This window comes from Streptomyces sp. HB132, assembly GCF_016909575.1.
Lineage (GTDB): Bacteria > Actinomycetota > Actinomycetes > Streptomycetales > Streptomycetaceae > Streptomyces.
Map to the genome: position 1 here is coordinate 1 of NZ_JAFBGA010000013.1, position 57,671 is coordinate 57,671.

The 57,671-nt window shown below is 70.4% G+C and carries 52 protein-coding genes and 5 tRNA genes; 38 read left to right on the top strand and 19 right to left on the bottom strand.

Features of this window, described 5'->3' with window-relative positions:
- Positions 1-159: 159 nt before the first annotated feature.
- Positions 160-363, top strand: coding sequence for an acyl-CoA carboxylase subunit epsilon (locus JOC24_RS24790; RefSeq protein ID WP_205022612.1), 204 nt, complete (start codon positions 160-162; stop codon positions 361-363).
- A 102-nt stretch (positions 364-465) separates the two neighbouring features.
- Here the strand turns inward: JOC24_RS24790 and JOC24_RS24795 are convergent, their stop codons facing one another.
- From JOC24_RS24795 to JOC24_RS24830, 8 genes are all read right to left on the bottom strand, one after another.
- Entirely contained in the window at positions 466-1,047 is a 582-nt protein-coding gene (locus tag JOC24_RS24795) for a GTP-binding protein (protein WP_205022613.1), read from the bottom strand.
- Entirely contained in the window at positions 1,028-1,693 is a 666-nt protein-coding gene (locus JOC24_RS24800) for a DUF742 domain-containing protein (protein ID WP_205022614.1), read from the bottom strand. Before JOC24_RS24800 ends, JOC24_RS24795 begins: the two co-directional genes overlap by 20 nt.
- 89 nt (positions 1,694-1,782) lie before the next feature.
- Positions 1,783-2,196, bottom strand: a complete 414-nt coding sequence (locus tag JOC24_RS24805; RefSeq protein WP_006127847.1) for a roadblock/LC7 domain-containing protein — start codon at positions 2,194-2,196, stop codon at positions 1,783-1,785.
- Positions 2,197-2,206: 10 nt separating this feature from the next.
- Entirely contained in the window at positions 2,207-5,419 is a 3,213-nt protein-coding gene (locus JOC24_RS24810) for a sensor histidine kinase (RefSeq protein ID WP_205022615.1), read from the bottom strand.
- Between the two features lie 349 nt (positions 5,420-5,768).
- Positions 5,769-6,353, bottom strand: coding sequence for a GTP-binding protein (locus JOC24_RS24815; protein ID WP_205022616.1), 585 nt, complete (start codon positions 6,351-6,353; stop codon positions 5,769-5,771).
- Positions 6,334-6,741, bottom strand: a complete 408-nt coding sequence (locus JOC24_RS24820) for a DUF742 domain-containing protein (protein WP_003966010.1) — start codon at positions 6,739-6,741, stop codon at positions 6,334-6,336. The genes JOC24_RS24815 and JOC24_RS24820 overlap by 20 nt, the downstream gene beginning before the upstream one ends.
- 134 nt (positions 6,742-6,875) lie before the next feature.
- On the bottom strand, positions 6,876-7,289 hold the full coding sequence (locus JOC24_RS24825) for a roadblock/LC7 domain-containing protein (RefSeq protein ID WP_006127850.1): 414 nt from the start codon (positions 7,287-7,289) through the stop codon (positions 6,876-6,878).
- A gap of 9 nt (positions 7,290-7,298) precedes the next feature.
- Entirely contained in the window at positions 7,299-11,012 is a 3,714-nt protein-coding gene (locus JOC24_RS24830) for a sensor histidine kinase (RefSeq protein WP_205022617.1), read from the bottom strand.
- 609 nt (positions 11,013-11,621) lie between these two features.
- On the opposite strand from JOC24_RS24830, the gene JOC24_RS24835 reads away from it, so the two are divergent.
- The 9 genes from JOC24_RS24835 to JOC24_RS24875 all read left to right on the top strand — a co-directional run bounded on the left by JOC24_RS24835 (position 11,622) and on the right by JOC24_RS24875 (position 15,539).
- On the top strand, positions 11,622-11,804 hold the full coding sequence (locus JOC24_RS24835; RefSeq protein ID WP_205022618.1) for a hypothetical protein: 183 nt from the start codon (positions 11,622-11,624) through the stop codon (positions 11,802-11,804).
- A 126-nt stretch (positions 11,805-11,930) separates the two neighbouring features.
- Positions 11,931-12,707 (top strand): fumarylacetoacetate hydrolase family protein, encoded by a 777-nt coding sequence (locus JOC24_RS24840; protein ID WP_014153853.1) that lies wholly within the window; start codon positions 11,931-11,933, stop codon positions 12,705-12,707.
- Entirely contained in the window at positions 12,700-14,172 is a 1,473-nt protein-coding gene (gltX, locus tag JOC24_RS24845) for a glutamate--tRNA ligase (RefSeq protein WP_205022619.1), read from the top strand. The genes JOC24_RS24840 and gltX overlap by 8 nt, the downstream gene beginning before the upstream one ends.
- An 87-nt stretch (positions 14,173-14,259) precedes the next feature.
- Positions 14,260-14,979 carry an HAD family hydrolase gene (locus JOC24_RS24850; RefSeq protein ID WP_205022620.1) on the top strand — a complete coding sequence of 240 codons (720 nt, stop codon included), beginning with the start codon at positions 14,260-14,262 and terminating at the stop codon, positions 14,977-14,979.
- Between the two features lie 86 nt (positions 14,980-15,065).
- Positions 15,066-15,137: transfer RNA gene (locus tag JOC24_RS24855), tRNA-Gln, on the top strand.
- Positions 15,138-15,156: 19 nt separating this feature from the next.
- A tRNA-Glu gene (locus JOC24_RS24860) sits at positions 15,157-15,229 on the top strand.
- 60 nt (positions 15,230-15,289) lie between these two features.
- Positions 15,290-15,362: transfer RNA gene (locus tag JOC24_RS24865), tRNA-Glu, on the top strand.
- 12 nt (positions 15,363-15,374) lie between these two features.
- A tRNA-Gln gene (locus JOC24_RS24870) sits at positions 15,375-15,446 on the top strand.
- A gap of 20 nt (positions 15,447-15,466) precedes the next feature.
- A tRNA-Glu gene (locus tag JOC24_RS24875) sits at positions 15,467-15,539 on the top strand.
- A gap of 173 nt (positions 15,540-15,712) precedes the next feature.
- Here the strand turns inward: JOC24_RS24875 and ndgR are convergent.
- Positions 15,713-16,429, bottom strand: coding sequence for an IclR family transcriptional regulator NdgR (ndgR, locus tag JOC24_RS24880; protein WP_024490257.1), 717 nt, complete (start codon positions 16,427-16,429; stop codon positions 15,713-15,715).
- Positions 16,430-16,602: 173 nt separating this feature from the next.
- Between ndgR and leuC the strand changes: the two genes are divergently transcribed.
- From leuC to JOC24_RS24900, 4 genes are all read left to right on the top strand, one after another.
- Complete coding sequence (gene leuC / locus JOC24_RS24885) at positions 16,603-18,027, top strand: 3-isopropylmalate dehydratase large subunit (RefSeq protein WP_205022621.1); 1,425 nt, start codon at positions 16,603-16,605, stop codon at positions 18,025-18,027.
- Between the two features lie 5 nt (positions 18,028-18,032).
- The gene (gene leuD / locus JOC24_RS24890; protein ID WP_205022622.1) at positions 18,033-18,626 is read left to right on the top strand and encodes a 3-isopropylmalate dehydratase small subunit; all 594 of its coding nucleotides are present in this window, start codon (positions 18,033-18,035) and stop codon (positions 18,624-18,626) included.
- A gap of 104 nt (positions 18,627-18,730) precedes the next feature.
- On the top strand, positions 18,731-18,958 hold the full coding sequence (locus tag JOC24_RS24895) for an SCO5555 family protein (protein WP_205022623.1): 228 nt from the start codon (positions 18,731-18,733) through the stop codon (positions 18,956-18,958).
- A gap of 142 nt (positions 18,959-19,100) precedes the next feature.
- Positions 19,101-19,754: an HU family DNA-binding protein gene (locus tag JOC24_RS24900; RefSeq protein ID WP_205022624.1), complete on the top strand. Its 654-nt coding sequence runs from the start codon at positions 19,101-19,103 to the stop codon at positions 19,752-19,754.
- Between the two features lie 80 nt (positions 19,755-19,834).
- Here the strand turns inward: JOC24_RS24900 and JOC24_RS24905 are convergent, their stop codons facing one another.
- Positions 19,835-20,038 (bottom strand): hypothetical protein, encoded by a 204-nt coding sequence (locus JOC24_RS24905; RefSeq protein WP_205022625.1) that lies wholly within the window; start codon positions 20,036-20,038, stop codon positions 19,835-19,837.
- Positions 20,039-20,048: 10 nt separating this feature from the next.
- Entirely contained in the window at positions 20,049-20,732 is a 684-nt protein-coding gene (gene cofC / locus JOC24_RS24910) for a 2-phospho-L-lactate guanylyltransferase (RefSeq protein ID WP_205022626.1), read from the bottom strand.
- Between the two features lie 150 nt (positions 20,733-20,882).
- Between cofC and JOC24_RS24915 the strand changes: the two genes are divergently transcribed.
- The 3 genes from JOC24_RS24915 to JOC24_RS24925 are packed head-to-tail and all read left to right on the top strand — an operon-like array spanning position 20,883 to position 23,849.
- Entirely contained in the window at positions 20,883-21,635 is a 753-nt protein-coding gene (locus JOC24_RS24915; RefSeq protein ID WP_205022627.1) for a lysophospholipid acyltransferase family protein, read from the top strand.
- Positions 21,632-22,642 (top strand): NAD(P)H-dependent glycerol-3-phosphate dehydrogenase, encoded by a 1,011-nt coding sequence (locus JOC24_RS24920; RefSeq protein WP_205022628.1) that lies wholly within the window; start codon positions 21,632-21,634, stop codon positions 22,640-22,642. The genes JOC24_RS24915 and JOC24_RS24920 overlap by 4 nt, the downstream gene beginning before the upstream one ends.
- A 34-nt stretch (positions 22,643-22,676) precedes the next feature.
- Positions 22,677-23,849, top strand: a complete 1,173-nt coding sequence (locus JOC24_RS24925; protein WP_205022629.1) for a D-alanine--D-alanine ligase family protein — start codon at positions 22,677-22,679, stop codon at positions 23,847-23,849.
- Between the two features lie 32 nt (positions 23,850-23,881).
- On the opposite strand, the gene JOC24_RS24930 is transcribed toward JOC24_RS24925, so the two are convergent.
- Together JOC24_RS24930 and JOC24_RS24935 are read right to left on the bottom strand one after the other, a co-directional pair.
- Positions 23,882-24,370 (bottom strand): DUF3515 domain-containing protein, encoded by a 489-nt coding sequence (locus JOC24_RS24930; protein WP_205022630.1) that lies wholly within the window; start codon positions 24,368-24,370, stop codon positions 23,882-23,884.
- A gap of 20 nt (positions 24,371-24,390) precedes the next feature.
- Positions 24,391-24,624 carry an Lrp/AsnC ligand binding domain-containing protein gene (locus tag JOC24_RS24935; RefSeq protein WP_014153840.1) on the bottom strand — a complete coding sequence of 78 codons (234 nt, stop codon included), beginning with the start codon at positions 24,622-24,624 and terminating at the stop codon, positions 24,391-24,393.
- Positions 24,625-24,944: 320 nt separating this feature from the next.
- Here JOC24_RS24935 and JOC24_RS24940 point away from each other — a divergent pair, with 320 nt between their 5' ends.
- Both JOC24_RS24940 and thiD read left to right on the top strand, forming a co-directional pair.
- Complete coding sequence (locus JOC24_RS24940) at positions 24,945-25,916, top strand: thiamine-phosphate kinase (RefSeq protein ID WP_205022631.1); 972 nt, start codon at positions 24,945-24,947, stop codon at positions 25,914-25,916.
- A gap of 10 nt (positions 25,917-25,926) precedes the next feature.
- Positions 25,927-26,736, top strand: a complete 810-nt coding sequence (gene thiD, locus JOC24_RS24945) for a bifunctional hydroxymethylpyrimidine kinase/phosphomethylpyrimidine kinase (RefSeq protein ID WP_205022632.1) — start codon at positions 25,927-25,929, stop codon at positions 26,734-26,736.
- 75 nt (positions 26,737-26,811) lie between these two features.
- Here thiD and rpmB read toward each other — a convergent pair whose 3' ends face one another.
- Positions 26,812-26,997: a 50S ribosomal protein L28 gene (gene rpmB / locus JOC24_RS24950; RefSeq protein ID WP_003965989.1), complete on the bottom strand. Its 186-nt coding sequence runs from the start codon at positions 26,995-26,997 to the stop codon at positions 26,812-26,814.
- A 256-nt stretch (positions 26,998-27,253) separates the two neighbouring features.
- Between rpmB and JOC24_RS24955 the strand changes: the two genes are divergently transcribed.
- The 9 genes from JOC24_RS24955 to mutM all read left to right on the top strand — a co-directional run bounded on the left by JOC24_RS24955 (position 27,254) and on the right by mutM (position 36,300).
- Positions 27,254-28,876: a DAK2 domain-containing protein gene (locus JOC24_RS24955; RefSeq protein WP_205022633.1), complete on the top strand. Its 1,623-nt coding sequence runs from the start codon at positions 27,254-27,256 to the stop codon at positions 28,874-28,876.
- Positions 28,877-28,925: 49 nt separating this feature from the next.
- The gene (recG, locus tag JOC24_RS24960) at positions 28,926-31,145 is read left to right on the top strand and encodes an ATP-dependent DNA helicase RecG (protein ID WP_205022634.1); all 2,220 of its coding nucleotides are present in this window, start codon (positions 28,926-28,928) and stop codon (positions 31,143-31,145) included.
- 89 nt (positions 31,146-31,234) lie between these two features.
- Positions 31,235-31,819 (top strand): 16S rRNA (guanine(966)-N(2))-methyltransferase RsmD, encoded by a 585-nt coding sequence (gene rsmD, locus JOC24_RS24965; protein WP_205022635.1) that lies wholly within the window; start codon positions 31,235-31,237, stop codon positions 31,817-31,819.
- 26 nt (positions 31,820-31,845) lie between these two features.
- Positions 31,846-32,325, top strand: a complete 480-nt coding sequence (gene coaD / locus JOC24_RS24970) for a pantetheine-phosphate adenylyltransferase (protein WP_205022746.1) — start codon at positions 31,846-31,848, stop codon at positions 32,323-32,325.
- A gap of 97 nt (positions 32,326-32,422) precedes the next feature.
- Positions 32,423-33,541 (top strand): cell division initiation protein, encoded by a 1,119-nt coding sequence (locus tag JOC24_RS24975; protein WP_205022636.1) that lies wholly within the window; start codon positions 32,423-32,425, stop codon positions 33,539-33,541.
- A 138-nt stretch (positions 33,542-33,679) separates the two neighbouring features.
- Positions 33,680-34,345, top strand: a complete 666-nt coding sequence (locus JOC24_RS24980; RefSeq protein ID WP_205022637.1) for a YceD family protein — start codon at positions 33,680-33,682, stop codon at positions 34,343-34,345.
- Positions 34,346-34,347: 2 nt separating this feature from the next.
- A complete protein-coding gene (gene rpmF / locus JOC24_RS24985) occupies positions 34,348-34,521 on the top strand; it encodes a 50S ribosomal protein L32 (protein ID WP_003965982.1) in 174 nt (57 codons plus the stop codon).
- Positions 34,522-34,540: 19 nt separating this feature from the next.
- Complete coding sequence (rnc, locus tag JOC24_RS24990; RefSeq protein ID WP_205022638.1) at positions 34,541-35,365, top strand: ribonuclease III; 825 nt, start codon at positions 34,541-34,543, stop codon at positions 35,363-35,365.
- A gap of 77 nt (positions 35,366-35,442) precedes the next feature.
- Positions 35,443-36,300, top strand: a complete 858-nt coding sequence (gene mutM, locus JOC24_RS24995; protein ID WP_205022639.1) for a bifunctional DNA-formamidopyrimidine glycosylase/DNA-(apurinic or apyrimidinic site) lyase — start codon at positions 35,443-35,445, stop codon at positions 36,298-36,300.
- 10 nt (positions 36,301-36,310) lie between these two features.
- Here the strand turns inward: mutM and JOC24_RS25000 are convergent, their stop codons facing one another.
- A complete protein-coding gene (locus tag JOC24_RS25000) occupies positions 36,311-36,715 on the bottom strand; it encodes a winged helix-turn-helix transcriptional regulator (protein ID WP_205022640.1) in 405 nt (134 codons plus the stop codon).
- A 284-nt stretch (positions 36,716-36,999) separates the two neighbouring features.
- Positions 37,000-37,935 carry a CAP domain-containing protein gene (locus tag JOC24_RS25005; RefSeq protein ID WP_205022641.1) on the bottom strand — a complete coding sequence of 312 codons (936 nt, stop codon included), beginning with the start codon at positions 37,933-37,935 and terminating at the stop codon, positions 37,000-37,002.
- Positions 37,936-38,090: 155 nt separating this feature from the next.
- Between JOC24_RS25005 and JOC24_RS25010 the strand changes: the two genes are divergently transcribed.
- From JOC24_RS25010 to JOC24_RS25025, 4 genes are all read left to right on the top strand, one after another.
- A complete protein-coding gene (locus JOC24_RS25010; protein ID WP_205022642.1) occupies positions 38,091-38,372 on the top strand; it encodes an acylphosphatase in 282 nt (93 codons plus the stop codon).
- Positions 38,373-38,814: 442 nt separating this feature from the next.
- Positions 38,815-39,027 carry a hypothetical protein gene (locus JOC24_RS25015; protein ID WP_205022643.1) on the top strand — a complete coding sequence of 71 codons (213 nt, stop codon included), beginning with the start codon at positions 38,815-38,817 and terminating at the stop codon, positions 39,025-39,027.
- Between the two features lie 309 nt (positions 39,028-39,336).
- Positions 39,337-43,137, top strand: a complete 3,801-nt coding sequence (locus JOC24_RS25020) for an AAA family ATPase (RefSeq protein ID WP_205022644.1) — start codon at positions 39,337-39,339, stop codon at positions 43,135-43,137.
- Between the two features lie 226 nt (positions 43,138-43,363).
- Positions 43,364-44,782, top strand: coding sequence for a sugar porter family MFS transporter (locus JOC24_RS25025; RefSeq protein ID WP_205022645.1), 1,419 nt, complete (start codon positions 43,364-43,366; stop codon positions 44,780-44,782).
- A 125-nt stretch (positions 44,783-44,907) separates the two neighbouring features.
- On the opposite strand, the gene JOC24_RS25030 is transcribed toward JOC24_RS25025, so the two are convergent.
- Positions 44,908-46,299, bottom strand: a complete 1,392-nt coding sequence (locus JOC24_RS25030) for a purine-cytosine permease family protein (RefSeq protein WP_205022646.1) — start codon at positions 46,297-46,299, stop codon at positions 44,908-44,910.
- Positions 46,300-46,409: 110 nt separating this feature from the next.
- Here JOC24_RS25030 and ftsY point away from each other — a divergent pair, with 110 nt between their 5' ends.
- Entirely contained in the window at positions 46,410-47,612 is a 1,203-nt protein-coding gene (gene ftsY, locus JOC24_RS25035) for a signal recognition particle-docking protein FtsY (protein ID WP_205022647.1), read from the top strand.
- A gap of 63 nt (positions 47,613-47,675) precedes the next feature.
- Here the strand turns inward: ftsY and JOC24_RS25040 are convergent, their stop codons facing one another.
- Positions 47,676-48,323 (bottom strand): bifunctional DNA primase/polymerase, encoded by a 648-nt coding sequence (locus tag JOC24_RS25040; protein ID WP_205022648.1) that lies wholly within the window; start codon positions 48,321-48,323, stop codon positions 47,676-47,678.
- Positions 48,324-48,742: 419 nt separating this feature from the next.
- On the opposite strand from JOC24_RS25040, the gene JOC24_RS25045 reads away from it, so the two are divergent.
- From JOC24_RS25045 to ffh, 5 genes are all read left to right on the top strand, one after another.
- Positions 48,743-50,218, top strand: coding sequence for a transcriptional repressor NsdA (locus tag JOC24_RS25045; protein WP_205022649.1), 1,476 nt, complete (start codon positions 48,743-48,745; stop codon positions 50,216-50,218).
- A 338-nt stretch (positions 50,219-50,556) separates the two neighbouring features.
- On the top strand, positions 50,557-51,909 hold the full coding sequence (locus tag JOC24_RS25050) for an ammonium transporter (RefSeq protein ID WP_205022650.1): 1,353 nt from the start codon (positions 50,557-50,559) through the stop codon (positions 51,907-51,909).
- A complete protein-coding gene (locus JOC24_RS25055) occupies positions 51,906-52,244 on the top strand; it encodes a P-II family nitrogen regulator (RefSeq protein WP_014048583.1) in 339 nt (112 codons plus the stop codon). Before JOC24_RS25050 ends, JOC24_RS25055 begins: the two co-directional genes overlap by 4 nt.
- 32 nt (positions 52,245-52,276) lie before the next feature.
- Positions 52,277-54,727, top strand: a complete 2,451-nt coding sequence (locus JOC24_RS25060; protein WP_205022651.1) for a [protein-PII] uridylyltransferase — start codon at positions 52,277-52,279, stop codon at positions 54,725-54,727.
- Positions 54,728-54,848: 121 nt separating this feature from the next.
- Positions 54,849-56,396: a signal recognition particle protein gene (gene ffh, locus JOC24_RS25065; RefSeq protein WP_205022652.1), complete on the top strand. Its 1,548-nt coding sequence runs from the start codon at positions 54,849-54,851 to the stop codon at positions 56,394-56,396.
- Positions 56,397-56,457: 61 nt separating this feature from the next.
- On the opposite strand, the gene JOC24_RS25070 is transcribed toward ffh, so the two are convergent.
- Positions 56,458-57,318: a methyltransferase domain-containing protein gene (locus JOC24_RS25070; protein WP_205022653.1), complete on the bottom strand. Its 861-nt coding sequence runs from the start codon at positions 57,316-57,318 to the stop codon at positions 56,458-56,460.
- Positions 57,319-57,671 lie beyond the last annotated feature (353 nt).

Below are 57,671 nucleotides of genomic sequence, written 5' to 3' on the forward strand. Positions count from 1 at the left end.
CCGAGACGCGCGAGGTACTGATCGCCTCGCTCGCGATGCTCCGTAACAAGCACGCGGACCTGCCGTCCCGCAAGCACGGCAACCCCCCGCAGTAGTCGCAGGCCCGGCGGTGACCCCGCCCACGTCCCGCGACCATCTGCCCAGAAGACGGAGACATCCATGAGCGTCACTCCCGCCGAGTCGGTCCTGCGCGTCGAGAAGGGCCAGGCCGGCCCCGAGGAGCTCGCCGCCATCACCGCGGTCCTGCTCGCCCGCGCGGCCGCCCAGCCCGACGTCCCCGCCCACCGCGGCCGCAGCACCGCCGGATGGCGCCGTCTGGAGCGCACCCCCGGCTTCCGCGCCCCGCACAGCTGGCAGGGCTGAGAACGGCCGCTGAGGCCGTTCCGGACCCATCCCGGCCCCGTACGGACGAAGGCCCCGCACTCCTTCCGAGGAGTGCGGGGCCTTCGCCGTGCTACGGCCGGATCAGCGCAGGCGGGCCATCAGGGCGTGCTCGACCAGTGTGATCAGCGCGCTCTTGGCGTCCCCACGGTGCCGGGCGTCCGTCGTGAGGATCGGGGTGTCCGGGCCGATCTGGAGCGCTTCGCGTACTTCGTCGGGAGTGTAGGGCTGGTGTCCGTCGAAGCCGTTGAGGGCGATGACGAAGGGCAGGCCGCTGTTCTCGAAGTAGTCGACCGCGGGGAAGCAGTCGGCGAGGCGGCGGGTGTCGACGAGGACGACGGCGCCGATTGCGCCGCGGACCAGGTCGTCCCACATGAACCAGAAGCGGTCCTGTCCGGGGGTGCCGAACAGGTAGAGGATCAGGTCCTGGTCCAGGGTGATGCGTCCGAAGTCCATGGCCACCGTGGTGGTGGTCTTGTCCCCGGTGTGGGTCAGGTCGTCGATGCCCGCGGACGCGGACGTCATCACGGCTTCGGTGCGCAGCGGATTGATCTCCGAAACAGCACCGACAAACGTGGTCTTACCCACGCCGAAGCCCCCTGCCACCACGATCTTCGCCGAGGTAGTGGAGCGGGCCGCTCCGCCGCTAGAGCTTGCGAAGTCCACTGAGCACCCTTTCGAGCAGTGTCACATCTGGTTGGCCGCCGGCGGTCTCGTCGCCGCCGGGCTGATGGATAGCGACGAGTCCGGCCTCGGCCAGGTCGGCGACGAGGATCCGGGCAACGCCGAGCGGGATCGAGAGGAGGGCCGACACCTCGGCCACCGACTTGATCTCGATGCAGAGCCGGCAGATCCGCTGGTGCTCGGGCAACTGCCCTTGCAGCCGGGCCGGATCGGCCGTGGTGCTGACCAGTGCCTCGATGGCGAGCTGGTAACGCGGCCGTGTCCGGCCGCCGGTCATGGCGTACGGACGGACCAGCGGGTTGTGCGCAGCGGGCTTCGGAGGCTCCGGGGCCTGCCGCTGGACCGGCTGGATGCGCGACGGCGGCGTCTCGTAACCCCGCGGCTGCTGCTGCTGGTACTGCTGCTGCCACCCGGAACCGGGCTGCTGGGACTGCTGCTGCCAGTCGCCGCCCTGCGAGCCCTGCTGGGGCTGCTGGTAGGGCTGCTGGTACGGCTGGTAGGGCTGGTACGACTCTTGCGTGCCCTGTCTGCCGGGCACGGAGGGGTTGCCGAAACGGTTGTTGTCGCCCTGCTCACCCGGAACCCGCTGACCACCCTCGTACGGGTGTCCGCCTGTGGGTGCTGCCACGTTTCCTCCTCCGCCTGCCGGTCGCCATCCCAGTGGTGCCGCGCCACCGCACCTTATGGCGCGGTGGCGAGAAACGCACTGTCTGTCTATTAGTTAAGAAGACTTCCCTGGAGTTCGGCGCGGAGATCCGGGGTGAGAACACTTCCTGCACGGTCCACGAGAAGCGCCATTTCGTACCCAACCAGACCGATGTCGGCATCCGGGTGGGCGAGGACGGCGAGTGAGGATCCGTCAGAGATGGACATGATGAAGAGGAATCCTCGCTCCATCTCCACAACGGTCTGATTCACGGCGCCGCCCTCGAAGATCCGGGAGGCACCAGCGGTCAGCGACGTCAGACCGGAGGCGACAGCCGCCAGCTGATCGGCGCGGTCCCGTGGGAAACCCTCGGACATCGCCAGCAGGAGTCCGTCGGCGGAGACCACCACCGTGTGCGACACCCCAGGGGTGTTGTCCACGAAGTTGGTGATCAACCAGTTCAGATTCTGCGCCGCCTGGCTCATCGGGCTCACACTAACGCTCCTGGTTGTAGGTATTACTGGTGTCCGTGCCCGCCGTACGTCCCCGAAGGACACCACGGCGCAGGTTGCTCAACCTGCCCCGCACGTCCTCGGGAGCGCGGGAGACCTGGGGGCCGCCCTGCTGGGTCTGCTCCGCCGTGCCCTCGACCAGGTTGGCCTTGGGCACGCGCCGGGGGAGTCCTGAGGGGGTGATTCCGCCCGCCTTCGGATCCCGGAGCTTCTCGGCCCGCACCCAGCGCTCGTCGTTCGCCGAACGCCAGTCGTCGGGGCTCTCCCCGTCGGTGGGCTCCGTCGCCTTCGGCTGTTCCGGCTGCGGCCTCTGCCGCTGTTCCGGCGGGGCAGGCTGATCGTTTCCGCGGCCGGTGGGCTGCCAGTGCTGCTGGCCCGCACCCCGGCGCGGGAGCCCCGCCTCGGTCAGGTCCGGACCCGGGTCCGTGGTGGCCCCCGGGCCGTCGAAGCCTACGCGTTCCCCGGTCTCCGCGGGAGTGCTCGGCAGTGATTCCGCTTCGGGCTGTGCCAGCGGCTCGAAGGTCCCCTGGTAGGAACCCTGATCCGCCCATTCACCCTGGTGGGAAATGCCGTCCTGGGGAGCGAACCGGTCGGTGTGCAGCTCCTGCCTGCCGTCCGGTGCGGCGTACGAGGACTCCGCATAGGAGTTCTGCTGCTGCGGGTCCTGGTAGCCGTTCCCCGCGTACGGGTCGTAGCCGCCCTCGTAACCGGACTGGGCGTACTCCTGCTGCCCCTGGGTGTACTGCCCGGGGGCGTACTGCTGCTCCTGGCCGTACTGCTCGGGCGCGTACTGCTCCTGGGGGAAGCCCTGCCGCTGCCCGGCGCCGTCGTCCTGGAACGGCGGACGCTCGCCGCCCGTCTGCGCCTCCAGCGCGGCCCGCCGCTCCTCACGCATCAGCGAACGGTTGACCGGGTCCAGCTGCGGGGAGTCCGCGGCCGGGGTCTCGTAGCGCGAGTCGTCGAAGCCTAGCTCCGCCGCCGTACGCATCGGGAGGGGCTGCGGCATCGGGTCGAAGGACTGCTGCTGCTGTTCGGGCATGATCGAGGAGACGGTGAAGTCGTTCTCCTGGGCCGAGTCGCCGCCGCCACCGTGGGTGATGGCGTCCGGCAGCATGACCAGCGACGTGGTCCCCGCCTGCTCGCCGGAGGGACGCAACTGGACGCGGATCCCGTGCCTGTCGGCCAGCCGGCCGACCACGAAGAGACCCATCCGCTGGGACACCGCGGCGTCCACGGTCGGAGGGTTGGCCAGCTTGTGGTTGATGTCCGCGAAGTCCTCGGCGGTGAGGCCGATGCCCTTGTCGTGGATCTCGACCATGACGCGGCCGTCGGGCAGCCGGGTCGCGGTGACCCGGACCTTCGTCTGCGGCGAGGAGAACGTGGTGGCGTTCTCCAGCAGCTCGGCCAGCAGGTGCACGAGGTCGGTCACGGCCTGGCCGTGGATCTCGCTCTCCGGCACACCGGTGAGCTCGATGCGCTCGTAGGACTCCACCTCGGACGAGGCGGCCCGCAGGACGTCGACCAGCGGCACCGGCTGGTTCCACCGCCGGCCGGGCTCCTCGCCCGCGAGGACGAGCAGATTCTCGCCGTTACGGCGCATACGCGTGGCCAGGTGGTCCAGCTTGAAGAGGCTCTCCAGCTGGTCCGGGTCGGCCTCGTGGTTCTCCAGGTCGGTGATGAGGGTCAGCTGCCCCTCGATGAGCGACTGGTTGCGGCGCGACAGGTTGGTGAAGATCGCGTTGACGTTGCCACGCAGCATGGCCTGCTCGGAGGCGAGCCGGACGGCCTCGCGGTGCACCTGGTCGAAGGCGCGGGCGACCTCGCCGATCTCGTCCTGGCTGTTGATCGGGATCGGCTGCACACGGGTGTCCACCCGGCCCGGTTCGGTCCGCGACAGCTGGTCGACCAGCATCGGCAGCCGCTGCTCGGCGATGCCGAAGGCGGCCGTACGCAGCCGGCGCATCGAGCGGCTCATCTGGCGGGCCATGAGACCGGCGATGATGAAGGCGGCCAACAGTGCGACGAGCACGATCGCGGCGTTGATGACGGCGTCGTTGCGCGCGTCGGTCGAGATCTCCGCCGCCTCGGTCACGGCCTTGTCGACGAGCTCGTTCTCGACCGTCGTGTAGCCGTCGAACTTCGCGGTGGACGCGGCCATCCAGGTCTCGGGGGTGATCCCCTTGGCCTTCAGCTCGGCCGGCTGCTTGCCCTGGCCGATCTGCTGGGCCATACCGTCGAAGACCGAACCGTCGATGCTCGGCGGCGCCACGAAGGGCTTGCCGGCGGCCTTGGCCTGCGCCGCGGCGGCCTTCAGCTGCTTGGCGCCCTCGGCCGCCTTCCCCGCCATGACTTCCTTGAGCCGGGCCGCGTCTGCCTCCGTGCCGCCGGAGACGAACTCACCGAGGGCGATCTGCTCCAGGTAGTTGTAGGAGCTGAACGCCGTGACCTGGCCGTTGAAGTTGCGCTCTTCCTGGCTCGGGCGCACCAGCAGGTGCATGCCTATCGAGCGCTGAAGCGATTCGGCGGCCTTGGCCAGCTCGATCGCGTACACGGTCCGGCCGTAGCTGGTGATGTTGCCGGTCCCGAGGCCGAGCTCGTTGGAGAACTCCATCAGCGAGTGCTGGACCTTGGTGTAGCCCTCTTCCGTCTTCACCGGGTCCATCGCCTCGGCGTAGGCGGCCTTGCGCAGCTCGGGAAGGAGCGGCTCCTCCACCTTGAACAGCTTCAGACGCCGATGGAGACCCGCCTTGTCCGGCATGTTCTGCACGGCGGCGTCGAACTTCGACGCGGCGCTGTCCGTGGTGGCGCGCACCTGCTCCACCTCGGCGGCGGTGCGCTTGTTGGAGAGCAGGGGCTGAGCGGTGAGGTCGCGCTCGTTGAGCAGCGCCTGTCCGTACGCCGCGGCCGCGCGGACGACCAGGGCCGTCTTCTCCGCGTCCTGGGCCTCGTTCCAGGTGTCGACCGACCCCTTCACCTGGAAGCCGCCCATGATCAGACCGACCAGCGCCGGGATCAGGAGGATCGCGTTCAGCCGGGTGGGCACCCGCCAGTTGCGGGGTGACAGGCGGTTGGTGCTGCCACCCGCCGGTTCCGCCTCGGACGACGTGTCCGCAGGCGGAGACACCGCTGCGCGCGGCGGAGGCGTGAAGTTGCCCCGCTCCGGCTGCGCCGCGGAGCCCTCGTTGCTTCGCCTCACTCGACCAACAACCTCTCGGCGTCGGCACCTACGTTGTGCCGGATTATCGTTCAGGGGCCGTACTACTGGGTAGTTCGAGGCATTGCAGCACGCGGACCGGCCGCGTTCCAAACAGTCGGAATGCGTGATTCCGGCTGAGGCCGCTTGAAGATAAAACGGGCATAAAGAGCGAGCCCCGTCAAAAGGCGAGGCTCGTATGAGCGCAGTGGTACCGGTCGTGTGCGCCGGGTATCGATCGACCCCTGATTCTCTGTCGAAATGTTATGAAGGCGGGGGCGGATCGTGTCAAAGGACACAGGCCGCCCCCGCCCGACTACAGCAACTTCCGTAGATCACTTCCGACTTACGGCTACTTCAGCCGGGCCATCAGGGCGTGCTCGACCAGTGTGATCAGGCCGCTCTTGGCGTCCGCACGGTGCCGGGCGTCCGTCGTGATGATCGGGGCGTCGGGGCCGATCTGGAGCGCTTCGCGTACTTCGTCGGGAGTGTAGGGCTGGTGTCCGTCGAAGCCGTTGAGGGCGATGACGAAGGGGAGGCCGCTGTTCTCGAAGTAGTCGACCGCGGGGAAGCAGTCGGCGAGGCGGCGGGTGTCGACGAGGACGACGGCGCCGATTGCGCCGCGGACCAGGTCGTCCCACATGAACCAGAAGCGGTCCTGTCCGGGGGTGCCGAACAGGTAGAGGATCAGGTCCTGGTCCAGGGTGATGCGTCCGAAGTCCATGGCCACCGTGGTGGTGGTCTTGTCCCCGGTGTGGGTCAGGTCGTCGATGCCCGCGGACGCGGACGTCATCACGGCTTCGGTGCGCAGCGGATTGATCTCCGAAACGGCACCGACGAACGTGGTCTTGCCCACGCCGAAGCCGCCTGCCACCACGATCTTCGCCGAGGTGGTGGAGCGAGCCGTCGTATTGCCGCTAGAGCTTGCGAAGTCCACTGAGCACCCTTTCGAGCAGTGTCACATCCGGCGCGCCGCCGGCCTCTCCGTTGCCCGGCTGGTGGATGGCCACCATGCCGGCTTCCGCCAGGTCCGCCACGAGGATCCGCGCCACGCCCAGAGGCATGGAAAGCAGGGCCGAGACCTCGGCCACCGACTTGACCTCGCGGCACAGGTGGCAGATCCGCTGGTGCTCGGGGAGCAGGGTCCCCAGGTGTGCGGGGTCCGCTGTCGTGCTGACCAGCGCCTCTATCGCGAGCTGATAGCGCGGCCGGGTCCGGCCGCCCGTCATGGCGTAGGGACGGACCAGCGGCTGGTCGCCTTCACCGTCGTACGACGCGTGGTGCAGTGCGCCGTACGGATCAGGTGAGGCGGGTGGCGGGGTCATAAATCCTCCGGGCGTGACAGCAGGGTGTCGGCTTGCCGTCTGAAGGTGGCCGGTGAGGGGCTGTGTCGGCCGGACGGGTGAGGGTTTTGAGTAGTACCTGGGGGGATCGTGTCAGTTGGCTGCCGCATGGCCGGTCAGTGCAGCAGACTTCCTTGTAGTTCGGCGCGGAGATCCGGGGTGAGTACGGTGCCGGCGCGGTCGACGAGCAGCGCCATCTCGTACCCGACCAGACCGATGTCCGCGTCCGGGTGGGCGAGGACGGCCAGCGAAGACCCGTCCGAGATGGACATGAGGAAGAGGAAACCCCTCTCCATCTCCACGACCGTCTGGCTCACGGCGCCGCCTTCGAAGATCCGGGAGGCACCCGCGGTCAGCGACGTCAGGCCGGAGGCGACAGCCGCCAGCTGATCGGCGCGATCGCGCGGGAAACCTTCGGACATCGCCAGCAGCAGGCCATCCGCGGAGACCACCACCGTGTGGGACACCCCTGGGGTGTTGTCCACGAAGTTGGTGATCAGCCAGTTCAGATTCTGCGCGGCCTGACTCATGGGGCTCAACTAACGCTCCTGCTGGTGAGTGGGGCCGAGTTGGAAACTTTCGGTAGACGGGCCGGTGTTGGCCTGTCGTCCCTGCTGGATGCCCCGGCGGAGATTGGTCAGACGGCCGCGTACGTCATCCGGCGCACGCGAAACCTGAGGTCCGGACTGATGATTCTGCTGCTGAGCAGTGCCCGGTACCAAATTGGCACGTGGGACACGGCGGGGCAGTCCGGAGGTGGTGATCCCGCCGGCGGCGGGCTTCTTGACCCGCTCCGCCTGCCGTACGAGCTCGTCGTTGGGCGAAGCGCGCCACGAACTGGTGGCGCCGGTGTCCGCCGCACCACGCCGCGGCATGGGCGGCGGCGTGGTCTCGGCGTGCTGGGAGGGGAACGGTGCCTGCGGCTCGGCTGCGGGCGGCTGCGGGCCGCTCTGCTGCGGGCCGTGGAACCAGTTCGTCTCCAGCGTGTCGAACAGCGGTGTACGCCCGTCACCGGGACCGGCCGGCGGCAGCTCGTCGGGCTGCTGCTGCTGCGGCAGGGCGGGGCGGCGCGGCAGCCCGCCCGCGGGGGGCGTAGGCGGAAGCGGTGCGCCGAAGTCGGGGCTGTCGGAGCGACGGGGCAGCCCGCCGGCGGGGGGCGCGGGCGGAAGCGGTGCGCCGAAGTCGGAGCCGTCGGGGCGGCGCGGCGCGGGCGCGTGCGGGCCCTGGGCGCCGAAGCCCTGGTCCTGCGGCATCGGGGCGTTGAAGTCGGGCCGGGCGAACTGTGCGGTGCTCGCCGGGTCCATGGCCTGCGGTGCCTGATACGCCTGCGGTGCCGAGAAGTCCGGGCGGGCGAACTCGGCTGTGGCGCCGGGGCCCTGACGGTCGTTCATCGGCGGACGCTGGTTCGGCGGGCTGAACGGCTGGTTCGGACCGGAGGTGCCCGGCCGGGCGAACAGGCCGCCGTCGTGCTCCTCGTGACCACGCGGTGAGTCCGGCTGCGTGCGCCGGGGAGCGCCCTGCTCCTCGACCCCCCAGCTCGTGGACTGCGGACGCTGGGGCTGCGGGTTGCCGCCGGGCAGCTCGGCCCGAGGCCCGCCGGAGGGCGGAAGCTGGCGGCCGGGACCGCCGGGCTGCTGCGGACCGCCCTGACCGAGCTGGTTCTGCTGGTGCTGCGGGTTCTGCCGCGCGGGCGGGCCGGAGTGGCCGAAGAGGTTGGGGCGGCCCGAGTCCGCACCGGCCGGGGGGCCCTGCGGGGGGCGTGCGCCCGGACGGGCACCACCGGCGAAGGCACCGGCGAGGCCGCCGCCCTGCCGGGTCTCGGGGCGGCCCTGGCCCGGCAGTCCGGGACTCTGCTGGTTGTTGCCCAGCGGTCCGGAGCCCTGCTGAGGCGGACGCTGTCCGTCGCGCGAGGGCAGCGCGGCCCGGGGGGCCGAGCCCGCACCGACCTGGCCGCGCGAGGCAGGTGCCCCGACGCCCTTGGCGGGAGCGGACGCGGGGCCGGCCAGGCCGCCCGCGGAGGGGGAGCCGCCGGCGAGGAGCCCGCCCGGGGCGCCGCCCTGCTGTCCCTTGCCCTGCTGTCCCTGCTTCGTCGGCTGCTTGCCGCCCTGCGCGACCTCCATGGGCAGCATGACGAGCGCGGTCGTACCGCCGGAGTCGGAGGGGCGCAGCTGGATGCGGATGCCGTGACGCAGGGACAGCCGGCCGACCACGAACAGACCCATGCGGCGGGACACCGAGACGTCCACGGTGGGCGGCGAGGCGAGCCGCTCGTTGATCGCGGCCAGGTCCTCGGGGGAGAGACCGATGCCGGTGTCGTGGATCTCGACGAGCACACGGCCGTCGGGCAGTGCGTGACCGGTGACCCGGACCTTCGTCTGCGGCGAGGAGAACGACGTGGCGTTCTCCAGCAGCTCGGCGAGGAGGTGCACGAGGTCGTTGACGACGCGGCCGGCGACCTCGGTGGCGGGCACCGCGGACAGTTCGATGCGCTCGTACTGCTCCACCTCGGACGCGGCGGCACGGAGCACGTCGACCAGCGGTACGGGCCGCGTCCACCGGCGGCCGGGCTCCTCGCCCGCGAGGACGAGGAGGTTCTCGCCGTTACGGCGCATTCGGGTCGCGAGGTGGTCGAGCTTGAAGAGCGAGGACAGCTGGTCCGGGTCGGCCTCGCGGGACTCCAATTCGGAGATGAGCGAGAGCTGGCGCTGAATGAGGCCCTGGCTGCGGCGCGAGAGGTTGGTGAACATCGCGTTGACGTTGCCTCGCAGCAGCGCCTGCTCGGCGGCCAGCCGGACCGCCTCGCGGTGCACGTCGTCGAAGGCCGCGGCCACCTGGCCGATCTCGTCCCGGGAGTGCACACCGACGGACTCGACGGAGGTGTCGACGTCCTGCGGGTCCGTCTCGGAGAGCTGCTTGACGAGCTCGGGGAGCCGGTCCTGGGCGACCCGGGTCGCGGTGTCCTGGAGCCGCCGCAGGGAGCGGATCATGGACCGCGCCACGACGAAGGCGCCGACCAGCGACACACCGAGGACGATGAGGATGATCGCACCGTTGAGGATCGCGTCGCGCTGCGACTCCTCACGGAGCTCGCGGGCCTTGCTCTCCATCTCACCGAGGAGTGTCTCCTCGATGGTCTTCATGGCCTGGATCTTGTTGGAGCTCTGGTCGTACCAGTCCATGTACGTACGGGTCTTGCCGCTGCCCTCCATGCCCAGAGGGCTGTCGAGCACCTTCTTCGCGTACATGTCGGCGGCGGTGATCTCGGGATTCCCGTTGTCCAGCGGCGCCAGGAGCTCGGCGGAGCTCTTGCCGGTGGACTCGTAGGTCGTCTCGAAGGTCTTGAGGGTCGTGCTGGCCTTGTTGAGCGCGTTGCGGCCGAACGCCTGGTCGTTGTCGTTCAGGTGCGTCTTGTCGCTGTCGCCGCCGGGCAGTGCCGCGGCGATGATGGCCCGCTCGACGGAGGCGTACTCCTTCGAGGAGGAGAAGGCGGCCAGCGCGCGCGTGCGCTTGATCATTTCAGGGTTGCTGGTCGCCTGCGCCATGTCCTGCGAGAGGCTCAGCAGCGAGTTGATCAGCTGGCTGTACTGGTCGACCGTGTTGAGACTCGGGCTGTCGCCGGCGTACGCGTCCTTGCGGATGCTGGTGATGTTGCCCAGCTGCGTGCCGATCTGGCTGACGCTCGCGTGGATGCTGTCCAGCGCGGCGTCGCCGGGGGTGTTGCCGATCTCGTCGGTGGCCTCGAAGAAGGCGTCCTTGGCGCGGTCGGTGCGCTCGCGGGGCTGGGTGACCTTGTAGTCAGTGGCCTTCACGCCGTTCGACAGCGGGCCGGCCGACTTGTCGCGCTCCTCCTGGAGCGCGTTGGCGAGCGCGGTCGCCTGCTTGGTCATCTTCGTGAGCAGCTGCATGTGCTCCAGCTGGTCCATGTCGTTCATGGACTCGTTGATGCGCAGTCCGCCCAGGGTGGTCGCCGCGACCACGGGGAGGGCGAGCAGGGAGACCAGACGCGTGCTGATGCGCCAGTTGCGCAGGGCCGCGCGGGAGCCGGCGGAGGGGGGACCTGCCGGCTTGGGAGCCGCGGCGGCGTCCGCGCCGCTGTCACCCGCGGTGCCGCTCGTCGTGCCGGAGCGCTGCGCGCGGTCACCGGCGGCGGGATTCTGGGCGTGCTGGGGCGAGGAACCGCGGTCGTTCCCGCCGCGCGGCTCCTGCTCCGCCGGGGTTTCCCCTCGGCCCTGGCGGGGCTGGGGCGACCCCATGCCATCCCTCTTGAAACGTCCCTGCACTAGCGTCGCAACCTCTGGACCAGGCGTCCCTCCGCGTGTGGCGCGGCTGAACGGTGTCGGCGTCGTGGGGCGCTGGACGCGCCCCAAGGTGGTCGTGAGTGACCGGCGTACTTCCCCCTCCCGCCACCACTCGGCGCTGCGTTGCGCCCCTGCGCGCTGGGCCTGAAACCCGCGGCGGTGCGTGGAATTCCAGCACAGTGAAGGATCTCCAACAAGGCCCCCGTACCGGGCTGTGACCTGGATGACACGGTGTGATGACCGCGTGACAAGGCGTATAGCGTGTTCATGGTCAAAACGGGTAATTAAGGGTGGGCTTCTTGGGGGTGGCGGGTGTCCCAGACGCCATGATCGGGAGCGGAATGGCAGATTCAGTGACGTAATGTCTGGTTTGTATCCGAAGGTCAACTGCCCTTAATGTGCACTTTGTCGGCAACTTCGTGAGCAAACTCACACGATGATCGCCGTCTCATCCCGGCCGCAGTGGGGAATCGGATGTTTAGCCTGGCGCTTTACAGGGATAGCGAATCCGACAACCGGCGCACCCCCCGGGCGGCGCCCCAGCGACAAGGGTCCATACGGCAGATGAAGACGACGATGATTTTCCGCAACATCGCCAACCCCCGGCGTACGACGCTGGCGCACCTCGAGGACGCCGAAGCGCTGCAGAAGCCGGAACAGCGGGAGCACGCCGTCGACCTGCCCACCCAGACGGCCAACCCGCGCCGCACCATCCTGATGGTCGCCCCGGTCACGGCGGCGGAGTAGCGGCCGTCGCGGCCACGACGCGTCCGCGGGCCCCTCACCCGCGCCCTCGCCCCGCCCCGTCCGGTGGAGCGATAGCCTGGAGCGTCAGTCTTCAGCCAGCCAGCAAGTGAGGGGCGACAGCATCCCGTGCGCATCGCCAGGTTCTCCATCGACGGCAATGTCGCCTTCGGCGCGGTCGAGGGCGACAGCCCCGACAGCCTCGTCCTCGACATCATCAAGGGCATCCCGTACACCGACTTCGAGCTCTCCGGGACCAAGGTCCCGCTGAAGAAGGTCCGGCTGCTGCCGCCCGTGCTCCCCAACAAGGTCGTGGCCATCGGCCGCAACTACGCGGAACACGCCGCCGAGATGGGCAACGAGGTCCCCGATGTGCCCGTCGCCTTCTTCAAGCCGACCACGTCGGTTATCGGTGCGGGTGACTCCATCGAGTACCCCTCCTTCTCCGAGGAGCTCCACCACGAGGCCGAGCTGGCCGTGGTGATCGGCCGCATGTGCCGCGAGGTTCCGCGTGAGCGCGTCAAGGACGTCATCTTCGGCTACACCTGTGCCAACGACGTCACCGCACGCGACGTCCAGCGGCGTGAGAGCCAGTGGGCCCGGGCCAAGGGCTTCGACACCTCCTGCCCGCTCGGTCCCTGGGTGGAGACCGACGTCGACCCCGGCGACCTGGCGATCCAGGCCACGGTCAACGGTGAGCAGCGTCAGCTCGGCCGGACGAGCGACATGGTCCGCTCCGTCGAGGACCTGGTCGTCCACATCACGGAAGCCATGACGCTGCTCCCCGGCGACGTGATCCTCACCGGGACCCCCGCAGGGGTCGGCCCCCTGCACGTCGGCGACGAGGTCGCCGTCACCATCGAAGGCATCGGCACTCTCACCAACAAGGTGATCAAGCGTGGCTAACCCCCCTGTCCGTGTACGTTTCTGCCCCTCCCCGACCGGCAACCCCCACGTGGGCCTGGTCCGGACGGCCCTGTTCAACTGGGCCTTCGCCCGGCACCACCAGGGCACCCTGGTCTTCCGCATCGAGGACACCGACGCTGCCCGTGACTCCGAGGAGTCCTACCAGCAGCTGCTCGACTCGATGCGCTGGCTCGGCCTCGACTGGGACGAGGGCCCCGAGGTCGGCGGCCCGCACGAGCCCTACCGCCAGTCGCAGCGGATGGACCTGTACAAGGACGTCGCCGCCAAGCTCCTGGACGCCGGGCACGCGTACCACTGCTACTGCACCACCGAGGAGCTCGACGCCCGCCGCGACGCCGCCCGCGCGGCCGGCAAGCCCTCGGGCTACGACGGTCACTGCCGCGACCTGGGCGACGAGCGGAAGGCGGCGTACGAGGCCGAGGGCCGCACCTCGATCGTCCGCTTCCGGATGCCCGACGAGGCGATCACCTTCACCGACCTGGTCCGCGGCGACATCACGGTCCAGCCGGAGAACGTCCCGGACTACGGCATCGTGCGTGCCAACGGCGCCCCGCTCTACACGCTCGTCAACCCGGTCGACGACGCCCTGATGGAGATCACCCACGTCCTGCGCGGCGAGGACCTGCTCTCCTCCACCCCGCGCCAGATCGCCCTCTACCGGGCGCTCATCGAGCTGGGCATCGCCAAGGACACCCCCGCCTTCGGGCACCTCCCGTACGTCATGGGGGAGGGCAACAAGAAGCTGTCCAAGCGCGACCCGCAGGCCTCGCTCAACCTCTACCGCGAGCGCGGCTTCCTGCCCGAGGGGCTGCTCAACTACCTCTCGCTGCTCGGCTGGTCGATCGCCGAGGACCGCGACATCTTCGGCCGGGACGAGCTGGTCGCGGCCTTCGACATCGCGGACGTCAACGCCAACCCGGCCCGCTTCGACCTGAAGAAGGCCGAGCACATCAACGCCGAGCACCTGCGCATGCTCGACGTGAAGACCTTCACCGAGGCCTGCGGCCCCTGGCTGAAGGCCCCCTTCGCACCCTGGGCGCCCGAGGCCTTCGACGCGCAGCAGTTCGCCGAGATCGCCCCGCACGCCCAGACCCGAGTGACGGTCCTCTCGGACATCACGGCCAACGTCGACTTCCTCTTCCTGGACGAGCCCGTCGAGGACGAGGCGTCCTGGGCCAAGGCCATGAAGGCGGGGTCCGACGCCCTGCTCGTCACGGCACGCGCGGAGCTGACCGCCGCCGAGTGGAACGCCGAGGCGCTCAAGACGGCCGTTCTCACCGCCGGCGAGAAGCACGGGCTGAAGCTCGGCAAGGCGCAGGCCCCGGTCCGCGTCGCGGTCACCGGCCGCACGGTCGGCCTGCCGCTCTTCGAGTCCCTGGAGATCCTGGGCCGCGAGAAGACGATCGCCCGCATCGACGCGGCGCTGGCGAAGCTCGCCGCGTAGCGCCCGGTTGCCCGTGACGGGGTGGCCGCCCGAGCCGGGGCGGCCACCCCGTCGGCATACGGCCGCCGGGCCGGTAATCTGGCCGGCATGCCGATCCGAGCGGTTCTCTGGGACATCGACGACACGATCTTCGACTACTCCGGGGCGGACCGCACCGGTATGCGCAAGCACCTGGAGTACGAGGGCTTTCCCGAGGGGTACATCACCCTGGAGCGCGCCCTCGACGCGTGGAAGGCCGTCACGGACGTGCAGTGGGCGCGTTTCGCCGCCGGGGAGACGGACTTCCAGGGGCAGCGGCGGGAACGCGTACGCACTTTCCTCGCGCGGCCCCTCAGCGATGCCGAGGCCGATGACTGGTTCGGCCGGCACGCGGCCCACTACGAGGCCGCGTGGGCGCTCTTCCCGGACACCGTGCCCGTTCTCGACCGGCTGGCGGGAAGCTTCCGCCACGCCGTCCTGTCCAACTCCAGCATCCACAACCAGGACCGGAAGCTGCGCGCCCTCGGGATCCGGGACCGCTTCGAGGCAGTGGTGTGCGCCGTGGAGCTGGGGGTCTCCAAGCCGGACGCGGGGGCGTTCCACGCCGCCTGCGAGGTGCTGGAGCTGGAACCGCACGACGTGGCGTACGTCGGGAACGAACCCGACATCGACGCGGGCGGCGCGGTGGCCGCCGGGCTGACGGGGATCTGGCTCGACCGCGACGGCCAGGGTGGGCGCCCCGAACTCGTACGGATCACGGGTCTGGACGAGCTCCCCGGCCTGCTGGCGGGCGATACCCGTTTTGGAGCGCCGGACACCTTCAGGTAATGTTCTTCCTGCGCCGCCCGAGCGGGACAAAAAAAGCCGAACAGGCGGCGCAGACAGAAACAGAACCCCAAGGGGTTGCGTTTCAGTGGGCTATGGTGTAATTGGCAACACTACGGTTTCTGGTACCGTCATTCTAGGTTCGAGTCCTGGTAGCCCAGCGCAAGACCGAAGTAACAAGCCCCCGTTGTGTAGCGGCCTAGCACGCTGCCCTCTCACGGCAGTAGCGCCGGTTCGAATCCGGTCGGGGGTACAGATCCTTCCCGCGAGAACACCTGGGTCGCACCCACGTTTTCGATGCAGGATCGCTAGGGCCCCCGTTGTGTAGCGGCCTAGCACGCTGCCCTCTCACGGCAGTAGCGCCGGTTCGAATCCGGTCGGGGGTACTTGTCACACCATGGGCTATGGTGTAATTGGCAACACTACGGTTTCTGGTACCGTCATTCTAGGTTCGAGTCCTGGTAGCCCAGCGCAAGTCAGCAGTAACCACGCCCCCGTTGTGTAGCGGCCTAGCACGCTGCCCTCTCACGGCAGTAGCGCCGGTTCGAATCCGGTCGGGGGTACAACACGGCAGTACGCGGAAGGCCCTTCACCTCGGTGGAGGGCCTTCCGCGTATGCGTGGTGGATGGCCCCGTCGGTGTCCGCCCGCGCAGAGGGCGCCCATCTCGGGGAATTGGCAGGTGACTTGGGCCGCCACGACGCTGGGGCGGCCGGGGAAGGGGGAAGCGGTAGGGGTCAGCCCGTGCGGCGAAGTGCCTCACTCAGCCGCGCCGCCGAGTCGATGATCGCCTGGGCGTGCATCCGGCCGGGGTGGCGGGTGAGCCGCTCGATCGGGCCGGAGACGGACACCGCGGCGACCACCCGGTTCGACGGACCGCGGACCGGGGCCGAGACCGAGGCCACACCCGGTTCGCGCTCACCGATCGACTGGGCCCAGCCCCGACGCCGTACGCCGGAGAGCGCCGTAGCCGTGAAACGGGCACCCTGCAGGCCCCGGTGCAGGCGCTCCGGCTCCTCCCAGGCCATCAGGATCTGCGCGGAGGACCCCGCCTTCATGGTGAGCGTGGAGCCGACCGGCACGGTGTCCCGCAGGCCGGAGAGCCGCTCCGCCGCCGCCACGCAGATCCGCATGTCGCCCTGCCGCCGGTAGAGCTGGGCGCTCTCGCCGGTGATGTCACGGAGGTGCGTGAGTACGGGTCCGGCCGTCGCGAGGAGGCGGTCCTCGCCGGCCGCGGCCGCGAGTTCCGACAGCCGGGGGCCGAGAATGAAACGGCCCTGCATGTCCCTCGCCACCATGCGGTGGTGTTCGAGTGCCACGGCCAGTCGGTGTGCCGTGGGCCGTGCGAGCCCTGTCGCCGCGACCAGCCCGGCGAGGGTGGCCGGACCGGACTCCAGGGCGCTCAATACCAGAGCTGCCTTGTCGAGAACGCCGACGCCACTAGAGTTGTCCATACGACGATACTCGCGTCTCACTCTGTGAAACGCAAGTTCAATTTTCCCCGGAAGTTGCGAACCTGTACATGCGGCCGTACGACGGCCCGCGGCCACCGCCCCGCTCGGGGGTCCGGACGGCGGCACCCCAATCTCTAGTTGGGCCGGCGAAGACGCCGGCCGGAGGGAAAGCGATGGGTAGGACACTCGCGGAGAAGGTCTGGGACGACCACGTCGTCCGGCGCGCCGATGGCGAGCCCGACCTCCTCTTCATCGATCTGCACCTGCTGCACGAGGTCACCAGCCCGCAGGCGTTCGACGGCCTGCGTCAGGCGGGCCGGCCGGTGCGGCGCCTCGACCTCACCATCGCCACCGAGGACCACAACACCCCGACCCTCGACATCGACAAGCCGATCGCCGACCCGGTCTCCCGCGCCCAGCTGGAGACCCTGCGCAAGAACTGCGCGGAGTTCGGCGTCCGGCTGCACCCGCTGGGTGACGTCGAGCAGGGCGTCGTGCACGTGGTCGGCCCGCAGCTCGGCCTGACGCAGCCCGGGACGACGGTCGTCTGCGGCGACTCGCACACCTCCACCCACGGCGCGTTCGGGGCGCTGGCCTTCGGTATCGGCACCAGCCAGGTCGAGCACGTCCTGGCCACCCAGACGCTGCCGCTGGCCCGTCCCAGGACCATGGCGATCACCGTCGAGGGTGAACTCCCCGACAGTGTCACCGCCAAGGACCTCATCCTGGCCATCATCGCCAGGATCGGCACCGGCGGCGGCCAGGGCTACATCCTCGAATACCGCGGCTCCGCCATCGAGAAGCTCTCGATGGAGGCCCGGATGACGATCTGCAACATGTCGATCGAGGCCGGTGCCCGCGCGGGCATGATCGCCCCCGACGAGACCACCTTCGCCTACCTGCGGGGCCGTGACCACGCCCCCGAGGGCGAGGACTGGACCGCCGCGGTGGAGTACTGGAAGACGCTGCGCACCGACGACGACGCCGTCTTCGACGCCGAGGTGGTCATCGACGGCACCGCACTCGCGCCGTTCGTCACCTGGGGCACCAACCCCGGCCAGGGCGCACCCCTGTCGGCCCACGTGCCCGACCCCGCTTCGTACGAAGACGCATCGGAGCGCCACGCAGCCGAAAAGGCCCTGGAATACATGGGGTTGACCGCCGGTCAGCCGCTGCGCGAGATCAACGTGGACACGGTGTTCGTAGGGTCCTGCACCAACGGGCGCATCGAGGACCTGCGCAACGTGGCCTCCATCATGGACGGCCGCAAAGTCGCCGACGGTGTACGGATGCTGGTCGTCCCCGGTTCGGTCCGGGTCGCCCTGCAGGCGGTCGAGGAGGGGCTGGACAAGGTCTTCACCGCCGCCGGCGCCGAATGGCGGCACGCGGGCTGCTCGATGTGTCTCGGCATGAACCCCGACCAGCTGGCCCCCGGCGAGCGCTCCGCCTCCACCTCGAACCGGAACTTCGAGGGCAGGCAGGGCAAGGGCGGCCGCACTCACCTGGTCTCCCCGCAGGTCGCCGCCGCCACCGCCGTGCTGGGCCACCTGGCCTCGCCCGCCGACCTGTCCGACGCCCGTACGCCCGCCGGAGTCTGAGAGTCATGGAAGCATTCACCGCACACACCGGCCGGGCCGTCCCGCTGCGTCGCAGCAACGTCGACACCGACCAGATCATCCCCGCGCACTGGCTGAAGAAGGTCACCCGGGACGGCTTCGAGGACGGCCTCTTCGAGGCGTGGCGCAAGGACGGGGACTTCGTCCTCAACCGCCCCGAGCGCAAGGGTGCCTCGGTGCTGGTCGCCGGCCCCGACTTCGGCACGGGATCCTCGCGTGAGCACGCGGTCTGGGCCCTGCAGAACTACGGCTTCAAGGCAGTGGTCTCCTCCCGATTCGCCGACATCTTCCGTGGCAACTCGCTGAAGAACGGTCTGCTGACGGTCGTCCTCGACCAGCAGGTCGTCGACAGGCTGTGGGAGCTGACCGAGGCCGACCCGACGGCCGAGGTCACCGTCGACCTGGAGAAGCGGCAGGTCCTCGCGGACGGCATCACGGCCGACTTCGAGCTCGACGAGAACGCCCGCTGGCGACTGCTGAACGGGCTCGACGACATCAGTCTCACTCTTCAGAACGAAGCGGACATTGCGACTTACGAGGCGGCCAGGCCGTCCCACAAGCCGCGTACGATTGATGCCTGAGCAGCGCTTTTCCCGAACTGCGCCCCCTGCCGGAAGGCAGGGGGCGCAGTCGCTTGTTGAGACCCCCTCGGGCGACAACTCGCCCCAGATGGCACAATCGGTGCATGGAACGCGACAGCCAACTCGAGCTCTATGGCCAAGTCGCCGACCGACTGAAAGAAGCGCACGCAAAGGTGCGCTCGCTGCAAGTCCCGGAGGGCGTAAGGATGGCGCTGTCCCGGAAGCTGCTGGTCGTCACGGCCGCGGCTAAGCACGATCTCCCAGGCGCGGCAAGGCGTCTGGACCGGTTGATGAAGGACCTCGATGAGGGCCGATTCCCCGAAGGTGACTGACTCTGCGGACAGCGCGGCGGTCGACTTCGTTGCGGCACTAGGGTGATTAGCCCGTTTCGTGTTTGATTTGCGGTATATATCTGCCTAACGTGCGAAAAAGCCTGAACAGTTTCGTTCGGGCAATGTCTCCGAAGGGGAAGACGTGAACAAGGCGCAGCTCGTAGAAGCGATTGCCGACAAGGTCGGAGGCCGTCAGCAGGCCGCGGACGCCGTCGACGTGGTCCTCGACGCGATCGTCCGTGCGGTCGTCGCGGGAGACCGTGTCTCGGTCACCGGCTTCGGCTCGTTCGAGAAGGTCGACCGCCCCGCCCGCTACGCCCGCAACCCGCAGACGGGCGAGCGCGTACGGGTCAAGAAGACCTCCGTGCCCCGCTTCCGCGCGGGACAGGGCTTCAAGGACCTGGTCAGCGGCTCCAAGAAGCTCCCCAAGAACGACGTGGCCGTGAAGAAGGCCCCCAAGGGCAGCCTCTCGGGCGGTTCTTCCACCCGTACGACGGCGAAGGCGGCCGCGAAGAAGGCCACCGCCAAGAAGGCCACGGCACGCAAGGCCACGGCGGCAGCCGCGAAGAAGACGGCACCGGCCAAGAAGACCACCGCCAAGAAGACCACCACCGCGGCGAAGAAGACCACGGCGGCGGCGGCGAAGAAGGCGACCCCGGCGAAGAAGACGGCTACGAAGAAGACCGTCGCCGCCAAGACGGCGCCCGCCAAGAAGACCACGGCGAAGAAGGCGCCCGCGAAGAAGACCACGGCACGCAAGACCACAGCCAAGAAGGTCACCGCACGCAAGAAGTGAGACCGGGCACCGCTCGTTCTCGTACGCGCCGGGCCGGGCTCCCCTCGGGGAGCCCGGCCCGCGGGCTGTTCAGGCCCCTCTCAGAGGGTCTGCAGCGTCACCAGGGTGATCCGCGACGAGGCGCCCTCGCCCTCGGTCTCGATCCGCACCCGCTGTCCCGGCCGCAGCAGCCGCAGCCCGCCCGCGTCGAACGCAGGCGCGTCGAAGTCCACCGGGGTGCCGTCGTCGAGGAGCACGCTGCCGGTGCGGGTCTCGGGGTCGTACGTGAACGAGGTCGCCTGCATGGACCGCAGCCTATAGGTCCGCGGCGGGCGCCACCGGGGCCGTCAGCCCAGCGGTGAACCGCCCCACGCCCAGCGCCAGCGCCGCCCCCAGATCGTCGCCCGTGTCCACGTCCCTGCGGACCGAATCGAGGCCCGGCAGTACGACCTCCACAGCCCCGGACGCCAGATGCCGTGACCGTGACGCCCCGCCGAAGGCCGGCCGCAATTCCACTCCGGGCGCCGCGGAAAGAAATGTCGTGCCGATTCCCTGCGCATCACTGACAAATGCGCGAGGAAATGCGGCGGAGAATTCGAGCACCCGCGCCAGCTCGTCCGGACGCAGCGCGGGCAGGTCCGCGTTGAGTACGGCCACCGCGGCGTCCCCGCGACGCGCCCGCACCGACCGCGCACCGTGCTCCAGCGCCGCGTTGAGCCCGGCGGCCGGGGTGTCGGGCACCGCCCGCGCGCCGAGCGCGGCCAGCGCCGCCGCGGCCACCACGTCGTCCGTGACGACCACCACATCGCCCACCGCCCGGCAGGCCAGCGCCGCGGACACGGTGTCCTGCGCGAACGCCAGGGCCAGCCGCGGACGCAGATCCCCGCCCACCGCACGGCCGAGCCTGCTCTTGGCACGTGCGAGCGGTTTCAGCGGGACGACCAGGGACCAGGAGCCGGTCGGGTCGGTGTTCGTGGCGATCTCCCCCTCCGTACGCATCAGCCCATATTCTCGCCTGCCGGTACGACAACCCGGAGGTCCGCCCCCACGGGTGAGGCGTACGGTGTTCTCCACACAGCAGGGGCCCGGGGTGGGGCAGGTACCGCCGCGAGCCGCGCAGCAGCTCAGTTCCTAGAGGAAGGCGTCCGAGTGTCCCGCCGCAGAATCGGCTTCTGGTACCGCCTGGCGGCGGCCATCGCGAAACCGCCCCTGGTGGTTCTGTTCAAGCGGGACTGGCGGGGAATGGAACACATTCCGGCCGATGGTGGATTCATCACCGCGGTCAATCACAACTCGTATCTGGATCCGCTGTCGTACGGGCATTTCCAGTACAACACCGGACGCGTGCCCCGGCTGCTCGCCAAGGCCGGACTGTTCCGCACGCCCTTCGTCGGAATGATCCTGCGCGGCACGGGTCAGATCCCCGTCTACCGCGAGACGACCAACGCGCTCGACGCCTTCCGTGCCGCCGTCGACGCCATCGAGCGGGGCGAGTGCGTCGCCTTCTATCCGGAAGGCACGCTCACCCGCGACCCCGGAATGTGGCCGATGGCCGGCAAGACCGGTGCCGCCCGGGTCGCGTTGATGACCAAGGCACCGGTCATCCCCGTCGCCCAGTGGGGCGCCAACCTCGCGATGCCGCCCTACGCCCGGGAGAACAAGCTCCGGCTGTTCCCCCGCAAGACACTGCGGGTCCAGGCCGGACCGCCGGTCGACCTCTCCCGCTACTACGGACTCGAGCCGACGCCCGAGATCCTCCGCGAGGCGACCGAGACCATCATGGCCGCGATCACCGGCCAGCTCGAGGAGGTGCGCGGCGAGAAGGCCCCCGCCGAGCTCTACGATCACCGTAAGGCCCGCGCTGAACAGCGGCGCAAGGCAGAGGGAAAGGGATCGACGTGACGCACCCCGCAAAGGCGGCCGTCTTCGGAACCGGCTCATGGGGTACGGCCTTCGCCATGGTCCTGGCCGACGCCGGCTGCGAGGTCACCCTCTGGGGCCGCCGCGCCGAGGTCGCCGAGGCCGTCAACACGACCCGTACCAACCCGGACTACCTGCCGGGAATTGAGCTTCCCGCCTCGGTCCGGGCCACTACCGACGCGGCCGAGGCGCTGCGCGGAGCCGACTTCGCGGTCCTGGCCGTGCCCTCGCAGACGCTGCGCGCCAACCTCGCCGACTGGGCACCGCACCTGGAGTCCCGCACCGTCCTCGTCTCCCTGATGAAGGGCGTCGAACTCGGCACCGCCAAGCGGATGAGCGAGGTCATCCAGGACGTCACCGGGGTCACCGCGGACCGCATCGCCGTCGTCACCGGTCCCAACCTGGCCAAGGAGATCGCCGAGCGCCGCCCCGCCGCGGCCGTCGTGGCGTGCTCGGACGAGTCCGTGGCCCAGCGTCTCCAGGCCGCCTGCCACACCCCGTACTTCCGGCCCTACACCAACACCGACGTGGTCGGCTGCGAACTCGGCGGCGCCGTCAAGAACGTCATCGGCCTCGCCGTGGGCATCGCCGACGGCATGGGCCTCGGCGACAACACCAAGGGCTCGCTCATCACCCGCGGACTCGCCGAGACCACCCGCCTGGGTGTCGCCATGGGCGCCGACCCGTTGACCTTCTCCGGGCTCGCCGGTCTCGGCGACCTGGTGGCGACCTGCTCGTCCCCGCTGTCGCGCAACCACACCTTCGGTACCAACCTCGGGCGCGGGATGTCGCTCCAGGAGACCGTCGCCGTCACGCGGCAGACCGCCGAGGGCGTCAAGTCCTGTGAATCCGTCCTCGATCTGGCGCGCAGGCACGGGGTCGACATGCCGATCACCGAAACGGTCGTCGGCATCGTCCACGAGGGCAAGCCGCCGGTGGTCGCGGTCAAGGAGCTGATGTCGCGCAGTGCCAAGCCCGAGCGACGCTGACTCGAGCCCTACCAGCAGGTACGCTCAACGCGATATGAGCAGCCAGAACCTCCCCCAGAGCACTGAGAGCCCGCTGAGCTCCGAGCAGGGCCGCAAGCCGCGCGTGGCCGTCGTGTTCGGCGGCCGGAGCTCCGAACACGGCATCTCGGTCGTCACGGCCGGTGCCATCATGAGCGCCATCGACCGGACGAAGTACGACGTCCTGCCGATCGGCATCACCAGGGACGGACGCTGGGCCCTCACGTCCGACGATCCGGCCCGCATGGCCATCGCGGACCGGCAGGTGCCCGACGTGGACCAGCTGGCCGAGTCCGGGCAGGGCACGGTCACGCTGTCCGTCGACCCCGGCAACCGCGACGTCGTCGTGGGTGAGCCCGGTTCGGTGCCCACGGTCCTGGGCGAGGTCGACGTCGTCTTCCCCGTGCTGCACGGCCCCTACGGCGAGGACGGCACGCTCCAGGGGCTCCTGGAGCTCTCCGGCGTGCCCTACGTCGGCGCGGGTGTCCTGTCCTCGGCCGTCGGCCAGGACAAGGAGTACATGAAGCGGGTGTTCACCTCCTTCGGGCTGCCGGTCGGGCCGTACGAGGTCATCCGCCCCCGGGAGTGGGAGTCCGACCGCCCCGCCGCCCGCAAGCGCATCATGGAATTCGCGGCCGAGAACGGCTGGCCGCTCTTCGTCAAGCCCGCCCGTGGCGGCTCCTCCATGGGCATCACCAAGGTCGACGACGCGGCCGGGCTCGACGAGGCGATCGACGAGGCCCGCCGGCACGACCCCAAGTTCCTCGTGGAGTCCCTGCTGCGCGGCAGGGAGATCGAGTGCGGTGTGCTGGAGTTCGAGGACGGACCGCGTGCCAGCGTGCCCGCGGAGATCCCGCCCGTCACCGCGCACGACTTCTACGACTTCGAGGCCAAGTACATCGACTCGGCGGCGGGACTGGTTCCCGCACCACTCACGGAGCAGCAGACCGCCGAGGTGCGACGGCTCGCCGTGGAGGCCTTCGAGGCGGCCGCCTGCGAGGGCCTGGTGCGCGCCGACTTCTTCCTCACCGAGGACGGCTCGTTCGTGATCAACGAGATCAACACCATGCCAGGCTTCACCCCGATCTCGATGTTCCCCCGTATGTGGCAGGCGAGCGGCGTGGAGTACCCGGAGCTGGTCGACCGGCTGATCGCGGCCGCTCTGAACCGCTCCACCGGTCTGCGCTGACCCTCTGGGTGCCGCCTCGTGCGAGGCGGCACTCAGAGACTGTCGGGGACCGTCTTCCTCACGGGTACGGCGAACGCGGACAACGGGGTGATGTCATGGGCGTACTCGATCCCGAGCGTCACCTCGACGTACGCCTTGCGGTAGGTGGTCGTGAAGCGCGGTCCGGCGTCATCGCGCTGCTCCAGCAGCCAGTTGACGCCGTCCGCGTCGACGGCCTTGGACTGGGAATCGTCCATCTTCGCGGGCCGGGGGACGCCGCAGCGCAGTACGATCGCCCCGTCCCCCCAACCGGCGGTCAGGTCCGAGTCCGGTGAGGGATCACTCCGTTCCAGCCCGGCGACGGTCTCCGGCAGCTCCTCGTGCAGTTTCCCGCAGTACCCGGCGGCCTCCGACGGCGGTGCGGGAACCGCCACCGAGGGCTGGGCACCGCCGGAGGAACAGCCCGCCACGGCCAGGACGAGCAGGGCGGCGGACGGGGCGAGAGCACGGGATCGGGGGGACCGGCGGCGGGTGTGAGTCACCGGACCAGCGTAGACAGGGGTCAGAGGTGGACGACCGGGCAGGTCAGGGTACGCGTGATGCCGTCCACCTGCTGGACCTTGGCGACCACCATGCGGCCGAGCGCGTCGACCGTGTCGGCCTGCGCGCGCACCACCACGTCGTAGGGGCCTGTGACGTCCTCTGCCTGGATCACTCCCGGGAGCTTGGCGATGGTCTCGGCGACGATCGACGCCTTGCCCACCTCGGTCTGGATAAGGATGTACGCCTGTACCACGGAACCTCCAGGGCGGCCACGAGGATCATGTGGGGGAAAGGGACGCCACGTTATCGCGTTGCCGCGGGCCGCGGGGAGACCTACGGGCCGGTTGACGCCCCCAGCGTGGCGTACGCACCACACAAGTTGACGTATCCCTCGACGGTACCGACAGCAGTTCGGGCTCGCGACCGCAAGCCCACCGGTGCGGAAGGGGGACGGTGATGTCTGCACGTCCCAGGGCCGCCGGCTTCCGTGGGCCGTGCGCCCACGGTCCGGACCTCCGGCCGCTGAAGCAGCCCGGACGGGTGTCCGGTGCGATAGATGAGAGGTGAGACTCGGTGAAGGGAACCGTGGGCGAGTTGGGGGAGTTCGGGCTCATCAGAGAGCTCACCTCCCGGCTCACCACCACTCCGGCGGTACGGCTGGGACCCGGCGACGACGCCGCGGTCGTCGCCGCTCCCGACCGCAGGGTCGTGGCCAGTACGGACATCCTGCTCGAAGGGCGGCACTTCCGCCGCGACTGGTCGACGGCGTACGACGTCGGCCGCAAGGCCGCCGCCCAGAACCTCGCCGACATCGCGGCCATGGGCGCCGTGCCCACCGCGCTGCTCCTCGGCCTCGTGGTCCCGGCCCACCTCCCGGTCACCTGGGCCGCCGAACTGATGGACGGGCTGCGCGACGAATGCCAGGTCGCCGGTGCGGCGGTGGTCGGCGGTGACGTCGTCGGCGGCGACACCATCACCGTCGCGATCACCGCACTCGGCGACCTGCGCAACCACGAACCCGTCACCCGTGGCGGCGCACGGCCCGGCGACATCGTGGCCGTCACCGGCTGGCTCGGCTGGTCCGCTGCCGGATTCGCCGTACTCTCCCGGGGGTTCCGCTCGCCGCGTGCCTTCGTCGAGGCCCACCGGCGCCCCGAACCGCCGTACCACGCGGGCCCCGCGGCGGCCGGGCTCGGCGCCACGGCCATGACCGACGTCAGCGACGGGCTCGTGGCCGACCTCGGACACATCGCCGAGGCCAGCAAGGTCCGCATCGACCTGCGGTCCGGGCTCATCGACATCCCCTCGCAGATGTCCGACATCGGACAGGCCGTCGGGGTCGACCCGCTGCAGTGGGTGCTCACCGGGGGAGAGGACCACGCGATCGTGGCGACTTTCCCGTCCGACGCCAAGCTCCCCGCCCGCTGGAAGGTCATCGGAGAGGTCCTCAACCCTTCGGCGCTGCCCCAGGTCACCGTCGACGGGGCGCCCTGGACGAGCAAGGGCGGCTGGGACCATTTCGGAACCATCGAGGACGCCCAGTAGATTCCGGGGCATGACCGCACCCGCCCCGATACCGCCCCGTGTCCTCACCGTCGCCGGCTCCGACTCCGGCGGCGGTGCGGGCATTCAGGCCGACCTGAAGACGATGCTGGCCCTCGGCGTCCACGGGATGAGCGTGCTCACCGCGGTGACGGCCCAGAACTCGCTGGGCGTGCAGGGCGCCTGGGAGCTTCCGGTGGACGCCGTACGCGCCCAGTACCGCAGCGTCGTCGACGACATCGGCGTCCAGGCGGTGAAGACCGGCATGCTGTCATCGGCCGTGCTCGTCGACGCCGTCGCGGAACTCCTCGCGGGCACCGGCGTACCCGTCGTCGTCGACCCCGTCGGGGTCTCCAAACACGGGGACGCGCTGCTGGCCACCGAAGCCCTCGACTCCGTACGCACGAAGCTGCTGCCCGTCGCCACGGTCGCCACCCCGAACCTCGACGAGGTGACCCAGCTCACGGGGGTCACCGTCACCGACGAGGAGGGGATGCGCCTGGCCGCCGCCGAGATCCTCGGCCACGGACCGCGCTGGGTGGTGATCAAGGGCGGTCATCTCCCGGGCGACGCCGTGGACCTCCTGACCGACGGCCGCGAGGAGCACTGGCTGCGCGCACCGAGGCACGACAACCGGCACACCCACGGCACCGGCTGCACCCTGGCCTCCGCGATCGCGTGCGGACTCGCCCGCGGCCAGAACGTCCCCGCCGCGGTGCGGGGCGCGAAGGAGTACGTCACCGGCGCGATCAGGGCCGGCTTCGCGCTGGGAAGCGGCATCGGCCCCGTCGACCATGGCTGGCTCTCCCGCGCTGCCCGGTGAAGCACAGCAAAAAGCCGGTCCACCGAGGTGGACCGGCTTTTTGGGCAACCGGAAGGCTGCGCTACGACGGGGACGTCAGCGCGCGACCTTGCCGGCCTTGATGCACGAGGTGCAGACGTTGAGCCGCTTCGGCGTCCGCCCGACCACGGCACGCACGCGCTGGATGTTGGGATTCCAGCGACGGGACGTACGGCGGTGCGAGTGCGAAATGCTGTTGCCGAAGCTCGGCCCCTTGCCGCAAACGTCGCAGTTGGCAGCCACGGGTCACTCCAAAACTTCAGATGCACTTACAGTGAATTCCGGCGCGCCGGAATCATTTTACTGAAGTGGCGGTACCGGAGGAATGTCCCGACTCTCGTCGGGCAACCGAAGCAGCATACAACGGCTGCGTCGGAGATACGAAACTACCACGGCACCCCGGGCACTCCGCCCCGCACCTCCGCCCGCCGGACCCGCGCACGACGGCTACCCTGCGGTGCAGCCAGCCCCCCACGGCCGTCCCCAAGGAGGACCACCGGTGCCGCAGTCCCCCGACGATCTCGACGCCGTCGCGGTGCGCACCTGGTGCTCACTGGCCCTGGAGACCCTCGGCCGGGAGCGCGAGGCCATCGACGCCATCAACGTCTACCCGGTCGCGGACGGGGACACCGGAACCAACCTGTACCTCACCGTCGAGTCGGCGGCCGCAGCCGTCGAAGCGGTCTTCGCCGCCCACGAGACGGGCTCCACCACGCCCGATCCCGCCGACGCCGTACGGGCCATGGCGCACGGCGCGCTGATCGGCGCGCGAGGCAACTCCGGCACCATCCTGGCCCAGTTGCTGCGCGGCATGGCTTCGGTGCTGTCCGAGTCGGGTGACGCGCATCACCTGCGGGTCGCACTGGCGGAGGCGGCCGCCGCGGCACGGCTGGCCGTCGCCCACCCCGTCGAGGGCACGGTGCTCACCGTCGCCACCGCCGCCGCCGAGGCGGCCGGGGCCACGGACGGCGGCGCCCGCCTCGAGGACGTGGTCGAGGCGGCGTACGAAGGGGCACGGGCAGCCCTGGCCGCCACCCCCGGCCAGCTCGCCGTCCTCGGGCGGGCGGGCGTCGTGGACGCCGGCGGGCAGGGCCTGGTGACCGTGCTCGGAGCGCTGCTGGAAGCGGTCGGCGGACAGGCGCGGGAGCGCGCCGTCCTGCCCGCCCCCGACCTCCTGCCCCTGACCGGCGACTGCGCGGACGCGGACCCGGAGGGCGGCCCGGCCTTCGAGGTCATCTACCTGCTGGAAGCCTCCGACGAGGCGGTCGCCCGGCTGCGGAGCCGGCTGGACGCCCTGGGGGAGTCCCTCGTCGTGGTCGGCGGCGACGGCCTGTGGAACGTCCACGTCCATGTCGACGACGCGGGTGCGGCCGTCGAGGCCGGGGTCGAGGCCGGCCGGCCCTACCGGATCCGGATCACCCACTTCGCCGCCGACCGGGGCTCCGCCCACCGGGAACCCGTCCAGCGCGCGGTCGTCGTGGTGGTCCCCGGCGACGGACTCTCCGGACTGTGCGCCGAGGCCGGGGCGACCACCGTGCTGGCCCGCCCCGGGGAGCCGCCCGCCAGCGGCGAACTCGTCGACGCCATCCGCCGGGCCCACGCCCGCGAAGTGGTCCTGCTGCCCAATGACGCCCAGTTGCGCCACACCGCCGCCGCGGCAGCCGAACAGGCCAGGACCGAAGGCATCCGCGTCGCCCTGGTCCCCACCCGTGCCGCGGTCCAGGGCATCGCCGCGCTCGCCGTCCACGAACCCGGCCGCAGTTTCGACGAGGACGTCGTGGCGATGACATCGGCGGCCGGCGCCACCCGGTACGCCGAACTGGCGGTCGCCGAGAGGCAGTCGTGGACCATGGCGGGCATCTGCCAGGCCGGCGACATCCTCGGCCTGATCGACGGGGACGTCGCAGTCATCGGTGAGGACGTCCCCGGCACGGCCCGCACGGTCCTGGACCGCATGCTGTCGGCGGGCGGCGAACTCGTCACCCTGATCCTGGGGGAGGACGTACCCGACGCCCTGGCCGACGAGCTGGGCGCGCACGTCCGCGAGGGCTACCTCGCCGTCGACACGGTCGTCTACCGGGGCGGTCACCAGGCGGCGCCCCTGCTGATCGGCGTCGAGTGACACGTCGCCGCGCTGCGTCCTGCGACGCCTGTCAGTGACGTGGTGTGCAATGGACCACGTGTCCGCTTTCGATGAACCCCTGAAGAAGCTGCTCGGCGGAGCCACCGCGAAGGTGATGGCCGAACACCTCGACCTGCACACGGTCGGTGATCTGCTGCACCACTACCCGCGGCGCTACGAGGAGCGGGGCCGTCTCACGGCGCTCACCGAGCTCCCGCTGGACGAGCACGTGACGGTCGTGGCACAGGTCGCCGACGCGCGGATCATCATGTTCAACAACGGCCGGGGCAAACGGCTGGAGGTCACCCTCACCGACGGGAGCGGCAGGCTCCAGCTGGTCTTCTTCGGCCACGGCGTCCACAAGCCGCACAAGGAACTGCTTCCGGGGCGGCGCGCGATGTTCGCGGGCAAGGCCTCCGTGTTCAACCGGAAGATGCAGCTCGCCCATCCCACCTACCAACTCCTCGACGCGCAGGACGAGAGCGAGGCGACCGACGCCGTCGACGCCTTCGCGGGACAGCTGCTGCCGATCTACCCGGCCTGCAAGCAGCTCGACTCCTGGCGGATCGCCAAGGCCGTCGACACGGTCCTGCCCAGCGCGCGGGAGGCGGTGGACCCGCTGCCTCCCGCGCTGCGCGAAGGGCGTGGCTTCGTCCCCCTGCCCGAGGCGCTGCTCCGGATCCACCGGCCGCAGACCAAGGCGGACATCGCCTCCGCCCGGGACAGACTGCGCTGGGACGAGGCATTCGTCCTCCAGGTCGCGCTCGCCCGCCGCCGGTACGCCGACACCCAGCTCCCCGCAGTGGCACGAGGGCCCGTCCCCGGCGGTCTGCTGGACGCCTTCGACGCCACACTCCCCTTCACCCTCACCGAGGGCCAGCAGAAGGTCACCGAGGAGATCTTCGGCGCCCTCGCGACGGAACACCCCATGCACCGGCTGCTCCAGGGCGAGGTCGGGTCCGGCAAGACACTCGTCGCGCTGCGGGCCATGCTCAGGGTCGTCGACGCGGGCGGTCAGGCGGCGATGCTCGCGCCCACCGAGGTGCTGGCCCAGCAGCACCACCGGTCGATCACCGAGATGATGGGCGAGCTCGCCGAGGGAGGAATGCTCGGAGGCTCCGACCTGGGCACGAAGGTCGTCCTGCTCACCGGCTCGATGGGCGTCGCGGCCCGCCGGAAGGCACTCCTCGACCTCGTCACGGGGGAGGCCGGGATCGTCATCGGCACCCACGCGCTGATCGAGGACAAGGTGCAGTTCCACGATCTCGGTCTGGTCGTCGTCGACGAACAGCACCGCTTCGGCGTGGAACAGCGCGACGCGCTGCGTTCCAAGGGGAAGCAGCCGCCGCACCTGCTCGTCATGACGGCCACACCCATTCCCCGCACGGTCGCGATGACCGTCTTCGGGGACCTGGAGACCTCCGTCCTGGACCAGCTCCCGGCCGGCCGGTCGCCCATCGCCAGTCATGTCGTACCCGCCAAGGACAAGCCCCACTTCCTCAGCCGCGCCTGGGAACGCGTACGCGAGGAGGTGGAGAACGGCCACCAGGCGTACGTGGTCTGCCCCCGCATCGGGGACGACGCCGACGAGGAGGGCGACAAGAAGGGGAAGGCTCCGAAGAAGCAGGCCGCCCCCGAGGACGACGCGGAGAAGCGCCCGCCGCTCGCGGTGCTGGAGATCGCCGACCAGCTCCGCAAGGGCGCGCTCACCGGCCTCCGGATCGAGGTGCTGCACGGGAGGATGCACCCCGACGACAAGGACGACGTCATGCGCCGGTTCGCCGCCGGTCGGGCCGACGTCCTGGTCGCCACCACGGTCATCGAGGTCGGGGTGAACGTCCCCAACGCCACCGCGATGGTGATCATGGACGCCGACCGCTTCGGGGTGTCCCAGCTGCACCAGCTCCGCGGCCGGGTCGGCCGTGGCAGCGCCCCCGGCCTCTGCCTGCTCGTCAGCGAGGCCCACGAGGCGAGCCCCGCCCGGGCCAGACTCTCCGCCGTCGCGGCCACCCTCGACGGCTTCGAGCTGTCCCGCATCGACCTCGAACAGCGTCGGGAGGGCGATGTCCTCGGCCAGGCGCAGTCCGGTGTCCGCTCCTCCCTGCGCGTGCTCAGCGTCATCGACGACGAGGAGGTCATCGCGGCGGCCCGCGAGGAGGCCGTCCGCGTCGTGGCCGACGATCCCGGGCTCGAGCGGCTGCCGGAGCTGCGCACCGCGCTGGACGCCCTGCTCGACAAGGACCGGGAGGAGTACCTCGACAAGGGGTGACCGGGCGGATCCCCGGTGACGCCATATCGTGGGGAGCACGGCACACGTTCCGCCCGGTGTGCCGCCCGCGACCCGAGGAACGAAAGCCCATGACCCGCGTGATCGCCGGCTCGGCCGGCGGACGCCGCCTGGCCGTCCCGCCCGGCACCGGCACCCGCCCCACCTCCGACCGTGCGCGCGAGGCCCTGTTCTCCACCTGGGAAGCGCTCCTGGGGACGCTCGACGGCATCCGTGTCGCCGACCTGTACGCGGGCTCCGGCGCGGTGGGTCTTGAGGCACTCTCCCGCGGAGCGGCCCACGCCCTGCTCGTGGAGGCCGACGCCAAGGCCGCCCGTACCGTCCGCGACAACATCCGGACCCTCGGTCTGCCCGGCGCCGAATTCCGCGTGGGCAAAGCAGAACAGATCGTGACGGGACCGGCACCCTCCGAACCGTACGACGTGGTCTTCCTCGATCCGCCGTACGCCGTGACCGACGGCGATCTTGGGGAGATCCTCCTCACACTCCGTGCTCAGGGGTGGCTCACGGGCGATGCTCTCGTCACGGTGGAACGGAGCACCAGGGGCGGCGAATTCAACTGGCCCGACGGATTCGAACCACAGCGGGCACGCCGCTACGGCGAGGCCACGTTCTGGTACGGTCGCGCCGCCTCTACGTGCGAAGACGCACGATGACCGCACCGGAGAGCGAGGGGATCACGTTGCGCCGCGCCGTCTGTCCGGGGTCGTTCGACCCCATCACCAACGGACATCTCGACATCATCGGACGAGCTTCGAAGCTGTACGACGTCGTGCACGTCGCCGTGATGATCAACCAGTCCAAGAAGGGTCTGTTCACGGTCGACGAGCGGATCGAGATGATCCGTGAGGTCACCGCAGACTTCGGCAACGTCGAGGTCGAGTCCTTCCACGGTCTGCTCGTCGACTTCTGCAAGCAGCGCGACATCCCGGCGATCGTGAAGGGCCTGCGGGCCGTCAGCGACTTCGACTACGAGCTGCAGATGGCCCAGATGAACAACGGCCTCTCCGGGGTCGAGACGCTCTTCGTGCCGACGAACCCGACCTACAGCTTCCTGTCGTCCTCCCTGGTCAAGGAGGTCGCGACCTGGGGCGGTGACGTGGCGCACCTGCTGCCGCCGACGGTCCACGACGCCCTCGTGGACCGTCTCGGCCAGAAGTGAGGCGCTGACCGTCCGTCACCAGGTGTCGGACGGGAGGCGACTGGCCTTACAGTCGTCCCGTCCGTCTCCAACAGCAGCAGAGAGTGGCGAGCACACGGTGGACGTGCAGAAGAAGCTCGACGAGATCGTCGAAACGGTCGGGAACGCCCGGTCCATGCCCATGTCGGCGTCCTGTGTGGTCAACCGGGCCGAACTGCTCGCGATGCTCGAAGAGGTGCGCGAGGCCCTGCCCGGCTCGCTCGCCCACGCCGAAGAGCTGATCGGCGGCCGTGAGCAGCTCGTCGAGCAGGCCAGGCAGGAGGCGGAGCGGATCGTCGAGTCGGCACGCGCGGAGCGCGGCTCCCTCATCTCCGGCACCGAGGTCGCCCAGCGCTCCCAGGCCGAGGCGGACCGGATCCTGTCCGACGCCCGCAGGGAGGCCGACGAGGTCCGCGGCGAGGCGGACGAGTACGTCGACAGCAAGCTCGCCAACTTCGAGGTCGTCCTCACCAAGACCATCGGCTCCGTCGACCGGGGCCGCGAGAAGCTCCTGGGCCGCAGCGAGGGCATCGACGAGCAGGGCTACCAGGACCCCGACTTCGCCGAGGCACCCGAGCGCAGCGCCGACCCGGAGACGCTCCGCAGGCGCGCCGACGAATACGTGGACACCAAGCTCGGCGCCTTCGAGGCGGTGCTGGCCAAGACCCTGGAGGCCGTCGGCCGGGGCCGCCAGAAGCTGCACGGCCGGGTCGCCACCGACGACCTCGGCGCGCACATGGCGGCCCAGGACGCCGCCGGCGGCGGCCGGCACACCAGCGACGAGGACCACTGGGCCGGCCTGGCGGAGCTCGCCACCCCAGAGCCGCGGCAGGCGGCCCAGCAGCACTCGTACGCCGAGCCCGTTCAGCCGGACTACGCGCCGGCGGCCGGTTACACGGACCCCGCGCAGCCCGGCTTCCCGGCCCAGGCCGAGCCGCAGTACGCGCAGACGTACGGCTACCAGGACCAGCAGCTCCAGGACGGTTCCTACGCCGCCTACCAGCAGCAGCCCGATCCGTACGCCTACCAGCAGCAGGCGTACGACCCGAACCAGCAGCAGAACCAGCAGGAGTACGGCTGGCCGCAGCAGGGCCAGGTTCCGGCGCAGCAGGGTGAGAGCGCGCTCGACGAGACCAGCCTCTTCGACACCAGCATGATCGACCTGGAACAGCTGCGCCGCTACGAACAGGGCCGCTGACCGGAGCGGTCCGTACCGGATTGGGAGCTGGGCGGTACGTCCAGTATCCTTGCTCTTCGGTCGCGTGTATGTCCGCGATCCCGGCTGCCCTCTTTCCACCAGGACCGGGGACGGCCCTCCCGAAGCCGCACCACGCACATGATTTCGAAAGCAGGAAAAGCCCTGAACGGCCACCTCGACCACCGCAGCCCTCTCGTGTTCGATACGCGCGAGCTGGGTCGGCGTCCTGGTGCCATGAAGCGGCTGACCCGCACGGCGGAAGCACCGAAGGACCTCGGCATCGACGGTGTCATCGGTGTGCCGGAGAACGCGCCCCTGGCGCTGGACGTCCGCCTCGAATCGGTCATGGAAGGGGTGCTCGTCACAGGCACCGCCCGTGCGACGGCCGAAGGGGAGTGCGTAAGGTGTCTGGAGCCGCTGGCCATCGAGGTCGAAGCGGACTTCCAGGAGATGTTCTCGTACCCTGACGCCGATGACCGGAACCGCAGCAGGACCGCGGACCCGGTCGACGACGCCGAGGACGACGAGGACAGGTTCTTTCTCGAGGACGACTCGTTCGACCTCGAGCCTGTGCTGCGTGACGCGGTGGTGCTCGCACTGCCGCTGCAGCCGGTGTGCAAGGAGACCTGTGCCGGTCTGTGTTCCGAGTGCGGAATCAGGCTGGACGAGAATCCGGACCACCACCACGACGTCGCCGACATCCGTTGGGCGGCACTGCAAGGACTCGCCGAGACCGTTCAGGACGGCGAGAAGGACAACATGGGCGGCGCCGAACCTGGCGTCGACGAGAAGCAGGAGAAGTAGCCGTGGCTGTTCCGAAGCGGAAGATGTCGCGCAGCAACACGCGCCACCGCCGGTCGCAGTGGAAGGCTGCGGTCCCCACCCTGGTTTCGTGCGAGCGTTGCCAGGAGCCCAAGCTCCAGCACATTGCGTGCCCGAGCTGCGGCACTTACAACAAGCGCCAGGTCCTCGAGGTCTGAGCGGCTGGTGAGAGGCCCGATGTCTGAGTTGTCCAGCGCCAAGAAGCAGGCAGACAACATCAACACAGCCTCGTCCCACACGCTTCTGGAAGGGCGGCTCGGGTATCACCTCGAGTCCGCCCTTCTGGTGCGTGCGCTGACCCACCGTTCGTACGCGTACGAGAACGGCGGTCTGCCCACCAACGAGCGGCTGGAGTTCCTCGGGGATTCCGTGCTCGGACTGGTGGTCACGGACACGCTGTACCGCACCCACCCCGACCTGCCCGAAGGCCAGCTGGCCAAGTTGCGGGCCGCGGTGGTCAACTCGCGTGCACTTGCGGAAGTGGGCCGCGGCCTCGAACTCGGCTCCTTCATCCGGCTCGGCCGCGGTGAAGAGGGCACGGGTGGCCGGGACAAGGCTTCCATCCTCGCCGACACCCTTGAAGCGGTGCTCGGCGCCGTCTATCTCGACCAGGGCCTCAGCGCGGCCTCGGAGCTGGTTCACCGGCTCTTCGACCCGCTGATCGACAGGTCCTCCAACCTCGGAGCCGGCCTGGACTGGAAGACCAGTCTCCAGGAGCTCACCGCGAGCGAGAGCCTCGGAGTCCCCGAGTACCTCGTCACGGAGACCGGACCCGATCACGAGAAGACCTTTACTGCTGCTGCTCGCGTCGGTGGTGTCTCGTACGGCACCGGCACCGGCCGTAGCAAGAAGGAAGCGGAGCAGCAGGCGGCGGAGTCCGCCTGGCGCGAGATCAGCGCCGCCGCGGAAGCACGGGAGGCGGTGGCCGAGGCCGCCGCCGACGGAGGGGCCGCCGACACCCCTGCCGACCCGTCGCCGCACTCGGACGCCGCTCCGGCCTGAGTGATCCGGAAACCCCTCGGTGCCTCCGCGCACCGGGGGGTTTCCGCTGTCCCGTTCCCCTCGAAGGAGTGCCCACCGTGCCCGAACTGCCCGAGGTCGAAGTCGTGCGGCGCGGTCTGGAACGCTGGACCGCCGGGCGCACCGTGGAAGCCGTCGAGGTCCTGCATCCGCGAGCGGTACGCCGGCACCTCGGGGGTGGCGCGGACTTCGCGGCCCGGCTCCGCGGCCTGCGCTTCGGCACGGCGATGCGCCGTGGCAAGTACCTCTGGGTCCCCCTCGACGACGCGGAGTCCTCGCTCCTGGGGCACCTCGGCATGAGCGGGCAGCTGCTCGTCCAGCCCGAGGAGGCGGCCGACGAGAAGCACCTGCGGATCAGGATCCGTTTCGGCGACGCCCTCGGCACCGAGCTGCGCTTCGTCGACCAGCGCACCTTCGGCGGGCTCTCGCTGCACGACAACACCCCCGACGGGCTGCCCGTCGTCATCGCGCACATCGCGCGCGACCCCCTGGACCCGGCCTTCGACGACAACGCCTTCCACCTGGCGCTGCGCCTGCGCCGTACGACGGTCAAGCGCGCCCTGCTCGACCAGTCCCTGATCAGCGGCGTCGGCAACATCTACGCGGACGAGGCGCTGTGGCGCAGCAGACTGCACTACGAGCGGCCGACCGCCACGCTGACCCGCCCGAGGACGGCGGAGCTGCTCGGCCACATCCGGGACGTGATGCGGGAGGCCCTCGACCAGGGCGGAACCAGCTTCGACAGCCTGTACGTCAACGTGAACGGGGAGTCCGGCTACTTCGACCGGTCGCTGGACGCGTACGGACGTGAGGACGAGCCCTGCCGCCGCTGCGGTACGCCGATGCGCCGACGGCCGTGGATGAACCGCTCCAGCTACTTCTGCCCGCGTTGCCAGCGTCCGCCGCGGATCTCCTGACGCTTCCCGCTCAGGGCCGGTGCGCCGCGTCGTACCGGCACCGCGCCTCGACGACCTCGGGCATCCGGCCCTCCACGAGCTGGATGAGGTCGACCAGCCGTCCCGCGACCTCGCGGCCGAGGGCCGTCAGGTCGTAGTCGACGCGCGGCGGATTGGTCAGCCGGGCCTCGCGGTGGACGAGCCCGTCCCGCTCCAGCGCGTGCAGTGTCTGGGAGAGCATCTTCTCGCTGACGCCGTCGACCCGGCGGCGCAGCTCGTTGAAGCGCGCGCCGCTCTCGTGCAGCGCGCTCAGGGTCAGACCGCCCCAGCGGCCCGTCACGTGCTCCAGCGTCCCGCGCGACAAGCACTGCCGCGAGAAGACGTCGAACGGCGGATCGCCGCCGTCGGGTACGGATTCCGCCGCTGCCTCTGCCATGACCGCCAGCTTACGCCTGTGCAGCGCTCACCCCTGGTGAGCGCTGCACAGGTGGGCCCAGCGGGTCACGACCGCCGTCCCGCTCGCGCCGGACCCGGTGTCGTCCGGGCCGCGCGGTGGGGTCAGCCCGGTGCCACGACGTGGAGCTGCCCATGGGCTCCGTGCGCACCGGGTCGGACGCCCGGTCTCGCGGGTTCCATCGGTGCATGGCGGAAAGGGGCACGTCCGTAGGCCCGCGGGGTGAGCTCGGCCGGGTCCTCGGTACGGCTCGGCGGCCGCACGCGTCAGAAGCCGAAGTCCTGGGTCCACCAGGGGCCGCCGGAACCGAGGTGCACTCCGACACCGAGCGTCTTGTAGTCGCAGTTGAGGATGTTCGCGCGGTGTCCGTCGCTGTTCATCCAGGCGTCCATCACGGCCTGGGCGTCGGCCTGGCCGCGGGCGATGTTCTCGCCGCCCAGCCCCTGCACGCCGGCCTCGGCGGCACGGTCCCAGGGGGTCGCCCCGTCCGGGTCGGTGTGGCCGAAGAAGTCCCGGGCGGCCATGTCCTCGCTGAAGTCCTGGGCGAGCGCGGTCAGCGAGGCGCTGGTGGTGACCGGGCTGCAGCCGACCTTCGCGCGTTCCTGGTTGACCAGGTCGAGCACGGCGGTCCGGGCGGAGGGGCTCGCCGGGGCGGGGGCCTTGCTGCTCGGCGGGGCCGACGACGGCTTCGGGGCGGCGGGGGTCTTCGACGCGGGCTCGGCAGTCCTGGTCTTCCTCGGCTCCGCGGCCGGTGCCTTCGTCCGTTCCGGCGTCTTCGTCGCCGTCTTCGAGGCGGTGGCCGACGGCTTGGCGCTCGGCTTCTCGGTCGGTGAGGCCGAGGGGGACTTCGACGGCGCGGTGGAACGGCCGGAACCCCGGTCGGCCTCGGCCGACGCGGAGGCCGAGGTGCGTCCGGTCGGCTTTGCGGACGACTCGCCCTGGGTCAGCAGGTCGGGAGCACCACCGGCATGGACCTGGCCCGAGGTCCCGCCGCCGCTCACGTCGTAGCCGCCGCCGCCCGGCAGCAGGCCGGAGGCGACGGCTACGGCTCCGACGGCCACGGCCGCGGACACTCCGAGGAGTCCGGCGCGCACGGGCATGCCGGCCCGCTTCTTCCGGCGTGCACCGCGGTGCACGCCTTCCGGGTTCGCCGCGTGCTGCTCAGCGGCGGGGGCCGCGCCTGCGCGTCGATGCCGTCCCATGCGCTGTGCCTTCCTCGTGCTCCGGGCGTCGTTCCGACGTCACCGTATTCAAGATCAAACTCACCCGTACGGGTGAAGCTATTGCGAGGGGACCATACGCCATGGCTGATTGGGGCGGCGTGCCGCTTGAGTAATTGGCCGGTTAGCGTTCGGGCATGAACGAAGATGCACGACTCGTCGTATGGGTACGCGGTCGAGTACAGCAAGTAGGGTTCCGCTGGTTCACCAGGGAAAACGCTTTGGAGATCGGAAAGCTCACCGGCTTCGCACTCAATCTCGACGACGGCCGGGTGCAGGTGGTGGCCGAGGGGCCGCGTGATAATTGCCACCGCCTGCTCGACTGGCTCGGCTCCGACGACACACCCGGACGCGTGGACGGTGTCACTGAGATCTGGGACACCCCCCGCGGGGGATATGAAGGATTCGCGATCCGCTGACCGCGACCGGGAAACACGGTCCGAAACCGCTGTGTGCGCGAGGGCGGCGAGTGGCGGTCCGCCGGTCGGCCTATGGGCTCACACCCGAAATGACCTGCGGAACAAGCTGGCCCGGTACGTGGTTGCCAAGAGGCGTGCACCATGCCAGGCTGCGGGATTGACGAAGATCTCCACGTCCTTCGGGAACCCGCAGGAGAGTCGCGCAGCATGATCGTCGGGCCGCGCACCCCCGGGTCACCCGGCCCGCTGGCGTGTGATCGTGTTGACCGTCAAACTTTTTGGTGAGACGCTGAAAACCCCGCGCACCGTAGCTGTTCGGCAGGGCTGGAAACAGCAGAACAGCAGTGGAAAGAGAGCACTGCCGAGCACCGCGGGTGCGATTCCCTCACGACCACGACCCACACCGCATCGGTCGGTCACTCAGTGTGGAGGACCATCCATCATGGCAAAGGCGCTTCTCGGTTACGTCGGCGGTTCCGATCCGCGACTCCTCGCCGAGATGCGACGGCTTCAGAAGCGTGTCCAGGACCTGGAAACCGAGCTCACACGGATCCAGGACGAGAACGACGCGCTCAACGCCGCCGCCCAGCACCAAGAGTCGCTGCTCGACAGCATCGACATCGACGTACCCCAGGCGGAGCCCGCGCTGACCTGACCGTAAGGCCCTGCCGGGGCCGGTCGGGCCACACGCCAGCCGCTCGGGATCAACCATCGAAGTCTTCGTCACGGATCGTCGTCCTGGACACCTGGAATTGCACGTGATCCGGTCCGCTCGCGATCCGTCACGCAAGGCTGTGCTCGTAGGACTGCACAGCAGCACCGTGCAGGAATGACAAGGGACGCTCCGGCGTCCCTTTTTTCTTTCCCCCCGGGGCCGTCGTCGGCCTATCGCTCTTGGCTTACCGTCTGATGTGCCCTGCACCTTCAACGGTGAAACCGAGAGTGAAAGGTAGAGTCCGGCGGCGTGCACCTCAAGGCCCTGACCCTCCGCGGTTTCAAATCGTTCGCCTCCGCCACCACCCTGCGGTTCGAACCGGGGATCACCTGTGTCGTCGGTCCCAACGGTTCGGGCAAATCCAATGTGGTGGACGCGCTCTCCTGGGTCATGGGCGAGCAGGGGGCCAAATCCCTGCGCGGCGGCAAGATGGAAGACGTGATCTTCGCCGGTACGACGGGAAGGCCGCCACTGGGCCGCGCGGAGGTGTCGCTGACCATCGACAATTCCGACGGTGCGCTACCCATCGAGTACGCCGAAGTGACCATCACCCGGATCATGTTCCGCAATGGCGGCAGCGAATACCAGATCAACGGGGACACCTGCCGTCTGCTCGATATCCAGGAACTCCTCTCGGACTCCGGTATCGGACGGGAGATGCACGTCATCGTCGGCCAGGGCCGGCTCGACTCGGTCCTGCACGCCGATCCGACGGGGCGCCGCGCGTTCATCGAAGAGGCAGCGGGTGTTCTCAAGCACCGCAAGCGCAAGGAGAAGGCGCTCCGGAAGCTGGAGGCGATGGGTGCCAACCTCGCCCGCGTCCAGGACCTCACCGACGAACTCCGGCGCCAGCTCAAACCGCTGGGCCGACAGGCCGCGGTGGCCCGCCGCGCCGCCGTCATCCAGGCCGACCTGCGGGACGCCCGGCTGCGGCTCCTGGCCGACGACCTCGTGCGGCTGCGGGAGGCGCTGCGCGGCGAGATCGCCGACGAAGCCGCCCTCAAGCAGCGCAGGGAAGCCGCGGAGACCGAGCTCCGGGCGGCGCTCGCCCGCGAGGCGGACCTGGAGGACGAGGTACGCCGACTGGCCCCGCGGCTGCAGCGGGCCCAGCAGAGCTGGTACGAGCTCTCTCAGCTGGCCGAGCGCGTGCGGGGCACGATCTCTCTGGCCGAAGCCCGGGTGAAGAGCGCCACCGCCGCGCCGGAGGAGGAGCGGCGCGGGCGGGACCCGGAGGACATGGAGCGTGAGGCCGCCCGGATCCGCGAGCAGGAGGCGGAGCTGGAGGCGGCACTCGAGGCGGCGGAGCACGCCCTGGAGGACACCACCGCGCACCGTGCCGAACTGGAGCGGGAGCTGGCCGCCGAGGAGCGCAGACTCAGGGACGCGGCCCGCGCCATCGCCGACCGGCGCGAAGGGCTCGCCCGGCTCAGCGGGCAGGTCAACGCGGCCCGCAGCCGTGCCGGTTCGGCACAGGCCGAGATCGACCGGCTGGCCGCTTCGCGGGACGAGGCGCGGGACCGGGCGGTCGCCGCACACGAGGAGTACGAGCAGCTCAAGGCGGAGGTCGAAGGTCTGGACGCGGGCGACGCCGAGCTGGCCGAGCGGCACGAGGCCGCCAAGCAGGAGCTCGTCGCGGCGGAGACCGCCCTGACCGCGGCCCGCGACGCGGTCACCGCGGCCGAACGCAGCCGCGCCGCGGTCTCCGCCCGGCACGAGGCGCTGTCGCTGGGGCTGCGGCGCAAGGACGGTACCGGCGTCCTGCTCGGCGCGGGCGACCGGCTCTCCGGACTGCTCGGGCCGGTCGCGGAGCTGGTCACGGTGGCCCCGGGGTACGAGGTCGCGGTGGCCGCGGCGCTCGGAGTGGCCGCAGACGCCGTCGCGGTGACGGATCCGGCCACGGCGGCGGACGCGATCCGTCTGCTGCGCAAACAGGACGCGGGACGCGCGGCGCTGGTGCCGGGCGGCGCGGGGTCCGGTCAGGTGCCCGCGCAGGGCACGGAACGACCGGCCGGGACCGCCGGTTCCCCTGCGGCCCAGGTACCCGGGCAGGCGTCCGGGGCGGATCACGGCCCCGCGGCCGTCAGCTCACCCGCCCCGGGCGCCCGCGCCGCGGAGCACGGAACCGGAGTACCCGCCGCCGAGCACGGTTCCGGGGCCTGTGCGGCGGACCACGGCACGTCCGCGGGCCGGTCCGCCGCCGACGCCGCCACCGTGGAATGCGCCGCACCCACCGTCGCCGGGCTGCTCCACGGCCCCGCCGAACTGACGGCCGCCGTGCGGAGACTGGTGCGGGACATGGTCGTCGTCGGCACCCTGGAGGACGCCGAGGAACTGGTCGCCGCCCATCCCGGGCTGACCGCCGTCACCACCGAGGGTGACGTGCTGGGCGCGCACTTCGCGCACGGCGGATCCGCCGGGGCACCCAGCCTGCTGGAGGTCCAGGCCTCCGTCGACGAGGCGGCCGGTGAGCTGGCCGAGCTCGCCGTGCGCTGCGAGCAACTCGCCTCGGCCCAGGGCGCGGCCGCCGGACGCCGCGGCGGGAGCGCGGCCATGGTGGAGGAACTGGGGGAGAGACGCCGGGCCGCCGAGCGGGAGAAGTCCGGGGTGGCACAGCAGCTCGGGCGGCTGGCCGGGCAGGCCCGTGGCGCGGCCGGGGAGGCCGAGCGGATGACGGCTTCCGCCTCCCGGGCGCAGGAGGCGCTGGAGCGGGCCACCGAGGAGGTCGAGGAGCTGGCGGAGCGACTGCTGGTCGCGGAGGAGACCCCCGTGGAGGAGGAGCCAGACAGCTCCGTGCGGGACAGGCTGGCCGCAGACGGCGCCAACGCGCGCCAGACCGAGATGGAGGCCCGACTCCAGGCCCGTACCCACGAGGAAAGGGTCAAGGCGCTGGCCGGACGGGCCGACGCCCTCGACCGCGGGGCGCGTGCCGAACGGGAGGCACGCACCCGCGCCGAGCAGCGCCGCGCCCGGCTGCGCCACGAGGCCGCGGTAGCCACCGCCGTGGCCTCGGGAGCCCGGCAGTTGCTCGCCCATGTCGAGGTCTCGGTCGTACGGGCGGAGGAGGAACGGACCCGGGCCGAGGCGGCGAAGGCCGAGCGCGAGCGGGACCTGGCGGCCGAACGCGGCCGGGGCCGTGACCTCAAGGGCGAACTCGACCGGCTCACCGACTCGGTGCACCGGGGCGAGGTGCTCGGGGCCGAGAAGCGGCTGCGCATGGAGCAGGTGGAGGCCAGGGCGCTGGAGGAGTTCGGCGTCGAGCCGGCCGGTCTGGCCGCCGAGTACGGGCCGGAACAACTGGTGCAGCCGTCCCCGGCCGCGGAGGGCGAGGAGCTTCCGGCGGACCCGGAGCATCCGCGCAACCAGCCGAAGCCGTTCGTCAGGGCCGAGCAGGAGAAGAGGCTGAAGGCGGCCGAACGGGCGTATCAGCAACTCGGGAAGGTGAATCCGCTCGCCCTGGAGGAGTTCTCGGCCCTGGAGGAACGGCACAAGTTCCTCTCCGAGCAGCTCGAAGACCTGAAGAAGACCCGGGCCGACCTGATGCAGGTGATCAAGGAGGTCGACGAGCGGGTCGAGCAGGTGTTCACCGAGGCGTTCCGCGACACCGCCCGCGAGTTCGAGGGCGTGTTCTCCCGGCTGTTCCCGGGCGGTGAGGGCCGTCTCGTACTCACCGACCCGGACAACATGCTGACGACCGGTCTCGACGTCGAGGCGAGGCCGCCGGGCAAGAAGGTCAAGCGGCTCTCGCTGCTGTCCGGCGGCGAGCGATCCCTTACGGCCGTTGCCCTGCTGGTCTCCATCTTCAAGGCCAGACCGAGCCCGTTCTACGTGATGGACGAGGTCGAGGCGGCGCTCGACGACACCAATCTCCAGCGTCTGATCCGCATCATGGTGGAGCTCCAGGAGAGCTCCCAGCTCATCGTGATCACACACCAGAAGCGGACGATGGAGGTCGCCGACGCGCTGTACGGCGTCTCGATGCAGGGCGACGGTGTCTCCAAGGTGATCAGCCAGCGGCTCAGCCGAGGCCCCCGGACATCGGCTGACAGGTAGTCACACCGCCTTTACTGAATCTTCAACACTTCAACGCACCTTTTGGGTGTTCCTGGGTACTTGTGAGGGACTGCTTCACCCCCTCCCGGGTCTTGACTTCGAAACTTGAACGCATAACCTCGGCAATGTTGTTTTTACCTTCAAGTGGTGGTCGGCTGGAAGTTGTGCGCCACTGGGAGGGCTCACCCCCCACACCTGACGTCGCGGCCAGGTACCAGGAGTTCATGTGACCAGCACAGCGCACGGACCCGAGTCCGGAGCCCGAGGGGCCCACCCGGACCATCTCGGCCATGTCATCTTCATCACGGCAGCCGCAGCTATGGGCGGCTTCCTCTTCGGCTACGACAGCTCCGTGATCAACGGTGCGGTCGAGGCCATCCGTGACCGCTATGACATCGGGTCAGGGACGCTGGCGCAGGTCATCGCCATCGCCCTGATCGGCTGTGCCATCGGCGCGGCCACGGCGGGACGCATCGCCGACCGGATCGGCCGCATCCGCTGTATGCAGATCGCCTCGGTGCTCTTCACCATCAGCGCCATCGGCTCCGCGCTGCCGTTCGCCCTCTGGGACCTCGCCATGTGGCGGATCATCGGCGGGTTCGCGATCGGCATGGCCTCTGTCATCGGCCCGGCGTACATCGCCGAGGTCTCGCCGCCCGCCTACCGTGGCCGCCTCGGGTCCTTCCAGCAGGCCGCCATCGTCATCGGCATCGCCATCTCACAGCTGGTCAACTACGGCATCCTGCAGATCGCCGACGGCGACCAGCGGGGCGAGATCGCAGGCTTCGAGGCCTGGCAGTGGATGCTCGGGGTGATGGTCCTGCCCGCGGTCCTGTATGGGCTCCTGTCCTTCGTGATCCCCGAGTCCCCGCGCTTTCTGATCTCCGTCGGCAAGAGGGACCGCGCCCGGAAGATCCTCGAAGAGGTGGAGGGCAAGAGCGTCGACCTGGACGCTCGCGTCGACGAGATCGAGACGGCCATGCGCCGTGAGCACAAGTCCAAGTTCAGCGACCTGCTCGGCAGCCGCTTCGGCTTCCTGCCGATCGTCTGGGTCGGTATCGGCCTGTCGGTCTTCCAGCAGCTCGTCGGCATCAACGTCGCCTTCTACTACTCGGCGACGCTCTGGCAGTCCGTCGGCATCGACCCGACCGACTCGTTCTTCTACTCGTTCACCACGTCGATCATCAACATCATCGGCACCGTGATCGCCATGATCCTGGTGGACCGCGTGGGCCGCAGGCCGCTCGCGCTCATCGGATCCGTCGGTATGGCGGTCGCCCTGGCCTTCGAGGCCTGGGCCTTCTCCGCCGACCTGGTCGACGGCAAGCTGCCGACCACCCAGGGCACCGTCGCCCTGATCGCCGCCCACGTCTTCGTGCTCTTCTTCGCACTCTCGTGGGGTGTCGTGGTCTGGGTCTTCCTCGGTGAGATGTTCCCGAACCGGATCCGTGCCGCCGCTCTCGGCGTCGCCGCCTCCGCGCAGTGGATCGCCAACTGGGCGATCACCGCGAGCTTCCCGAGCCTCGCCGACTGGAACCTCTCCGGCACCTACATCATCTACACCTGCTTCGCCGTGCTCTCGATCCCCTTCGTGCTCAAGTTCGTGAAGGAGACCAAGGGCAAGGCGCTGGAGGAGATGGGCTGATCCCCGCTGCCCCTCTCCTCGACCCGCTGCCCCGGACCGGCCCATGCCGGCCCGGGGCAGCGTTCTGCTCCGGGCCCGAGCGGTCCGGTGTCCCGCCGCCCCGCGCCCGTCCGGCCGACGTGGAGTCAGAACCGGACGGGGGCCCCGCCCGTCCCGTCCGCCGGCCGCGGCAGCGCCGCGTACACCCCCGCCGAGACGATGATCGTGGCCGCCCAGCCCAGACCGTTGCGCCCGGTCCAGGTGGCGGCGAGCGGGCCGCTGAACCACTCCACGTCGGTGAACAGCAGCCCGGTCACGAGCGCCGCGCCCCAGGCGCCCGTCGCCGGCCGGCTGAACCCGGCCGTGTACCAGTAGCCGCTGCCGGGAGTGGTGTCCATGAGCGCCGCGGAGTCGTACGTACGGCCGCGCAGCAGATCCACCCCGAAGACCCCGATCCAGGCGGAGAACGTCACGCCGAGCAGCGTCAGGAAGGAGAGGAACGTATCGATGAAACTGGTCGCCACCATCATCAGCGTTCCGCCGAGCAGCAGGCTGATCGTCGCGTTCACGCCCACGGCCCAGGCGCGGGGGACCGAGAATCCGAGCGTCTGGGCGGTGAAGCCGGCGGAGTACATCGACATGGCGTTGATCAGCGTCATGCCGACGACGGCGGTCAGGAGGTAGGGAACCGAGATCCACCGCGGCAGCAACTCGCCGATGAACGCCACGGGGTCCTTCGTGACGGCCAGGTGCGGTGCGCTCACCGCCATCACCGCGCCCATCATGACCATCGGCAGAACCGTCACCAAGGCCCCTCCCACGGCCGCGCCGACCATCGCCCGGCCGGACGCCGAGTGCGGCAGGTAGCGGGCGAAGTCCGGTGCCGAGGGAACCCAGCTGAGGCCCCCGGCGACCAATGTCCCGATCCCGGCGATCATCATCGCCGCCGGCCCCGGCGGCCGGTCCAGGACGGTCCGCCAAGGGGTCGAGCCCGTCAGGTGGACCAGGACGAGGAGGCTCGTGCTCCCGAAGAGCCACACGGAGACCCGGGAGCACACCCGCAGCGCTCGGATTCCCAGCCCCGAGACGAGGAAGCTCGCGGCGACGAAGGCCGTCAGGGTCACGAGGATCAAGGAGTGGGTACTCCGGATGCCGAACAGCAGATCGAGTACGGCCAGGACGGCGTACGAGCCGGTGACCGCGTTCACGGTCTCCCAGCCCCAGCGGACCACCCACAGCAGGGCTCCGGGGAAGAGATTGCCGCGCTGTCCGAAGACCGCCCTGGACAGCGCCATGCCGGGTGCCCCGCCGCGCTTGCCCGCGACGGACACCAGGCCGACCAGTCCGAACGAGAGCGCGGGGGCGGTGACCGCCACGGCCAGCACCTGCCAGAGGTTCAGGCCGTTGAAGACGGTGAGCCCGGCTCCGACGGTCAGCAGCAGCACCGTCATGTTGGCCGTCACCCAGGTGGGGAAGAGGGCGCGGACCCGGCCGGTGCGCTCGTGATCGGGGACGGGATCCAGGCCGCGGTTCTCCACGGGCAGCAGCGTACCTTTACCCCCAAACGTGGCATACCGACCCTTCGCTCGGTGTCCGCCGTCGCCAGCGACCGCGCCGGGCCGCAGTCGTGGCCGATACTGGACACGTTATGGAAATCGTCATCCTTGCTGTAGTCATCGCCCTGGTCGCGGTCGGCCTGATCAGCGGGCTCGTGGTCAGCAGCCGCAAGAAGAAGCAGCTGCCGCCCTCGGCGCCGTCGAGCACGCCGACCATCACTCCTCCCGCCGAGCCCCGTGTCGGCGAGGAAGCCGAGGCGCCGCGCGACGAAGCGCGGCGCACCACCGAGGAGGTCGGTCTCCCCGGCGACGGGACTTCCGTCGCGGAACCCCCCGTCATCGAGCCGGAGATCCCCGAGCTCGAAGTCCCCGAGCCCACCGCCGGCCGGCTGGTGCGGCTGCGCGCCCGGCTCGCCCGGTCGCAGAACTCCCTGGGCAAGGGGCTGCTCACGCTCCTGTCCCGCGACAACCTCGACGAGGACACCTGGGAGGAGATCGAGGACACCCTCCTGACCGCCGATGTCGGCGTCGCTCCCACCCAGGAGCTGGTGGAGCGGCTCCGCGAGCGGGTCCGCGTCCTCGGCACCCGTACGCCCGACGAACTGCGCGCCCTGCTGCGCGAGGAGCTCGTCGCTCTGCTCGGCCCCGAATTCGACCGTGAGGTCAGGACCGAGGGCGGCGAAGGGACACCCGGTGTCGTGATGGTCGTCGGGGTCAACGGCACCGGCAAGACGACCACGACGGGCAAGCTCGCCCGGGTCCTCGTCGCCGACGGCCGCAGCGTCGTGCTCGGCGCCGCGGACACCTTCCGTGCCGCCGCCGCCGATCAGCTCCAGACCTGGGGCGAGCGGGTCGGCGCCCGCACGGTGCGCGGCCCCGAGGCCGGCGACCCCGCCTCGATCGCCTTCGACGCGGTGAAGGAAGGTATCGCCGAGGGTGCCGACGTGGTGCTCATCGACACCGCGGGCCGGCTGCACACCAAGACCGGCCTGATGGACGAGCTCGGCAAGGTCAAGCGGGTCGTGGAGAAGCACGGGCCGCTCGACGAGATCCTGCTCGTCCTCGACGCCACGACCGGGCAGAACGGCCTCGTCCAGGCACGGGTCTTCGCCGAGGTGGTCGACATCACCGGCATCGTCCTCACCAAGCTGGACGGCACCGCCAAGGGCGGCATCGTCATCGCCGTCCAGCGCGAACTGGGCGTCCCGGTGAAGCTGATCGGTCTCGGTGAGGGGCCGGACGACCTGGCCCCGTTCGAGCCCGGCGCCTTCGTCGACGCTCTGATCGGCGACTGACCGGCCTGCCCCCGCTGACCGTGAAGGGTGGTGGACCCTGGAGGGGTTCACCACCCTTCGGCGTCACCAGCGGTGGCATATGTAGGCGAGGGTGCCCAGCAGCAGCCGGGCCTGCGGGGGAGCCGCTGCCGTGTCCGGCGCCGGTGGCCGCAGCCAGCGGACCGGGCCGAGTCCTCCGAGGTCCGAAGGGGGAGCGGTGACGTAAGCGCCGCGGCCCAGCGCCCGCAGATCGAGACCCGCGTCGTCCCAGCCCATCCGGTAGAGGAGCCCCGGCAGTCCCGCCGCGGCCCCGGGGGCGACGAAGAACTGCGCGCGGCCGGTGGGAGTCACCGAGACCGGCCCCAGCGGCAGCCCCATCCGCTCCATCCGGACCAGCGCGCGCCGGCCGGCGGCCTCGGTGACGTCGAGTACGTCGAAACTCCGGCCCACGGGAAGCAGCATCGAGGCGCCCGGCACCTCGGCCCAGGCGTCCGCGGCCGTGCCGGGAGTGGCGCCCGGAGGCACCTCGGGGGCGAAGTCCAGCGGATGCGCGCCGGGGGCGTCGCACACCGTGTCGCCGCACGAGCAGACCCCTGCCGCGGCACGCGCGCCCGGAGCCACCGCCCAGCCCCACAGTCCGGTGTACTCGGCCACCTCGGTCGCCCCGACCGTGCGACCGCGGCGCCGCGCGCCGGACCGCATCTCCCGGATGCCGCCGATCGTGAAGCCCATGCACCCTCCAACGGGTCCGACTCACCGGTGGTTACGACCCGGAGTGCTCGACGTCTCCGCAGCCGCCGATCCGCCGGCGTGCATGGGTGGTGTCGCAGGGGTGCGCGATGCGCATCATGCGCCCCTGAGTGCTTCACTCCGTCAACCGCTGACCGCGGCCTGTCAAGTGAATCGCGGACCGTGCGGATCGGGTTCACTCGAAGGGGTGGCGAATGGTGGCGTTTCCGCGATGGTCCACCTGGGTCGGTGATCGTAGGATTACCGTGGGTACCCGAACCTGCAATTGCATCTGCAGTTGAGTATGCCTCAGGCAATTCGATGATCCGTTCGAAGACGGGCGACGTCCGTACGGACAGCGCCGGGGCACGGCATTCTGATAGAGGTTCGCGCGACAGGTTTCATCGGATGGGGGCGTTCCAGTGAGTGGCAGCGGCGCAGGCGAGACGAATGCCGGAAAGCGCCCCAACGGGCAGCTGAGCTCATGGTTCGTGCGGAGCGGCTGGTCGAAGGGCGAGCTCGCCCGCCAGGTGAACCGCAGGGCACGCCAGCTGGGTGCCCATCACATCAGTACCGACACCTCCCGGGTGCGTCGCTGGCTCGACGGTGAACAGCCCCGCGAACCGATCCCGCGCATCCTGTCCGAGCTCTTCTCCGAGCGCTTCGGCGCCGTCGTCCCGGTCGAGGACCTGGGGCTGCGCACCGCCCACCAGTCCCCGTCGGTGGCGGGGGTCGACCTGCCCTGGGCGGGACCGCAGACCGTCGCGCTGCTCAGCGAGTTCTCCCGCAGCGACCTCATGCTGGCCCGCCGCGGATTCCTCGGCAGTTCCCTCGCGCTCGCCGCCGGCCCCACACTGATCGAGCCCATGCAGCGCTGGCTGGTGCCCGTGGCCCGCCCGGGGGAACCGGAACCGGAGCTGCCGACCGCGGAGAGCCGCCCCTCGCGGCTCTCCGGACCCGAGCTCGACCTGCTGGAGTCCACCACCGCGATGTTCCGCCAGTGGGACGCACAGTGCGGGGGCGGGCTGCGCCGCAAGGCCGTCGTCGGCCAGCTCCACGAGGTCACCGACCTGCTGCAGGAACCGCAGCCCCGGGCCACCGCCGAGCGGCTCTTCCGCTGCGCGGCCGAACTGGCCGAACTGGCGGGCTGGATGAGCTACGACGTCGGCCTCCAGCCCACCGCCCAGAAGTACTTCGTGCTCGCCCTGCACGCCTCGAAGGAGGCCGGCGACAAGCCACTGGGTTCCTACATCCTCTCCAGCATGAGCCGCCAGATGATCCACCTCGGCAGGCCCGACGACGCCCTCGAACTCATCCATCTCGCCCAGTACGGCAGCCGTGACTGCGCCACCGCGCGGACCCAGGCCATGCTGTATGCGATGGAGGCCCGCGCCTACGCCAACATGGGTCAGCCCAGCAAGTGCAAGCGAGCGGTCCGGATGGCCGAGGACACCTTCGCCGACGCGGTCCTCGACGACGAGCCCGAGCCCGACTGGATCCGCTTCTTCTCCGAGGCCGAACTGCACGGCGAGAACTCCCACTCCTACCGTGACCTCGCCTACGTCGCCGGCCGCAGCCCCACGTACGCCTCGCTCGCCGAGCCGGTCATGGCCCGAGCCGTCGAGCTCTTCGGCGAGGACGACGAGCACCAGAGGTCCTACGCGCTCAACCTGATCGGCATGGCCACCGTGCACCTCCTGAAGCGCGAGCCCGAGGAGTCGGCCGTCCTCGCCACCACGGCCCTGAAGGTCGCGAGGAAGGTCAGGTCGGAGCGCGTCAACACCCGGCTCCGCAAGACCGTCGACACCGCGGCCAGGGACTTCGGGGACGTCCCGGACGTCGCCCGGCTCACCGACCTGCTCACCGAGCAGCTCCCGGAGACCGCCGAAGCGGTCTGACCGGGCCCTCCGCCACCGGCCACGACGGCCGTCCGCACCACTCGACCCGGCTCCCCCATGTGCCAGGCCGGCGGGTCGCCGTCGTGGCCGGTTCACGTTCCCGGGCCTTTCAACCGCACCGTATGCGGCGCAGCCCGGACGGTAGGCAGCGCACCGGGCCGGACACCCCTGGTTCATGGGGACGTAACACGCGGAGCTCCTTCGTCACTGTGGTGAAACACCGTGCGGCATTCGTGGAAACCGCGCTGCGCGAATCTCATGGCGCATAACCGGCCCGCACCTTTTCACCGTGGTCCCGCACCCCCGCACGTGGCCGCACCGACGACGAGGAGACGCCGATGCCCCCAGGCATCACGACGCTTGCCGCAGACGCTCCGGAGCTGTCTGCCGCCAACACAGGGTTCATGCTCATCTGCTCCGCGCTGGTGATGCTCATGACCCCGGGTCTGGCCTTCTTCTACGGAGGCATGGTCCGCGTCAAGAGCACCCTGAACATGCTGATGATGAGCTTCATCAGCCTCGGGATCGTCACGATCCTGTGGGTGCTCTACGGATTCAGCCTCGCCTTCGGTACCGACGTCGGTTCCGTCATCGGCTGGAGCTCGGACTACGTCGGCCTCAGCGGCATCGGAGTCACCGAGCTCTGGGACGGCTACACCATCCCGACCTACGTCTTCGCGGTCTTCCAGCTGATGTTCGCCGTGCTCACCCCGGCCCTCATCAGCGGCGCCCTCGCGGACCGCGTCAAGTTCACCTCGTGGGCCCTGTTCATCACCCTGTGGGTCACCGTCGTCTACTTCCCGGTCGCGCACTGGGTCTGGGGCGCCGGCGGCTGGCTCTTCGAGCTGGGTGTCATCGACTTCGCCGGCGGTACGGCCGTCCACATCAACGCGGGTGCCGCCGCCCTCGGCGTGATCCTCGTCATCGGCAAGCGGGTCGGCTTCAAGAAGGACCCGATGCGGCCGCACAGCCTGCCGCTCGTCATGCTCGGCGCCGCCCTCCTGTGGTTCGGCTGGTTCGGCTTCAACGCCGGCTCGTGGCTCGGCAACGACGACGGCGTGGGCGCCGTCATGTTCGTCAACACCCAGGTCGCCACCGGCGCCGCCGTCCTCGGCTGGCTCGCCTACGAGAAGATCCGCCACGGCTCGTTCACCACCCTGGGCGCCGCCTCCGGGGCCGTGGCCGGTCTCGTCGCCATCACCCCCGCGGGCGGCTCGGTCAGCCCGCTGGGCGCCATCGCGGTCGGCGTCATCGCCGGTGTCCTGTGCGCCATGGCCGTCGGCCTGAAGTACAAGCTCGGCTACGACGACTCCCTGGACGTCGTCGGCGTCCACCTCGTCGGCGGCATCATCGGCTCCCTCCTCGTCGGCTTCTTCGCCACCGGCGGTGTGCAGTCCGACGCCAAGGGCCTCTTCTACGGCGGCGGCCTCGAGCAGCTCGGCAAGCAGGCCGTCGGAGTGTTCGCGGTCCTCGCATACTCTCTGGTCGTCTCCGCGGTCCTGGCGTTCATCCTCGACAGAACCATCGGGATGCGGGTCAGCGAGGACGACGAGGTCTCCGGTATCGACCAGGTCGAGCACGCCGAGACGGCGTACGACTTCAGCGGCGCCGGCGGTGGCGCGGCCACGCGCACCGCACCTCCGGCGCCCGGCGCCGCGGCAGCCCCGACGAACAAGAAGGTGGACGCATGAAGCTCATCACCGCAGTCGTGAAGCCGCACCGGCTGGACGAGATCAAGGAGGCGCTCCAGGCCTTCGGCGTCCAGGGCCTCACGGTCACGGAAGCCAGTGGTTACGGGCGTCAGCGCGGCCACACCGAGGTCTACCGTGGCGCCGAGTACACCGTGGACCTCGTGCCGAAGATCCGCATCGAGGTCCTCGTCGAGGACGAGGACGCCGAACAGCTCATCGACGTGGTGGTCAAGGCCGCCCGGACCGGCAAGATCGGTGACGGCAAGGTCTGGAGCGTCCCGGTCGAGACCGCGATCCGGGTACGGACCGGCGAACGCGGTCCGGACGCACTCTGACCGACGGTCCCTGTGAACGGAAAGGCAGCCGGGTGACGAGCACCGAAGTGACCACCGGATCCGAGGACTCGGGACCCAGCGGCTATGCGGCGGCCCGGCTGCGCCTCCTCCAGGAGGAGGCGCGGTCCGGGCCGCCGCGCCGTGCCGCACTGGCGCGGCTCACCGACGGCTGGCTGACCGGGCTGTTCACCACGGCCGCCGAGCGGGCGGGTGTCCGCGGTGCCGCCCTCGTCGCCGTCGGCGGGTACGGCCGCGGAGAGCTCTCCCCGCGCAGCGACCTCGACCTCCTGCTCCTGCACGACGGCAACGCCGACCCGGGAGCCGTCGCCGCCCTCGCCGACGGGATCTGGTACCCGGTCTGGGACCTCGGCCTCGCACTCGACCACTCCGTACGCACCCCCGGCGAGGCACGCAGAACCGCGGGGGAGGACCTCAAGGTCCAGCTCGGGCTGCTCGACGCGCGCCCGGTCACCGGAGACCTCGGGCTCGTCGCCGGACTCCGTACCGCGATCCTCGCCGACTGGCGCAACCAGGCCCCCAAACGCCTCCCCGCCCTCGACGAGCTCTGCCGCGAACGGGCCGAACGCATGGGCGAGCTGCAGTTCCTCCTGGAACCCGATCTGAAGGAGGCCCGCGGCGGCCTCCGCGACGCCACCGCCCTGCGTGCCGTCGCCGCCTCATGGGTCGCCGACGCACCCCGCGAAGGACTCGCGGAAGCCCGCCGTACGCTCCTCGACGCACGCGACGCACTCCACCTCACCACCGGCCGGGCCACCGACCGCCTCGCCCTGCAGGAGCAGGACCAGGTCGCCGGAGCCCTCGGCCTCCTGGACTCCGACGCCCTGCTCCGCCAGCTCTACGAGGCCGCCCGGACCGTCTCGTACGCCACCGACGTCACCTGGCGCGAGGTCAACCGCGTCCTGCGGGCCCGCTCCTCACGGCCACGGCTGCGCACGCTCCTCGGCGGCGCCAAGGCCGTTCCGGAACGCACCCCGCTCGCCGAGGGCGTCGTCGAGGCCGACGGCGAAGTCGTCCTCGCGCGCACCGCCCGCCCCGAACGCGACCCCGTGCTCACACTCAGGGCCGCCGCCGCCGCCGCGGAGGCCGGGCTGCCGCTCTCCCGCCACCTCGTCCGCCATCTGGGCACCGCGGCGCAGCCACTGCCCGTGCCGTGGCCGCCCCAGGCCCGCGAGGAGCTCGTCACCCTCCTCGGCGCCGGCGAGGCCACCGTCGGTGTCTGGGAAGCGCTCGAATCGGAAGGCATCATCACCCGCCTGCTGCCCGACTGGGAGCGGGTCCACTGCCGGCCGCAGCGCAACCCCGTCCACACCTGGACCGTCGACCGGCACCTCGTCGAGACGGCCGTCCGCGCCTCCCACCTCACCCGCCGTGTCGGCCGGCCCGACCTCCTCCTGATCGCCGCCCTGCTGCACGACATCGGCAAGGGCTGGCCGGGGGACCACTCGGTGGCCGGCGAGGTCATCGCCCGCGACATGGCCGCCCGCATCGGCTTCGACAAGCAGGACGTGGGCGTCGTCGCCACGCTCGTACGGCACCATCTGCTGCTCGTCGAGACCGCCACGCGGCGCGACCTCGACGACCCCGCGACCGTCCGCTCCGTCGCCGCGGCCGTCGGCAACGCCGCCACCCTGGAGCTCCTGCACGCGCTCACCGAGGCCGACGCACTGGCCACCGGCCCCGCGGCCTGGAGCTCCTGGCGGGCCTCACTCGTCACCGACCTGGTCAAGCGTGTCGCCGCGCTCCTGGCCGGCGAGGAACCCCCCGCGCCGGAGCCACTCGCCCCCAGCGCCGAACAGGAACGCCTCGCCGTCGAGGCCCTGCGTACCGGACAGCCCGTCCTCTCCCTGCACACCCGGCCCGAACCGGCCTCCGAGGACGGCGAGCCCGCACCCGTGGGCGTCGAACTCCTCATCGCGCTGCCCGACCGCCCCGGCGTCCTGCCCGCGGCGGCCGGGGTCCTCGCCCTGCACCGTCTCACCGTGCGCGCCGCCGACCTGCGCGCCGTCGAGCTCCCCACCGAGCTGGGTGACACGGCGGACCTGCTGGTGCTCAGCTGGCGGGTCGCGGCCGAGTACGGCTCACTCCCGCAGGCCACCCGGCTGCGCGCCGATCTCGTACGCGCCCTGGACGGTTCCCTGGACATCCGGGCCAGGCTCGCCGAACGCGAAGCCGCTTACCCACGGCGGCGCGGAGTGAAGGCCCCGCCGCCGCGGGTGACCGTCGCCGCGGCCGGATCGCGCCTGGCCACGGTGATCGAGGTCCGCGCGCAGGACGCCCCGGGGCTCCTGCACCGGATCGGCCGCGCCCTGGAGCGGAGCGCGGTCAGAGTCCGCAGCGCCCACGTCTCCACGCTCGGCGCGAACGCGGTCGACGCCTTCTACGTCACGGACACGGAGGGTGAGCCGCTGCTCCCGGAACGGGCCGCCGAGGTGGCCGGGGAGGTCGAGAAGGAGCTCGGCTGACCTCCTGTCCCGGGCCCGATCGTCACGAGAAACGGGCGAGGGCTTCGCGTTCCCCGGGGTCCGGATACCCTGGAGGACGACTGACCTGCCACGCCCCCGACCCTGAGGACCGACGAGCGCCGTGTTCGATACTCTCTCCGACCGCCTTAGCGCGACTTTCAAAAACCTCAGGGGCAAGGGCCGCTTGTCCGAGGCGGACATCGACGCCACGGCTCGCGAGATCCGTATCGCCCTGCTCGAGGCCGATGTCGCGCTCCCCGTCGTCCGGGCGTTCATCGCCAGCGTCAAGGAGCGGGCGCGCGGCTCCGAGGTCTCCCAGGCGCTGAACCCCGCCCAGCAGGTCGTCAAGATCGTCAACGAGGAGCTCGTCGGCATCCTCGGCGGCGAGACCCGGCGGCTCAGGTTCGCCAAGAACCCGCCCACCGTGATCATGCTCGCGGGTCTGCAGGGTGCCGGTAAGACCACCCTCGCCGGAAAGCTGGGTCTCTGGCTCAAGAGCCAGGGCCACTCCCCGCTGCTCGTCGCCTGTGACCTCCAGCGCCCCAACGCCGTCAACCAGCTGAGCGTCGTCGCCGACCGTGCCGGTGTCGCGGTGTACGCGCCGGAGCCGGGCAACGGTGTGGGCGACCCCGTCAAGGTCGCCAAGGACTCCATCGAGTTCGCCAAGGCCAAGGTCCACGACATCGTCATCGTCGACACCGCCGGCCGCCTCGGCATCGACGAGGAGCTGATGCGGCAGGCCGCGGACATCCGCGACGCCGTCAGCCCCGACGAGATCCTCTTCGTCGTCGACGCGATGATCGGCCAGGACGCGGTCAACACCGCCGAGGCCTTCCGCGACGGCGTCGGCTTCGACGGCGTCGTGCTCTCCAAGCTCGACGGTGACGCCCGAGGTGGCGCCGCCCTGTCGATCGCCCACGTCACGGGCAAGCAGATCATGTTCGCGTCGAACGGTGAGAAGCTCGAGGACTTCGACGCCTTCCACCCCGACCGGATGGCGTCCCGCATCCTCGACATGGGTGACCTGCTCACCCTGATCGAGCAGGCGGAGAAGACCTTCAGCCAGGAAGAGGCCGCCAAAATGGCCTCCAAGCTGGCGTCGAGCAAGGGCAAGGACTTCACGCTCGACGACTTCCTGGCGCAGATGGAGCAGGTCAGGAAGATGGGCTCCATCTCCAAGCTGCTCGGGATGCTGCCCGGCATGGGGCAGATCAAGGACCAGATCAACAACATCGACGAGCGCGACGTGGACCGCACGGCCGCGATCATCAAGTCGATGACCCCGAAGGAACGCGCCGAGCCGACCATCATCAACGGCTCGCGCCGGGCCCGTATCGCCAAGGGTTCCGGTGTCGAGGTCTCCGCGGTGAAGAACCTGGTGGAGCGCTTCTTCGAGGCCCGCAAGATGATGTCGAAGATGGCCCAGGGCGGCGGCATGCCGGGGATGCCGGGGATGCCGGGCATGGGCGGCGGCCCCGGCCGTCAGAAGAAGCAGGTCAAGCAGGCCAAGGGCAAGCGCAAGAGCGGTAACCCGATGAAGCGCAAGGCCGAGGAGCAGGCCGAGGCGGCCCGCCGCGAGCAGGCGGCACAGGGCGGCGCGTTCAACCTGCCCGCTCAGGAGGACAAGAACTTCGAGCTGCCGGACGAGTTCAAGAAGTTCATGGGCTGACCGGCCCGGTGCACGGCGGAAGGGGCGTCCCGCTCGGCGGGGCGCCCCTTCCGCCGTGCCGTTACGTCACGCACACCAGGTAGCGGAAGACGTTCGGCATCCACACCGTGCCGTCGGGCCGCAGATGCGGATGCAGGGCCTCCGCGACCTCCTTCTCCACCTGGGTGCGGTCCGTCGCCCGCACCGCCGTGTCGAACAGCCCGGTGGACAGCAGGCCGCGCACCGCGCTGTCCACGTCCGCGTAACCGAAGGGGCAGGACACCCGGCCCGAGCCGTCCGGCTTGAGCCCGGCCCGAGCCGCGACCTCTTCCAGGTCGTCCCGCAGCGCCGGCCGCCAGCCGTTCCCCGAACGCGGTGTGCTCGCCGACCCGGTTAGCCGGGCCGCCACCCTCAGTACCGGAGCGGTGGCACACCTCTCCGGCGGCCCCCAGCCGGCCAGCACCACCGTGGCGCCCCGCACGGCCAGCGGCACGGCGGAGGCCAGCGCCGGGGCGAGCCCCTCGGAGTCCCCGGCCGCGCAGCCGATCGGCTGGAACGCGGTCAGCAGGTTGTACGGGGCCTCCCCGTCCGGGACGGCCGCCGGAACGCTGTCCACGAGCCTCGCCCGGCGATCCGTGCGCCCGGCATCGTGCCCCGTCCCGGAGGCGAGGCGCTCACGGGCCAGGGCCAGACGGTCGCGGTCGGTGTCGACGCCGGTGACGCGCGCCCCGCGCGAGGCCGCGATCAGCAGCGCGAGCCCGGAACCGCAGCCGAGGGAGAGCATCCGCGTACCGGCCCCGACCTCGAGGCGGGCGTACACCGCCTCGTAGAGGGGCGCCAGCATGCGCTCCTGGATCTCGGCCCAGTCACGGGCGCGGGTACCGGCGTCCACCGGGGCGGACGAATCCGCGTACCTGTGGTGCCGGACGAGCGTAGGTGTCATGGAATGCGCCCCAATCCGCCGTGAGGTCGGTCGTGCCCGAGTGAGGTCCCCCATGTCTATGTGCTGTGCATGTGTGCCCACAGCCCCCGTATGCCAGGGAACTCCGCATCGGCGGTCCCGTCCAGAGGTCGGACGGGGTGGGACGGCATTGCCCGCGTGCTCCGGTCGTGCGCCCCCGGGCGCCGCGTGCGCGATGCGGGCGCCGGGAACAGCACGCCCGCTGCTCGCTTCCTCACAGTCTCACCCGACACACGGGGCGCAGCACGTCGAGCGCCCCCGCCCCGCCCGCGACCGGTGTGCGGCCCTCGCTCCGTGCCGGGTACTGTCGCCCGGGGGTGCCCGTCCAGGCAGGT

Bases quoted from the DNA above. Each gene is read 5' to 3' on its own strand.
- JOC24_RS24790 (WP_205022612.1), top strand. From the start codon at position 160: ATGAGCGTCACTCCCGCCGAGTCGGTCCTGCGCGTCGAGAAGGGCCAG.
- JOC24_RS24805 (WP_006127847.1), bottom strand. From the start codon at position 2,196: ATGAGCCAGGCGGCGCAGAATCTGAACTGGTTGATCACCAACTTCGTG.
- JOC24_RS24820 (WP_003966010.1), bottom strand. From the start codon at position 6,741: ATGACCCCGCCACCCGCCTCACCTGATCCGTACGGCGCACTGCACCAC.
- JOC24_RS24825 (WP_006127850.1), bottom strand. From the start codon at position 7,289: ATGAGTCAGGCCGCGCAGAATCTGAACTGGCTGATCACCAACTTCGTG.
- JOC24_RS24830 (WP_205022617.1), bottom strand. From the start codon at position 11,012: ATGGGGTCGCCCCAGCCCCGCCAGGGCCGAGGGGAAACCCCGGCGGAG.
- JOC24_RS24835 (WP_205022618.1), top strand. From the start codon at position 11,622: ATGAAGACGACGATGATTTTCCGCAACATCGCCAACCCCCGGCGTACG.
- JOC24_RS24850 (WP_205022620.1), top strand. From the start codon at position 14,260: ATGCCGATCCGAGCGGTTCTCTGGGACATCGACGACACGATCTTCGAC.
- ndgR (WP_024490257.1), bottom strand. From the start codon at position 16,429: ATGGACAACTCTAGTGGCGTCGGCGTTCTCGACAAGGCAGCTCTGGTA.
- leuC (WP_205022621.1), top strand. From the start codon at position 16,603: ATGGGTAGGACACTCGCGGAGAAGGTCTGGGACGACCACGTCGTCCGG.
- leuD (WP_205022622.1), top strand. From the start codon at position 18,033: ATGGAAGCATTCACCGCACACACCGGCCGGGCCGTCCCGCTGCGTCGC.
- JOC24_RS24895 (WP_205022623.1), top strand. From the start codon at position 18,731: ATGGAACGCGACAGCCAACTCGAGCTCTATGGCCAAGTCGCCGACCGA.
- JOC24_RS24905 (WP_205022625.1), bottom strand. From the start codon at position 20,038: ATGCAGGCGACCTCGTTCACGTACGACCCCGAGACCCGCACCGGCAGC.
- cofC (WP_205022626.1), bottom strand. From the start codon at position 20,732: ATGCGTACGGAGGGGGAGATCGCCACGAACACCGACCCGACCGGCTCC.
- JOC24_RS24925 (WP_205022629.1), top strand. From the start codon at position 22,677: ATGAGCAGCCAGAACCTCCCCCAGAGCACTGAGAGCCCGCTGAGCTCC.
- thiD (WP_205022632.1), top strand. From the start codon at position 25,927: ATGACCGCACCCGCCCCGATACCGCCCCGTGTCCTCACCGTCGCCGGC.
- recG (WP_205022634.1), top strand. From the start codon at position 28,926: ATGGACCACGTGTCCGCTTTCGATGAACCCCTGAAGAAGCTGCTCGGC.
- rsmD (WP_205022635.1), top strand. From the start codon at position 31,235: ATGACCCGCGTGATCGCCGGCTCGGCCGGCGGACGCCGCCTGGCCGTC.
- JOC24_RS24980 (WP_205022637.1), top strand. From the start codon at position 33,680: ATGATTTCGAAAGCAGGAAAAGCCCTGAACGGCCACCTCGACCACCGC.
- rnc (WP_205022638.1), top strand. From the start codon at position 34,541: ATGTCTGAGTTGTCCAGCGCCAAGAAGCAGGCAGACAACATCAACACA.
- JOC24_RS25000 (WP_205022640.1), bottom strand. From the start codon at position 36,715: ATGGCAGAGGCAGCGGCGGAATCCGTACCCGACGGCGGCGATCCGCCG.
- JOC24_RS25005 (WP_205022641.1), bottom strand. From the start codon at position 37,935: ATGGGACGGCATCGACGCGCAGGCGCGGCCCCCGCCGCTGAGCAGCAC.
- JOC24_RS25010 (WP_205022642.1), top strand. From the start codon at position 38,091: ATGAACGAAGATGCACGACTCGTCGTATGGGTACGCGGTCGAGTACAG.
- JOC24_RS25015 (WP_205022643.1), top strand. From the start codon at position 38,815: ATGGCAAAGGCGCTTCTCGGTTACGTCGGCGGTTCCGATCCGCGACTC.
- ftsY (WP_205022647.1), top strand. From the start codon at position 46,410: ATGGAAATCGTCATCCTTGCTGTAGTCATCGCCCTGGTCGCGGTCGGC.
- JOC24_RS25040 (WP_205022648.1), bottom strand. From the start codon at position 48,323: ATGGGCTTCACGATCGGCGGCATCCGGGAGATGCGGTCCGGCGCGCGG.
- JOC24_RS25050 (WP_205022650.1), top strand. From the start codon at position 50,557: ATGCCCCCAGGCATCACGACGCTTGCCGCAGACGCTCCGGAGCTGTCT.
- JOC24_RS25055 (WP_014048583.1), top strand. From the start codon at position 51,906: ATGAAGCTCATCACCGCAGTCGTGAAGCCGCACCGGCTGGACGAGATC.
- JOC24_RS25070 (WP_205022653.1), bottom strand. From the start codon at position 57,318: ATGACACCTACGCTCGTCCGGCACCACAGGTACGCGGATTCGTCCGCC.